The organism is Pontibacter burrus (genome assembly GCF_010686685.1).
GTDB lineage: Bacteria > Bacteroidota > Bacteroidia > Cytophagales > Hymenobacteraceae > Pontibacter > Pontibacter burrus.
The window spans coordinates 346029-403699 of sequence record NZ_JAAGWD010000003.1 but is presented as its reverse complement, the minus strand read 5'-3'; the positions used below and the strand labels follow the sequence as shown (position 1 = coordinate 403699).

General features: G+C 45.8%; 48 protein-coding genes (2 of these 48 cut by a window edge). 26 read left to right on the top strand and 22 right to left on the bottom strand.

Going from position 1 to position 57671, the window contains the following annotated elements; genetic code table 11:
* Positions 1-164: the 3' end of a citrate synthase gene (locus tag GXP69_RS09105; RefSeq protein ID WP_163914596.1), read on the top strand. 1123 nt of this gene lie to the left of the window's left edge; only the last 164 of its 1287 coding nucleotides appear in the window; its start codon lies beyond the left edge, outside the window; its stop codon occupies positions 162-164.
* Between the two features lie 735 nt (positions 165-899).
* Here the strand turns inward: GXP69_RS09105 and GXP69_RS09100 are convergent.
* The 5 genes from GXP69_RS09100 to lepA form a co-directional block, all read right to left on the bottom strand.
* Positions 900-2822: an OmpA family protein gene (locus GXP69_RS09100; RefSeq protein WP_163914594.1), complete on the bottom strand. Its 1923-nt coding sequence runs from the start codon at positions 2820-2822 to the stop codon at positions 900-902.
* Between the two features lie 7 nt (positions 2823-2829).
* On the bottom strand, positions 2830-3483 hold the full coding sequence (locus tag GXP69_RS09095) for a 7-carboxy-7-deazaguanine synthase QueE (RefSeq protein WP_163914592.1): 654 nt from the start codon (positions 3481-3483) through the stop codon (positions 2830-2832).
* 857 nt (positions 3484-4340) lie between these two features.
* Positions 4341-5222, bottom strand: a complete 882-nt coding sequence (locus tag GXP69_RS09090) for a bifunctional 5,10-methylenetetrahydrofolate dehydrogenase/5,10-methenyltetrahydrofolate cyclohydrolase (RefSeq protein WP_163914590.1) — start codon at positions 5220-5222, stop codon at positions 4341-4343.
* A gap of 33 nt (positions 5223-5255) precedes the next feature.
* Positions 5256-5768: a class IV adenylate cyclase gene (locus GXP69_RS09085; protein WP_163914588.1), complete on the bottom strand. Its 513-nt coding sequence runs from the start codon at positions 5766-5768 to the stop codon at positions 5256-5258.
* A 60-nt stretch (positions 5769-5828) separates the two neighbouring features.
* On the bottom strand, positions 5829-7613 hold the full coding sequence (lepA, locus tag GXP69_RS09080) for a translation elongation factor 4 (protein ID WP_163914586.1): 1785 nt from the start codon (positions 7611-7613) through the stop codon (positions 5829-5831).
* Between the two features lie 194 nt (positions 7614-7807).
* Here lepA and GXP69_RS09075 point away from each other — a divergent pair, with 194 nt between their 5' ends.
* Together GXP69_RS09075 and GXP69_RS09070 are read left to right on the top strand one after the other, a co-directional pair.
* Complete coding sequence (locus tag GXP69_RS09075) at positions 7808-8512, top strand: LuxR C-terminal-related transcriptional regulator (protein WP_163914584.1); 705 nt, start codon at positions 7808-7810, stop codon at positions 8510-8512.
* A 304-nt stretch (positions 8513-8816) separates the two neighbouring features.
* The gene (locus tag GXP69_RS09070) at positions 8817-12203 is read left to right on the top strand and encodes a methylmalonyl-CoA mutase family protein (RefSeq protein ID WP_163914582.1); all 3387 of its coding nucleotides are present in this window, start codon (positions 8817-8819) and stop codon (positions 12201-12203) included.
* Positions 12204-12383: 180 nt separating this feature from the next.
* Here the strand turns inward: GXP69_RS09070 and GXP69_RS09065 are convergent, their stop codons facing one another.
* From GXP69_RS09065 to GXP69_RS09040, 6 genes are all read right to left on the bottom strand, one after another.
* Positions 12384-13715: a DUF4302 domain-containing protein gene (locus tag GXP69_RS09065; RefSeq protein ID WP_163914580.1), complete on the bottom strand. Its 1332-nt coding sequence runs from the start codon at positions 13713-13715 to the stop codon at positions 12384-12386.
* 33 nt (positions 13716-13748) lie between these two features.
* On the bottom strand, positions 13749-15089 hold the full coding sequence (locus GXP69_RS09060) for a zinc-binding metallopeptidase (protein WP_163914578.1): 1341 nt from the start codon (positions 15087-15089) through the stop codon (positions 13749-13751).
* Between the two features lie 27 nt (positions 15090-15116).
* Positions 15117-16568: a RagB/SusD family nutrient uptake outer membrane protein gene (locus GXP69_RS09055; RefSeq protein ID WP_163914576.1), complete on the bottom strand. Its 1452-nt coding sequence runs from the start codon at positions 16566-16568 to the stop codon at positions 15117-15119.
* 18 nt (positions 16569-16586) lie between these two features.
* A complete protein-coding gene (locus GXP69_RS09050) occupies positions 16587-20222 on the bottom strand; it encodes a SusC/RagA family TonB-linked outer membrane protein (RefSeq protein WP_163914574.1) in 3636 nt (1211 codons plus the stop codon).
* 51 nt (positions 20223-20273) lie between these two features.
* Positions 20274-21272 carry a FecR family protein gene (locus GXP69_RS09045; RefSeq protein ID WP_163914572.1) on the bottom strand — a complete coding sequence of 333 codons (999 nt, stop codon included), beginning with the start codon at positions 21270-21272 and terminating at the stop codon, positions 20274-20276.
* A 259-nt stretch (positions 21273-21531) separates the two neighbouring features.
* Positions 21532-22185 carry an RNA polymerase sigma-70 factor gene (locus tag GXP69_RS09040; RefSeq protein ID WP_163914570.1) on the bottom strand — a complete coding sequence of 218 codons (654 nt, stop codon included), beginning with the start codon at positions 22183-22185 and terminating at the stop codon, positions 21532-21534.
* 309 nt (positions 22186-22494) lie between these two features.
* Between GXP69_RS09040 and GXP69_RS19205 the strand changes: the two genes are divergently transcribed.
* Positions 22495-22626: a hypothetical protein gene (locus GXP69_RS19205; RefSeq protein WP_262887425.1), complete on the top strand. Its 132-nt coding sequence runs from the start codon at positions 22495-22497 to the stop codon at positions 22624-22626.
* A gap of 122 nt (positions 22627-22748) precedes the next feature.
* On the top strand, positions 22749-23348 hold the full coding sequence (locus GXP69_RS09035) for an FKBP-type peptidyl-prolyl cis-trans isomerase (protein WP_163914568.1): 600 nt from the start codon (positions 22749-22751) through the stop codon (positions 23346-23348).
* A 90-nt stretch (positions 23349-23438) separates the two neighbouring features.
* On the opposite strand, the gene GXP69_RS09030 is transcribed toward GXP69_RS09035, so the two are convergent.
* A complete protein-coding gene (locus tag GXP69_RS09030; RefSeq protein WP_163914566.1) occupies positions 23439-23915 on the bottom strand; it encodes a hypothetical protein in 477 nt (158 codons plus the stop codon).
* Between the two features lie 289 nt (positions 23916-24204).
* Here GXP69_RS09030 and GXP69_RS09025 point away from each other — a divergent pair, with 289 nt between their 5' ends.
* The gene (locus GXP69_RS09025; protein ID WP_163914564.1) at positions 24205-25629 is read left to right on the top strand and encodes a Glu/Leu/Phe/Val family dehydrogenase; all 1425 of its coding nucleotides are present in this window, start codon (positions 24205-24207) and stop codon (positions 25627-25629) included.
* Positions 25630-25644: 15 nt separating this feature from the next.
* Here GXP69_RS09025 and GXP69_RS09020 read toward each other — a convergent pair whose 3' ends face one another.
* The 3 genes from GXP69_RS09020 to GXP69_RS09010 form a co-directional block, all read right to left on the bottom strand.
* Complete coding sequence (locus GXP69_RS09020; protein WP_163914562.1) at positions 25645-26109, bottom strand: hypothetical protein; 465 nt, start codon at positions 26107-26109, stop codon at positions 25645-25647.
* A gap of 384 nt (positions 26110-26493) precedes the next feature.
* On the bottom strand, positions 26494-28299 hold the full coding sequence (locus GXP69_RS09015) for a M61 family metallopeptidase (RefSeq protein ID WP_235925634.1): 1806 nt from the start codon (positions 28297-28299) through the stop codon (positions 26494-26496).
* A 79-nt stretch (positions 28300-28378) separates the two neighbouring features.
* The gene (locus tag GXP69_RS09010; RefSeq protein ID WP_163914560.1) at positions 28379-28771 is read right to left on the bottom strand and encodes a hypothetical protein; all 393 of its coding nucleotides are present in this window, start codon (positions 28769-28771) and stop codon (positions 28379-28381) included.
* Between the two features lie 241 nt (positions 28772-29012).
* Here GXP69_RS09010 and GXP69_RS09005 point away from each other — a divergent pair, with 241 nt between their 5' ends.
* The 3 genes from GXP69_RS09005 (at position 29013) to GXP69_RS08995 (ending at position 31123) form a co-directional block, all read left to right on the top strand.
* Positions 29013-29588, top strand: coding sequence for a C40 family peptidase (locus GXP69_RS09005; RefSeq protein ID WP_163914558.1), 576 nt, complete (start codon positions 29013-29015; stop codon positions 29586-29588).
* Between the two features lie 69 nt (positions 29589-29657).
* Positions 29658-30029 (top strand): hypothetical protein, encoded by a 372-nt coding sequence (locus GXP69_RS09000; protein ID WP_163914556.1) that lies wholly within the window; start codon positions 29658-29660, stop codon positions 30027-30029.
* Between the two features lie 662 nt (positions 30030-30691).
* Positions 30692-31123, top strand: a complete 432-nt coding sequence (locus tag GXP69_RS08995; RefSeq protein WP_163914554.1) for a DUF2147 domain-containing protein — start codon at positions 30692-30694, stop codon at positions 31121-31123.
* 98 nt (positions 31124-31221) lie between these two features.
* Here the strand turns inward: GXP69_RS08995 and GXP69_RS08990 are convergent, their stop codons facing one another.
* Positions 31222-31683: a hypothetical protein gene (locus tag GXP69_RS08990; RefSeq protein ID WP_163914552.1), complete on the bottom strand. Its 462-nt coding sequence runs from the start codon at positions 31681-31683 to the stop codon at positions 31222-31224.
* A gap of 168 nt (positions 31684-31851) precedes the next feature.
* Between GXP69_RS08990 and GXP69_RS08985 the strand changes: the two genes are divergently transcribed.
* Together GXP69_RS08985 and GXP69_RS08980 are read left to right on the top strand one after the other, a co-directional pair.
* Positions 31852-32439 (top strand): hypothetical protein, encoded by a 588-nt coding sequence (locus tag GXP69_RS08985; protein ID WP_163914549.1) that lies wholly within the window; start codon positions 31852-31854, stop codon positions 32437-32439.
* Positions 32440-32565: 126 nt separating this feature from the next.
* Complete coding sequence (locus tag GXP69_RS08980; RefSeq protein ID WP_163914548.1) at positions 32566-35106, top strand: gliding motility-associated C-terminal domain-containing protein; 2541 nt, start codon at positions 32566-32568, stop codon at positions 35104-35106.
* A 2-nt stretch (positions 35107-35108) separates the two neighbouring features.
* Here GXP69_RS08980 and GXP69_RS08975 read toward each other — a convergent pair whose 3' ends face one another.
* On the bottom strand, positions 35109-35735 hold the full coding sequence (locus GXP69_RS08975; RefSeq protein ID WP_163914546.1) for a cytochrome c oxidase subunit 3: 627 nt from the start codon (positions 35733-35735) through the stop codon (positions 35109-35111).
* A gap of 208 nt (positions 35736-35943) precedes the next feature.
* Here GXP69_RS08975 and GXP69_RS08970 point away from each other — a divergent pair, with 208 nt between their 5' ends.
* From GXP69_RS08970 to dapA, 7 genes are all read left to right on the top strand, one after another.
* Positions 35944-36519 (top strand): hypothetical protein, encoded by a 576-nt coding sequence (locus GXP69_RS08970; RefSeq protein ID WP_163914544.1) that lies wholly within the window; start codon positions 35944-35946, stop codon positions 36517-36519.
* 91 nt (positions 36520-36610) lie between these two features.
* The gene (locus GXP69_RS08965; RefSeq protein WP_163914542.1) at positions 36611-37105 is read left to right on the top strand and encodes a DUF4920 domain-containing protein; all 495 of its coding nucleotides are present in this window, start codon (positions 36611-36613) and stop codon (positions 37103-37105) included.
* A 1021-nt stretch (positions 37106-38126) separates the two neighbouring features.
* A complete protein-coding gene (ligA, locus tag GXP69_RS08960) occupies positions 38127-40136 on the top strand; it encodes an NAD-dependent DNA ligase LigA (RefSeq protein WP_163914540.1) in 2010 nt (669 codons plus the stop codon).
* Between the two features lie 375 nt (positions 40137-40511).
* Entirely contained in the window at positions 40512-41567 is a 1056-nt protein-coding gene (locus tag GXP69_RS08955) for a sensor histidine kinase (protein ID WP_163914538.1), read from the top strand.
* Complete coding sequence (locus GXP69_RS08950) at positions 41564-42301, top strand: LytR/AlgR family response regulator transcription factor (protein ID WP_163914536.1); 738 nt, start codon at positions 41564-41566, stop codon at positions 42299-42301. Before GXP69_RS08955 ends, GXP69_RS08950 begins: the two co-directional genes overlap by 4 nt.
* Before the next feature lie 197 nt (positions 42302-42498).
* On the top strand, positions 42499-43509 hold the full coding sequence (locus GXP69_RS08945; protein WP_163914534.1) for an alpha/beta hydrolase: 1011 nt from the start codon (positions 42499-42501) through the stop codon (positions 43507-43509).
* A 117-nt stretch (positions 43510-43626) separates the two neighbouring features.
* Positions 43627-44496 carry a 4-hydroxy-tetrahydrodipicolinate synthase gene (gene dapA / locus GXP69_RS08940; RefSeq protein WP_163914532.1) on the top strand — a complete coding sequence of 290 codons (870 nt, stop codon included), beginning with the start codon at positions 43627-43629 and terminating at the stop codon, positions 44494-44496.
* 551 nt (positions 44497-45047) lie between these two features.
* On the opposite strand, the gene GXP69_RS08935 is transcribed toward dapA, so the two are convergent.
* From GXP69_RS08935 to GXP69_RS08925, 3 genes are all read right to left on the bottom strand, one after another.
* Positions 45048-45629 carry an SRPBCC family protein gene (locus GXP69_RS08935; RefSeq protein ID WP_163914530.1) on the bottom strand — a complete coding sequence of 194 codons (582 nt, stop codon included), beginning with the start codon at positions 45627-45629 and terminating at the stop codon, positions 45048-45050.
* A gap of 165 nt (positions 45630-45794) precedes the next feature.
* Positions 45795-46343, bottom strand: coding sequence for a hypothetical protein (locus GXP69_RS08930; protein WP_163914528.1), 549 nt, complete (start codon positions 46341-46343; stop codon positions 45795-45797).
* Between the two features lie 74 nt (positions 46344-46417).
* Complete coding sequence (locus tag GXP69_RS08925) at positions 46418-47113, bottom strand: hypothetical protein (RefSeq protein ID WP_204281966.1); 696 nt, start codon at positions 47111-47113, stop codon at positions 46418-46420.
* A gap of 146 nt (positions 47114-47259) precedes the next feature.
* Between GXP69_RS08925 and GXP69_RS08920 the strand changes: the two genes are divergently transcribed.
* The 4 genes from GXP69_RS08920 to GXP69_RS08905 all read left to right on the top strand — a co-directional run bounded on the left by GXP69_RS08920 (position 47260) and on the right by GXP69_RS08905 (position 50993).
* Complete coding sequence (locus GXP69_RS08920; protein WP_163914526.1) at positions 47260-47916, top strand: hypothetical protein; 657 nt, start codon at positions 47260-47262, stop codon at positions 47914-47916.
* A 20-nt stretch (positions 47917-47936) separates the two neighbouring features.
* Positions 47937-48182: a hypothetical protein gene (locus tag GXP69_RS08915; RefSeq protein WP_163914524.1), complete on the top strand. Its 246-nt coding sequence runs from the start codon at positions 47937-47939 to the stop codon at positions 48180-48182.
* 99 nt (positions 48183-48281) lie between these two features.
* Positions 48282-49658, top strand: a complete 1377-nt coding sequence (locus GXP69_RS08910) for an NAD(P)/FAD-dependent oxidoreductase (RefSeq protein WP_163914522.1) — start codon at positions 48282-48284, stop codon at positions 49656-49658.
* Positions 49659-49673: 15 nt separating this feature from the next.
* Entirely contained in the window at positions 49674-50993 is a 1320-nt protein-coding gene (locus GXP69_RS08905) for a 4Fe-4S binding protein (RefSeq protein WP_163914520.1), read from the top strand.
* A gap of 821 nt (positions 50994-51814) precedes the next feature.
* On the opposite strand, the gene GXP69_RS08900 is transcribed toward GXP69_RS08905, so the two are convergent.
* Positions 51815-52060 (bottom strand): hypothetical protein, encoded by a 246-nt coding sequence (locus GXP69_RS08900; protein WP_163914518.1) that lies wholly within the window; start codon positions 52058-52060, stop codon positions 51815-51817.
* Positions 52061-52429: 369 nt separating this feature from the next.
* Between GXP69_RS08900 and GXP69_RS08895 the strand changes: the two genes are divergently transcribed.
* Positions 52430-53125, top strand: a complete 696-nt coding sequence (locus GXP69_RS08895; protein ID WP_163914516.1) for an SIR2 family NAD-dependent protein deacylase — start codon at positions 52430-52432, stop codon at positions 53123-53125.
* A 1-nt stretch (position 53126) separates the two neighbouring features.
* Here the strand turns inward: GXP69_RS08895 and GXP69_RS08890 are convergent, their stop codons facing one another.
* Entirely contained in the window at positions 53127-54197 is a 1071-nt protein-coding gene (locus GXP69_RS08890; protein WP_163914514.1) for an o-succinylbenzoate synthase, read from the bottom strand.
* A gap of 115 nt (positions 54198-54312) precedes the next feature.
* On the opposite strand from GXP69_RS08890, the gene egtB reads away from it, so the two are divergent.
* The 3 genes in view from egtB to GXP69_RS08875 are tightly spaced (at most 7 nt apart) and all read left to right on the top strand, a layout consistent with a single transcriptional unit that may run on beyond the window.
* Complete coding sequence (gene egtB / locus GXP69_RS08885) at positions 54313-55581, top strand: ergothioneine biosynthesis protein EgtB (protein WP_163914512.1); 1269 nt, start codon at positions 54313-54315, stop codon at positions 55579-55581.
* 7 nt (positions 55582-55588) lie between these two features.
* Positions 55589-56593: an L-histidine N(alpha)-methyltransferase gene (gene egtD, locus GXP69_RS08880; RefSeq protein ID WP_163914509.1), complete on the top strand. Its 1005-nt coding sequence runs from the start codon at positions 55589-55591 to the stop codon at positions 56591-56593.
* A gap of 3 nt (positions 56594-56596) precedes the next feature.
* Positions 56597-57671: the 5' portion of an aminotransferase class I/II-fold pyridoxal phosphate-dependent enzyme gene (locus GXP69_RS08875; protein ID WP_163914506.1), read on the top strand. Its footprint extends 53 nt past the window's final position; only the first 1075 of its 1128 coding nucleotides appear in the window; its start codon is at positions 56597-56599; its stop codon lies beyond the right edge, outside the window.

Here is a 57671-nt window from a genome sequence, read left to right as displayed (position 1 = left end):
GTATCCCTACTGATATGTTCACTGTAATGTTTGCTCTCGGCCGTCTGCCAGGCTGGATCGCACAGTGGAAAGAAATGCGCGAGCAGAAAGAGCCAATTGGTCGTCCGCGCCAGGTTTATGTAGGTTCTACAGAGCGTAACTACGTTCCGATCGAAAAGCGTTAATCAGCGTTTAACTATAGCATGAAAGGCTGGTCTGAAAAGATCAGCCTTTTTTATTTACCTCACCCCAGCCCTCTCCTAAAACAGGAGAGGGAGTTTTTATCTGTTCCTATAGTTAGGGCTATTGTTTTATAGTTTGCTGTGGTCCAACCACCCCTGCCCCTCCTTGTTCAAGGAGGGGAGCTTTAAGCTTATGCTATAGATAAGCTTATAGTTCTATAGTTAGCATTAGTCATCCCCTCTCACCTTCAGAGGGGGACTTTATGCTTCTGCTAACTCATCAGCCATAGTTCTATAGTTATGGATCACGAACAGGTAGGCGCAGCCTGCCCCACGGAACTATCACTACGAAAAGGCGACAGCACTATAGCCAATTATTAAACTATAGTTGTAGCTATCGAGATATCACAGTCTTTGGGTTGAGCGCCTTTGACTTGTTGCGATGGCGCAGCCAATCCGACGCAGGAGGAGAGCAAGAAGGCAGCAGCGCGATGCCCGAAGACGGGGCCCCGCGGCCGTGAGCGCACCAAAGCAAGAAATGAAACGGTAGGCCAGTAGAGCTCCTAGGATAAACAGTAACTATAGCACAGCCTGCTTGCGTCCAGTTGTAACTATAGTCAACTATAAGACAATTAAGATGTCTCGGCTAACGCTCGACATGACATGAAAGAAACTATAGAACGATAACCTCTTAATTCAGAAACTGAGTCAAAACTATAGTTTCACTTTACTCCCACCTTACAACACCTGCATTTCAATTCTTCTGTTAAGCTGACGATTTTCTTCAGATGTGTTTGGTTTAACAGGTTTGGTTTCGCCGAAGCCTTTATAGCGGATACGGTTACTGGCAATTCCTTTTGCAACCAGATAATCTACTACAGACTTGGCCCTCCGCTCCGAAAGTACCTGGTTGGCAGCATCAGATCCCACATCATCGGTATGGCCGGTAATCTCTATTTTAACATCTTTGTTCTGACGCATAAAGTTTATCAGCCTGTTTAATTCCGTTACTGATTTGGGTTCCAGTTCATACTTCCCACTTGGGAAAAACAGGTTGTTGAGCACGACTGCAGAACCAGATTTAATAGGCTGCAGGTACACATCAAGCGCTACAGGTGTCAGGTTTTTACGGGAGGTATAGTCGAAGCTGAGGCTGTTCATCAGGAATTGTGGGGCATGTACGTACAAGGCGTATTGCTTGCCTTCAGTAAGTACAACCGTATATTCTCCGCTAACTTTATCTGACTGCACCTGTTGCACCAGCGAGTCGTTGGCAACATCGTAAAGCTGAACGGTGGCGGCCAGTGGCTTTTTAGTTTCGGCATGGAATACGCGACCCTGGGCATAGGTGCTTTTCTCTTTGGCATGCCATACTTCCGGCACATCCAACGAAAAAAGCTGTACTGTAGAAGCTCCGGATTCGGTCATCATGCTGCGGGCGTAATACCCGATCTGGTTATCCGGAGTAATGTAAATAGAGCTTTCGTCTGCGTATGTATTTAACGGGTAACCCAGGTTCTGGGGCTGTTGCCATTGCCCCTTTCCGCTAAGATCGGCTTTAAAAACATCCAGTCCGCCCATGCCCAGGTGGCCGTCGCTCGCAAAATATAAGGTAGAGCCACTTACATGAATAAATGGGGCAAGGTCGCGCCCTTTCGAGTTTATAGGTTCGCCCAGGTTACGCGGGGTTTGCCAGCTGCCATCTTCGTTTCGGTTTGTAACCCAGATATCTTCTCGGCCAACGCCTCCACCCCTGTTCGAACTGAAATACAATGTGCGACCATCGGCAGAAAGACTTGGCTGTGAATCCCAAGATTTGGAATTTACTGGTGGCCCCATGTTGCGTGGCGCGCTCCATTCGTTTCCTGTGCGGTAAGAAATATAAAGATCGCAATCACCGAAACTGTCAGGACGGCTGCAGGAAGTAAAAACCAGCGTTTTGCCATCACCTGAAATGGTTGCTGCGCCTTCGTTAGCCGAAGTATTGATGTTTTCAGAAATAGAAACCGGCGCCTGCCACACCCCTGCTTTTTTCTCACTAATAAGAATATTCTCGTCATGCTCCGGGCGGGAACCAGCTCTTGCGGTAAAGATAAGGTAGCGCTGATCGGCTGTCGTAGACGGGAAATACTGTAAAGGATATTTATTGATATTGGAAGGCAGCTGCACAGAAGTGAATTTAACCGGCTTCTTCATCGCTTCTGTAGCGTATTCGGCGGTTTTTACTTGCTGATTAGCATAGGCAAACTGATTCGCATTTTTAGGTTTTGCCTTCAGAAATGCATCGTAGTTTGTTTTTGCTGCCTGGTAATCTCCCCGCTCAAAATAGTGCTCAGCCAGGTCGAAATAATAGTTGCCGTATGCCGGATTGTAAGACATCAGCTTAAGGCCCTGCTGTAGTTGCTCGAACGCAGCCGGCTTATTGCCCATCATCTTGTTCAGATTCGAAGCCTTCAGGTAAGCCTCTGCAAAGCCGGGATCTTTCTCTACAGCTTCGCGCAGTAACTCCAGTGCTTTGCCGAAGTCGCGAGCGCGGGCATACTGATCGGCTTTATAGTATAGATTTTCAGCTTTTTTTGAATTGGTAGTAAGCTTTTGCTGCCCGTAGGCTGATGCAGAAACTATAATTACCAGCAAAAATACGAGCAAGCGTTTAAGCATAGCTATTTTATGGGATGTCCATGTACTTGTGCGTCTGTAACGACACACGCCACTGCGGATTTGATTTCACGTATTCTACTATAAGCGGCATTAATTGGTTGGCTTTACTCCACTCCGGCTGCAAATAAAGGCTGGTTTTGGGTCCTACCTTAGCAGCATGCTCTTCTGCCCATTTAAAATCGCTCTTGTTAAAGATAATAACTTTTAACTCATCTGCATAAGGGTACACGGATGTATCCGGTGCTTTAAACTTTTTAGGCGACAGGCAGATCCAGTCCCAGTAGCCGCTCAACGGGTAAGCACCTGATGTTTCGATCATGGTGCGTATGCCTCGTTCCTGCAACTGGCTGGTTAAAGGATTAAGGTTGTAAAGCAGCGGCTCGCCCCCTGTAATTACCACCGTTTTGCCCGGGTAAACTGCTGCTTGTCCAACAATTTCTTCAATCGGAGTCAGTGGGTGTAACTCTGCGTCCCAGCTCTCTTTCACGTCGCACCAGTGGCAGCCTACATCGCAGCCGCCTAGTCTTATAAAATAAGCTGCTGTTCCGGTATTCCCGCCTTCACCCTGTATCGTATAAAATGCTTCCATTAGTGGTAACCGGCTCCCATCTTTCGGTACCTGGTGTATAGAAGCTGTTTTGTATGTCTTAGTTGATTCCAATGTATATCCCTTCGCCCTGTTGCTACACAGGTTTCTTTCTATTCTCTTTCTGTCAGTTGGTTGTGCTACTACAGAACTTACAAAGTTAGCTATTTTTGCAACATGGTTTACAAGCGCTTCTGTTCCGTTTTATAGGTTAAATGCTGTAAGTTGGTTGATGATGAGTAAGGTTATAGTTAATATCATGATGAAAGGAGTAAGTAAAGACATCTTATTTGTCTTATGGCAAACTATAGTTGCTATTCGAACCAAGCTACCCTTTCATCGTTCCCACTTATCCTAAGAGCTTTACTCACCTATATGTTTCATCTCTAGCTTTGGTGCGCTCACGGCCGCGGGGCCTCGTCTTTGGGCATCGCGCTGCTGCCTTCTTGCTACCCTCGTTCCTCAGATTGGCTGCGCCACCGCAACAAGTCAAAGGCGCTCAACCCAAAGACTGAGATCCTTCGATAGTTGAAGTTCATATAGTTGGAGAAGCTATAGTTGCTGGCCCTTTGCGTGGGGTTAGTTCCGTGGCAGGCTGCGCCTGCCTGCTCGTAGTCTGTAACTATAGAATTATAGTTCGAACTGTAGCAGTAGTTGAAGTCCCCCTTTGAAGGGGGATGACTAACAGCAACCATAAAACTATATCCCAAACTATAGCATAGTACAATCCCGAAAATCCTTTAATCCTATAAATCCTGATTCAGACATTATTTTAACCTAGTTGAGTTAAAACCCGCACCTAGGGAGAAAGTTAAACTATAGCACCACCAAATTAAAGGCTCCTGTTCTTAATCTACGGTTCAGACAATAAAGAACAAGCCCTGTCATGAAAGCATAACAGGGCTTGATGCACTTAAGCTTATATGCTATAGTTAAACGTAAACTTCTCTTTTGGCTGCTTTGAGCGTATTTTTCAGAAGCATAGCTATAGTTAAAGGGCCTACGCCACCTGGAACCGGCGTGATAAAACTGCATTTTGGAGCTACATTACCAAAATCCACATCTCCGCGCAAACGGTAACCAGACTTACGGCTTGCATCAGGCACACGCGTAGTTCCCACGTCTATTACAACAGCTCCTTCTTTTACCATATCAGCTGTAAGCAGACCTGGCTGGCCAACGGCTACAATAATAATATCTGCCTGGCGGGTGTGGTAACCAAGGTCAATCGTGTTGCGGTGGCATAAGGTAACTGTCGCGTTGCCCGGGTATCCACCTTTCGCCATCAGGATGCTCATTGGTGTGCCCACAATGTTACTGCGCCCGATCACAACGCAATGTTTACCAGCAGTTTCTATGTTGTAGCGCTCTAGTAGCTGCAGAATTCCATAAGGGGTGGCAGGCAGGTAAGATGGCAGATTAACCACCATTCGACCCACGTTTATTGGGTGAAAACCATCTACGTCTTTTCGCGGATCTATAGCTTCGAGTACTTTCTGGGCATTAATGTGGCGCGGCAAAGGCAACTGCACTATAAAGCCATCTACCTCCTCGCTCTCGTTCAGTTCCTGAATTTTTGCCAGTAGTTCATCTTCGGTTACATCGTCGTTATAGCGGATGAGGGATGAGCCAAAACCTACGCGCTCGCAGGCCAGCACTTTGTTGGTTACATAGGTTACAGAACCACCGTCGTTTCCAACCAGCACAGCTGCCAGGTGCGGCACTTTTCCGCCGTTCTCTCTTATAGCATCTACTTCCGCAGCAATTTCCTGTTGTATCGCTTCCGATGTTCTTTTACCGTCGAGCAGGATCATAGTTTATTTGAATTATGAATGATGAATTACGTGTTATGAATGTTGTAACAATTCTGAATAAGAGCTTGTAACCAGGTCGTCGTCTTCGATCTGCAATAGATTTTTATAGTAGTTGCACTGCTGGCTAAGAATATCTGCCCCGATCGACCCTTCCAGATCTATTGCTTCTATCTCTATAAAGTAACCAAGCGGCTCTACCAGGTCAATATGAAACTTTACGTTATCAATAAAGAAGATCTTACGCAACTTCTTTACCTGCATCAGCACTTGCTGGCCGCCACAGATCTGAGCTATAGTTTCAGCGCTGGGGTTTTTCAGATATAAAAGTACTTCAGTTTCTTTTGCATCTCCTGCCAGCTTCCGGTTATAGTGGATCAGCACATTTTCAATATTCCCCTGCCGGTGCTTTAGTTTACCATAGTCTGTTTCATAATACGTATCCGTCTGTACATCCAGCCCTACAAAATGCGCGCCTTGTTCCAGCAGAATAGCTTCTGCTTCTGAAGGCTCGTGGCACCTGGCTTTTATAGTTATATCCGAATACAAAACTAAAGTTTAATAAACCACAAGCCCCGACGCACAGGGGCACATCGGGGCTTGGTATCGTTAGTCGAGTTTAAGCACGGCTAAGAAGGCCTCTTGCGGAATTTCCACGTTGCCTACCTGGCGCATGCGTTTCTTACCTTTTTTCTGCTTTTCAAGGAGCTTACGTTTACGCGAGATGTCACCGCCGTAGCATTTGGCCAGTACGTTCTTACGCATCGCTTTCACAGTTTCGCGGGCAATAATTTTCTGTCCGATGGCTGCCTGAATCGCGATTTCGAACATCTGGCGTGGCAGCAGCTCGCGAAGTTTCTCGCAAAGGCGCTTGCCCCAGTCGTAAGCTTTGTCGCGGTGCACGATGGCGCTCAACGCATCCACTTTCTCGCCGTTGAGCATAATATCCAGCTTCACCATAGTTGATGGGCGGAAACCGATCAGTTCATAGTCCAGGGAAGCATAACCGCGCGAAATGGTTTTCAGTTTATCAAAAAAGTCGAACACGATCTCGGCCAGCGGCATTTCAAAGGTCATCTCTACTCGGTCGCTGGTCAGGTAGGTCTGGTTCTTCAGAATACCGCGCTTGTCCATACAAAGCGTGATAATCGGGCCAACATACTCTGACTTGGAGATGATCTGTGCCTTAATGAACGGCTCTTCGATGTGGTCGATATAATTAGGTTCCGGCATCTCGGAAGGTGCGTTTACCTTTATCATTTCATCTCTGGTTGTGTAAGCATGGAACTGTACAGAAGGCACCGTTGTGATCACCGTCATGTCAAATTCCCGCTCCAGGCGCTCCTGCACAATCTCCATGTGCAGCATGCCCAGGAAACCGCAACGGAAACCAAAGCCAAGGGCCGCAGATGTCTCAGGCTCCCAAACCAGCGAAGCATCGTTAAGCTGCAGCTTTTCCATAGAAGCACGCAGTTCTTCGTATTCGCTCGTTTCAACCGGGTAAATACCGGCAAATACCATCGGCTTCACATCTTCAAAACCCTGAATGCCTTCAGCCGGACGATCAACATGCGTAATGGTATCCCCTACTTTTACTTCCTTGGCGTTCTTGATACCGGAGATCAGGTAGCCCACATTACCGGCAGCCATCTCAGTCCGAGGCTCCTGGTTCAGTTTCAGAACGCCGATTTCGTCAGCTTCGTAGGTTTTGCCCGTGTTAATGAACTTTACCTTTTCTCCTTTTTTAAGGGTACCGTTAAAAATACGGAAGTAAACTTCAATCCCTCTGTATGAGTTGAATACTGAGTCGAAGATCAGGGCCTGCAGTGGTGCAGCCGGGTCGCCTTTAGGAGCAGGAATGCGCTCACAGATAGCATTCAGAATGTTTTCTATACCGATGCCTGCCTTACCAGATGCATGAATAATGTCTTCCTTATCGCAGCCAATAAGCTCGATGATCTGATCAGAAACTTCTTCCGGCATCGCGTGCGGAAGGTCGATCTTGTTAAGTACCGGAATGATTTCCAGGTCGTTGCCTATCGCTAAATACAGGTTAGAGATCGTCTGCGCCTCAATTCCCTGCGAAGAGTCCACAATCAAAAGGGCGCCTTCGCAGGCGGCAATGGAACGTGATACCTCATAGGAAAAGTCTACGTGGCCTGGCGTATCGATCAGGTTGAGCACGTACTCTTCACCTTTATAGTTATAGTTCATCTGGATGGCGTGGCTCTTAATGGTAATGCCGCGCTCGCGCTCCAGGTCCATGTTGTCTAGCAGCTGGTTTTGCATTTCGCGCTCAGCCACCGTTGAGGTAAACTCAAGCAGGCGGTCGGCCAGGGTACTCTTGCCGTGGTCGATGTGGGCGATGATGCAGAAATTTCGGATGTTCTTCATAAGTATGTATACGAATTAACAAAGTTAAGAAGAAAGTGTATTTGTTGCTGCTTCTGCGGTAAAATGATTTCAGGAGAAGTTATAGTTTTGCAGACTTTCTGTTTTTTAACACCAGCTATAGTTCAGTCTTACATTAGCAAATACAATTAAATCTGTATATTTAAGCATTACCCCGACACCACTTCAATTCACCCATGTCTGAAAAACAAACTGCCTCTGCCGACAGAATTGCCGAGCTGGAGAATCAACTGCTTGAACTACAGCAGAAGTGCGCCTTTCTGGAACGCGTGGTGCACGAAGTACCAGCCAACATTTACATCTCTGATCTTGAAAAAGGCGTTATCTGGTGTAACAAAACCAACGAAGAGACGCTGGGCTATAGTTTAGACGAGATACTACAGATGGGCGCACTGGAATACATGTATAAGATTGTGCACCCGGACGACCACTCCATCCCCACTGATAGCATACAACACTATAAAAGCTTTGATGGCGCTGAGTATGGCGGCATTTTCAGGGCGAAGCATAAGCATGAAACCAACTATAAATGGTTTATAGGCTGGGCAAAAGTATTTAATCAGGATGATGAAGAGAACGTAAAAGAGCTGCTTTGTGTGGATGTGGACATGAGTCCGCGCATGAACACAGAAGAGCAACTGGTAGAAGCCCTTCGCGAAAACCTAAAGCAAAAGAACAGACTCCTGATCAGAAGCCTGCAGAAGAGAGAACTTGAAGTACTTGACCTGGTTTGCAAGGGGCATAGTACAAAAGCGATCGCATCACGACTTTATATCAGCCCGAACACAGTTAGTACGCACCGCCGCAACATTCAAAAAAAACTGGGCACCGCCAACGTAGCCGACCTGGTATCGGTGGGCAAAGAGGCCGGCCTGGGTTGATAATAAACTATAGATTCATTATCAGATTTTATTTTGATGTCAAAACTTCTGCAACCTGCATTATCAATCGGCTTAAACTATAGTTGCAGGCCCAAACTATAGTTTAAGCGGACTTACTCAAAAGATCCGTCAGCAAACTATAGAACAAAAATACCTATAGTTTTAAGCCACCCTCCTATCAACTCCAAAGTTCTGAAGGCAGACAGTAGCCAATATCCCTGTGCTCAAATACGGCCTGCCCTTTAATCTTATAAATCTTAATCCTATCTTCGCATTAAAATTTGATAAATCTTGTTACTAAAGTATGTCAATTACTACAGTAGAACCATATAAGCCTGTCAACCACGTACGTATCGTGACAGCGGCTTCTCTGTTCGACGGCCACGACGCTGCTATTAACATCATGCGTCGTATTATCCAGGCATCGGGCGCAGAGGTGATACACTTAGGCCATAACCGTTCGGTGCAGGAGATTGTGGATTGTGCCATTCAGGAAGATGCGCAGGCAATTGCCATTACCTCTTACCAGGGCGGCCACATCGAGTACTTTAAGTACATGTACGATCTGCTGAACGAGCGCGGCTGCGGCCATATCCGTATCTTCGGTGGTGGTGGTGGCGTTATCCTTCCGACTGAAATTGAGGAACTGCACACATACGGCATAGCCCGCATTTACTCCCCGGACGACGGACGTGCACTGGGCTTGCAGGGTATGATCAACGACATGCTGCAGAAGTGCGACTTCCCGACAGGCCAGAACCTGAACGGCGAAGTAAAGCACCTGAAAGATAAAGATCCGAAAGCCATTGCCCGCCTGATTTCTGCTGCCGAGAACTTCCCGGAAGAAGCGAGAACAATACTGAACGAAGTAAAAGAGCAGGCCAAAGAAGTAAAGACTCCGGTGCTGGGTATAACCGGTACAGGTGGTGCAGGTAAATCGTCTTTGGTAGATGAACTGGTGCGCCGCTTCCTGATGGATTTCCCGGACAAGAAAATTGCTATCATTTCCGTAGACCCATCGAAGCGTAAAACCGGTGGTGCCCTGCTGGGTGACAGAATCCGCATGAACTCGATCTCTAACGACAGAGTTTACATGCGCTCGCTGGCAACACGCCAGAGCAACCTGGCCCTGAGCAAATATGTGCAGGATGCGGTAGACATCGTAAAAGCTGCAGACTTCGACCTGATCATACTGGAGACATCCGGTATTGGTCAGTCGGATACGGAAATCATCGAGCACTCTGACATGAGCCTGTATGTGATGACGCCGGAGTACGGTGCCGCCACGCAGCTCGAGAAGATCGACATGCTCGACTTTGCGGATGTTATTGCCCTGAACAAATTCGATAAGCGAGGCGCATTGGATGCCCTGCGTGATGTGAAGAAGCAATACAAGCGCAACCACCAACTATGGGATGTGAATGATGATGCTATTCCGGTTTTCGGAACTATAGCTTCGCAGTTCAATGATCCGGGCATGAACCGCCTGTACCGCGCGGTGATGGCTAAGATACAGGAGAAGACTGGAGTAGAGTTCAACTCTAACCTGCATACTTCGCAGGAGATGTCGGAGAAAGTATACATCATCCCTCCTGCCCGCACGCGTTATCTTTCTGAAATTTCGGAGACTATCCGTAACTATGACAAGTGGAGCAAAGACCAGGCGGAAGTAGCGCAGAAACTATATGGCATTAAGAAGTCCATTGAAGCAATTCAAACTATAGAAATTGCCGATAAAGACAGGTTGGTTAAACAACTGGAAGAAGCTTATGCTGAAGTTGCTTTAAGTTTAGATGGCCAGAACAAAAAGATCCTGGAGAACTGGAAAGACAAAGTACAGGCTTACAAAAATGAGTTCTACGTGTTCAAGGTTCGCGACAAAGAACTAAAGATAAAAACGCATACCGAGTCACTTTCTCATTTACAGATTCCGAAGGTTGCTACTCCTCGCTATGAAGCATGGGGCGATTTACTGAAGTGGAACCTGCAGGAGAACGTGCCAGGCGAATTCCCTTACACAGCAGGCGTGTTCCCGTTCAAGCGCGAAGGCGAAGACCCTACCCGTATGTTTGCAGGTGAAGGCGGACCAGAGCGTACAAACCGTCGCTTCCATTACGTAAGCTTAGGCATGCCAGCCAAGCGTCTTTCTACAGCCTTTGACTCAGTAACCCTTTACGGCGAAGACCCGGATTTCAGACCGGATATCTATGGTAAGATCGGTAACTCCGGTGTAAGCATTTGCTGCCTCGATGATGCGAAAAAACTATATTCCGGCTTCAACCTGGCTGATCCGATGACCTCGGTTTCCATGACCATCAACGGCCCAGCCGCTATCCTGACTGGCTTCTTTATGAACGCCGCTATCGACCAACAGTGCGAACTGTACATCAAAGAAAACGGGCTGGAAGAGGAAGTAAACCAGAAGATCGAGGCTATTTATAAAGAAAAAGGTGTTGAGCGTCCGCGCTACCAGGGCGAATTGCCAAAAGGTAATGATGGCTTAGGTTTGATGCTATTAGGCGTTACTGGTGACCAGGTTTTACCGGCTGAAGTATATGAACCGATCAAGACCCGTACGCTGGCTGCAGTTCGTGGTACAGTGCAGGCCGACATATTAAAAGAGGACCAGGCACAGAACACCTGTATCTTCTCTACTGAGTTCTCGCTACGTTTAATGGGTGACGTGCAGGCGTACTTCATCAACAAGAATGTGCGTAACTTCTACTCTGTGTCCATTTCTGGTTACCATATAGCAGAAGCTGGTGCTAACCCGATTTCACAATTAGCATTCACGCTGGCAAATGGCTTTACGTTTGTGGAGTATTATGTGAGCCGCGGTATGGACATCAACAAATTCGCGCCTAACCTGAGCTTCTTCTTCTCTAACGGTATTGATCCGGAGTATGCCGTAATTGGCCGTGTGGCGCGCCGTATTTGGGCGAAAGCCATGAAGCACAAATATAACGCGGATGCCCGTTCGCAGATGCTGAAGTACCATATCCAAACGTCTGGCCGTTCGCTGCACGCACAGGAGATCGACTTCAACGACATCCGTACGACGCTGCAGGCGCTCTACGCGATCTACGACAACTGTAACTCGTTGCACACAAATGCTTATGACGAGGCTATCACAACGCCAACTGAAGCATCTGTTCGTCGGGCCATGGCAATCCAGCTGATCATCAACCGTGAGTTAGGTCTTGCTAAGAATGAGAACCCGCTGCAAGGCTCGTTCATCATCGAAGAACTGACTGACCTGGTGGAAGAAGCAGTGTTGTTAGAATTTGATAGAATAACAGAGCGTGGCGGTGTGCTGGGTGCGATGGAGACAATGTACCAGCGTGGTAAGATTCAGGAGGAAAGCCTATACTACGAGACGTTGAAACATACAGGCGAGTACCCGATCATTGGTGTAAATACATTCCTTTCATCGCAGGGCTCTCCTACTGTTATTCCACAGGAAGTTATCCGTGCGACTGAAGAAGAAAAGCAATACCAGATCTCGATGTTACAATCACTACACCAGCGCAATGCGGATAAGTCTGCTGAAATGCTGAAGCGTATCCAGCAAGTAGCTATCAACAACGGTAATATCTTCGAAGAGATGATGGAAACTGTGAAGTTCTGCTCGCTCGGCCAGATCACAAATGCCTTATTTGAGGTTGGCGGACAGTACCGCAGAAATATGTAATCCTTAACTGATATACATAGCAAAGCCGGCCCTATGGGTCGGCTTTATTTTTTTATAGCCTTGCTATAGTTTGTTGCCTGAAATAAGTTACCGCCAATCTATAAAACTATAGTTTATACATAAAAAAGACCGGCACCTGATGCAGATGCCGGTCTTTTAATACTTATCTAAAACTATCATCTATTGAATCAGCACTCCATAGAAGTAAGATTCAGGGTTTGTCTGACTCATGAAGCCTCCTACTGTTGAACCTGTTGGCGCACTGGCAGATATGTAGCTGATCTTAAACGGTGTATTAGCAAAGTAATCTGTTAAAGCTACTACATAGTTCTTAATCGAGTTCGCGTTACCAGCAGGCGCCGCGGCAAGGGCAAAAGTAGCCACGCCTTCCGGGCTCAATGTCATTTTGTACTCGAAGTTAGCGTTATAGAATGAAGTTGGCTGGCTCGGATTACGGTACCTGATCTGGAAAGTAACCATGTTGTTAGCATTAAACAGAATGGTCATATACTCAATGTATCTTCCGCCAAAAGTGCCTAAGCTTGCATTCGCGGTATTATAGATATTCCTGAAATTTGCTGACAGATCCGGCAGGTTCGCTACATTTATCTGCATCGACGTGTAAGACTTCCCTAATACACTATGCAACGGAGGGTTAACCGCCATTTCGATCGGGCTCGGAGATACACTGAAATAAAGTGGCGCTGCATTTAAGTTGATATAAAACTGCTTATTCTGAGCATCCCAGAACACCTTATCAAACGTGTTATTCCCATAGGATAAAGGCTTACGAAGCAACAACCCATCCGACTCAAAAGTGAAGGGGGCATTAATCTGAGCGATTTTGTTATTTGCATCAACGTGCAGCAACGTTAGTGTTTTATTAGCCACACTAACTATAACCGGAACCTTCTGATTATCCAGAAGCAGGTATAAAAACTTACCCTTCACTTCTTCGGCCGAGTTCTTAATAATATTCTTCAGCTCACCAGACTGATAGGCAGCAGCTTCTGCTTCAGTTGCTTTCACAAGTACCATTTCGCTCTTGTTAAAGGTACCTTCCAGTTTTATAGTGTTACCTGAAACCTCCTTTATAGCAAACTCGAAATCTGACTTCAGTCCCGCACCTCTTGTACCGCCGTTTACACTTTCATCAGGGTCAGAAAGGTAATGAATGTAGGAGTAGGTATCGAAAATCAGCGTTGGACGCTGCAGGGCTTTTAACCTATACGTACTGGTCGCTGCCTTATCCGCAGTACCCATATCAAAATCCGACAGCATCGTTACACGGTCATCTTCACCGAACTGCAGGTAAAATGCATATGCACCGCCACCTGCAGGGTAAATAATACCTTTCCAGCCACTTTTAGCTGATACCAATGTGGATTTATATTCGCTCAAAACCTGGTTCAGACGTGCATCCGGATTATCCAGCACCGGGGCATCGTCTTTCTCGCAGCCAGTCAGAAAACAACCAGCGACCAGAACCATAAACAGGTAAATTCTTTTCATGATCTTTATAATCAAAATTTTTAACTCAGATAATTAATTGCCCAGCTGACCAAAGAAGAAAGATGAAGGATTACCTGTAGCAGTAAATTTACCATACTGCTCAGTGGCACCCAGCACAGGCTTTCCATCTTTCCATTCAATCTTGAAGGTATTCAGCTCTATATAGTTTGTAAGAGGAGCTAAATGAGTTTTATAGGTATTTGCATTCCCTGCAGGTGCTTCAGCAATCGTAAAGCTGGCCACTCCTTTGTTATCTACTGACATGTTGTAGATGAAATTCGCCACAAAAGGAGAACCACTGCTAGGATTAATATAGCGGATCTGATAGGTAACGCGGTTGTTATCTTCAGCGATCAGCCTGATATACTCAATATACCGGCCTCCGGCAGTTTTAAGATTGGCATCGGCAGTATTATACTTCTCAAGGAAGTCGTCAGACTGTCCAGCAGGGTTTATCATCATGGTGCTATAAATATTCCCAAAACCAAACTGCGTATGAAGCGGAATAACCGGCTTTGGAGCTATATCTTCCAGCGCCAGTTCAGCTCTTGCCTGCAGTTTATAGAAGTCTATGTTCCATACCTGTTTGAAGTAAGTAACCACGATCTCTTCTTTCTTTCTGAGCGCGGCAACAGCTTCCGGGTTTGAAATGCCAGCAATAATTGCTTCGTAATCTGTCTTACCCTGAGTTAACATAATGGCAATCATCTCCACAAAGTCTTCGTTAGGGCTTGCCTGCGCATACGAGGAAATATAACCACTCTCGCGCGCGTTTGTCACAGAAATGTTGTTCCAGGATGAAGTGTAACCCATTGGGGTTATCTGCTCATACTCCGGCGGATACATTACAGTCTGGTGCAGGATGTGTGCAAACTCGTGCTGAATCGTCTTTAAAATTGGTTGAACAATTTCGCGTTTGTTCTTCTCGAACTGATTCACACGGTATAGCGTCACCTTGCGGCCACCTTCGGCTTCACCAAGCGTAATGGTACCACTGGCATTGTACTGCGGGCTACCTACTAGCACATACTGCTTTGGCACGAAACGCTTTACAAACGTCTCTCCGGCTTCCGCCTCGTACACATCAATCCAGGCATGCTTCATGGTTTCCATCAGCGGCTGGATCTTCTCCTCTTTAGCCGGAACCAATGTTCTGTCCAGTGCTAGTTCAGAGCCATCCCATCGGTATTTAACTTCGATGTTATAGGGTACCGTAAAGTTCTGATAAAGCCATTTATCCAGTTCGCTATGCGTCCAGGAGTCACCACCCAAACCCAGGATCGGCTTGTTCAGATCCTCATCATCCTTAGAGCAGGCGGTTACAAATGTTACTGCCAGTAAGAGTGCAGCTACTTTTATATGTCTTAATTTCATTGTTGTTATCCTTCTAATGGTAAACAATTATCTTGGATTAGGCTCAATACCAGCGCGTAGTGCATCCTGTGGTATTTGCAGCACACGGCGCGGATCGTCCGCAGATAAGGTATGTACTTCGCCACCCAGCGACTGGCTCGTCATGTGCACAACAGGAATCTTGTGGCGCAGAATGTCAAACCATCTCATACCTTCCTGCACAAATTCAGCACGCTTCAGATCCAGCACAGCATTAATATATGCCTGTTTTGTATCATCAATACTATAATAGGTTTTGATGCGCTGTTCCGTAAGGCCATGTGTGTTCTGGTTATAGTTCATCACGCGCACTTTCAGGAAGGTATTCATATCTGCCAGGGCTTCATCATAACGGCCCAGCATTGTATAAGCCTCTGCACGGTTAAACAGTACTTCTTCTGTTGTCAGCAATGGCACCATGTTATAGCCTACACCAGAAGTGGCATTAATACTTGTTCTTACAAAATGCTCAATATGCTTGATCATGTAGTAAGAATTGCCCGAAGTGTAGGTCTTATAGGCAAGGTTAATACCCAGCGGCGCTTTAATACGGTTCAGGGTTGCCTGGTTCATGTTATAGCGATACTGGCGGTAACGGCGGCCCCACCACGAAGTAGTTTCACCTAATAGCAGGTTCGCGCTTTCGTTCGGACTGGTATATGCCGGAGCCAACTCAGATGAAGTCATCGTCTGATAAGGTGTAGTGTTGATCTGGCGCATAGAACCTGCAAAGTTGTTGCTCGGGAACGCCAGGTTGGCATGCTCAATCACTTTTTCAGGCTGCTGCTTAAACAGGTAAAAGCGGGTAGCAAATGCATGCGCCGCCTTACGCGTAAAGTGATAGGCCGGTACTGAATACACATTATCGTTAATTAGTGGCAAGCCCTCAATCAGGTCTTTTTCGATCTGCTCATACACATAAGCAACTGTATTGCGGTTATACTGCTTCAGCACTACAGTTTCAGGCTCTGTTACATAAGGTATGCCTGGGTCTGATGCAGCTGTTGCCGGATCGTAAGCCTTTGCATATAGTGTTACCAGCATAAAGTGAGCGTAAGCTCTTGCTACAAGCGCCTCCCCTTTCTGCGCTGCGTACTCCTTCGGATTTGCAGCCATACGGCAGGCTTCAAGTGCCTGGTTAGCGGCAGCAATGGCAGCATAACAGTTGTTCCAGTAATAGTTCGGAGAGTCCTGGTTAAGCTCTTCCACATCTTGCCAGAAGAACGGATTCGTGTTGATCGGGTAAATATTGGAGTTGCCATAGTTGTCGATCACGTTATCGGACATGGCTTCTGCAAACGTAATGTAATTTGCTCTCGGGTAAGCTGTAACCAACAGCTCCGATACTTTAGCCGGCGTGTTCAGCTGTGTTCGCTGATCCGGCATTTCATCCAGAAAGTCTTCACAGCCGCTGAAAAGCATGGCAGCAGGGAGACATATATAGGCTATTAATTTTTTCATATTGAAGTTCATATTTTATTAAATCCCTACTTTAACAGAAAGTGTTACCTGCTTAGGTGTTGGCAAGGCCACACCACCTGAGCTGTAGAGTTCCGGATCCTGTCCTTTCAGCTTCTTGTCAGAATGGATGAGCCACAGGTTGGTACCCACCAGGCTGAAAGAAAGACTGTTAAAGCCCATAGCTTTGGTTACTCTTTCCGGCATGCTGTACATCATCGATACACTCTTCAGTCTCACAAAAGAACCATCCGCTACCCTTGCAGTGGTATAGTTATAGTTGCTGTAAGGATATGTTCCGCTCATCGAGAACCGGTTCCAGTAGTCGGCAATTGCCGGAATATCTACCTGGCCTTCGTCACCTGGCAGTGTCCATCTGTCAAGGAAATCTTTCGGCATGGCATCCACATCAGAATAGCCAGCTTTAAAGGTAGGGTTCAGCCTGATTTTGTTACCACCCTGGTAAGACATGAAGGCATTGAAAGTGAAATTCTTATAGGTAACAGTATTAGAGAAACCACCGGTCATAATTGGGTCTACAGAACCTTCATATTTCAGGTGCGCAGTGCCACCAGTGCTTTGCACATAAACGTTTCCGCTTACTTCACCATTCTCATTAATAAAGGTAGGCGTACCGGTATTCGGGTTCAGGCCAGTGAAAATGATAGAATATAAGCCTCTTACAGCGCCACCTTCAAATGCACCACCTTCCGGAATTACCAGGTCATAGATCCTTGGCAAGTTTTTCAGGTTTGTGATCTTGTTCTTGTTGTAACCAAAGGTCAGGTTTGTTCTCCAGGTTAGGTTCTGATCCTGGTAAATACGGTTACCCAGTGTTACTTCCAAACCATGAGATTCCATATCGGCATAGTTGGCCTGCTTTGAGGTCTGGCCACCAATACCAGAAGTTCTGATGGTACCTATCAGGTCGAAACCGTTACGTTGGTATGCATCGAATGAGAAGTTAACTGCATTACCCAGTAAGCCGAGGTCGAAACCAATGTTTTTCTCATACTGCTTCTCCCAGGTAAGCTCAGAGTTCTCGAGGCTTGAGATCACAATGCGCGGTTCAACTTCAGATAAAGTTGGGCGCAGAGAAGAGCTGTTCAGGAGTACTACTGATGAGTTTGTAGCATTACCCATGCTGGCAGTTAAACCATAAGTAGCACGCAGTTTCAGAAAATCCAGGTTCGAGATGCCCTGCATAAATGGCTCAGAGTCTACGTTCCAGGCGCCGCTTATAGTCCAGGTTGGTAACCAACGCGCCGTTTTGGAAGCTCCCATTCGGTTAGAGCCATCGTAGCGAACAGTACCGTTAATAATATACTTGCCATCGTAAGAATAACTGGCGTTTGTAAAGAAGGAGGCATAACGGTCAAAGAATTTATTCATACCGTAGTAATTATAGTTTCCTTCCAACATCTGCTTGATGATTCTATAGTCTGTGAAAGGAATACCACCTTTATCGTACTGGTAACCGTAACCGTTAAAGTATGAATTCTGCCTGTCGGCGTACTTTATTTCCTGCCCTGCCAGCACATTTACAATGTGCCTGTTATCGAAGGTGTTGTTCCAGTTTAAGGTGTTTCTGACATAGTAGTTCACTAGGAAATCCTCGTTTCTGTTATAGAAACCTCCTTCTGGCAATACGATCTGCTTTTCTTCCCAAGGTCTGTCCGGATTGTTATACAGGAAGATATTGGCACTACGTATAGTTGAGTTAGCTGCCGAGCGGTACGCTTCGGCCATGTTGGAATACTCGGTGATAATATGCTCACGCGATGTTTTCACATAGCGGATAGAGCCCAGCGCCTTGTACTCCAGGTTTTTGTTTTTGAACAGTTTAATGCCCAGCTCTCCCTGTAATTTCAGGTCAAGCATGTTCAGGTCGATATAGTTGTTCTCCAGCTCGTTCAGGATGTTGAAGGGCGCATAGTTTCTGGTAAAGTATTCAGGGTTACCAAACTCGTCGTAGGCAGCCAGTGTACGGCTTGTGTTAAGCGCGTAGCTGAACGGGTTGATATCAAAATCGCGGGTATAGTTACCCTCTACCACGTTGCTTGTTCTGCCAAGTGTACCCGGCGCACGCTGATCGCGGATAGAACCTGTTGTGATGATACCTGCGGTTACTCTATCTGACAGGTTATAGTTGCCGCGCATGTTCATGGTATAGCGCTTCACATTATCGGCAACGGTCCAGCCGTTATCGTTGTAGAAACTACCTGAAACATAATGCTGCGATTTATCAGTACCAGAAGATACACTGATCGAGTGCTCCTGTACAAACGAGTTGCGGAAGAGCAGATCAAACCAGTCTGTATTTACGCGTGCGTATCTGTTCAGGAATGCGGCTCTGCCTTCAGGTGTATTCTCAATACCAAACTTACCACTTGTCTCATCATAGGTGTTGATCCCGTGGTACATTTTAGCGAACACCCCACCATGCATGGAGTTCATGATGCTCCCGTTCAGCAAGCCTTTACGGAAGAGCTCTGAATACACCGACATCTGGTCGGCAGAGTTCATGATGTTGTAAGTATCGTAAGACGGCTTTAAGGTGGTAGAGTAATTACCAGAGTAAGTTACCACCGGCTTGCCAATACGACCTTTCTTGGTTGTGATTACTACTACCCCGTTCATGGCTCTTGCACCATAAAGCGCAGTAGCAGACGCATCTTTCAGAATGTTAAAGCTCTCGATATCTTCGGCGTTGATACCGGCAACCGATGAGCCAATAAGTGTGGTCGCGTCCCCGCTTGAAAGCTGATCGTTTGAGATATTAACGATGTCTTCCAGGATCACTCCATCTATTACCCACAGGGGCTTGTTTTCGCCGGAGATGGAAGTGGCACCACGTACGCGCACTTTAGGGGCTGCACCAAACGTACCGGAAACGTTCTGCACCGATACACCAGCCACGCGGCCTTCCAGCATACGGCTTACATCCACAATACCTTCGGTTTTTACTTCGCTTGCCTGCAGCGTTGCAGACGAACCGGTAAAGAGTCTTTTGTCGATATCCTGGTAGCCAGTAACAACAATTTCGCTCAGTTCGTTAGCATTTTCTTCCAGCACAATGTTAAAAACAGTTCCGCCTGCCACACTGACCTCTTTGGCTTTATAACCAAGCATAGAAACTACCAGTACGGCGTCCTGCTTCACTTTCAGGCTGAATTTACCGTTTACATCAGTAGCTGTACCGTTAGAGGTACCTTTTTCCATTACCACTACACCTGGCATGGCCTGATCCTGCTGTCCCGGGTTGCCTTTCAGCGCCACTACACCAGTTACAGTTTTGGTATCCTGTTGTACTGCTCTTACCGGCTGGGGCGCTTTTTTAAGAACTACTTTATTCTTAACTATAGAATAAGCTATGTTATGATCTGTCAGGTGGCTGAGGGCTTTTTCCATAGGTTGCGCTCTGTCCGTTACCGGCACCATCAGATCAAGATTAATCTCGGCGGCATCGTAAACAAAGGTAACGTTATACTGTTTCTCAGCACTCTGGAGAAAAGTACTCAGCTTTTGTAGCTGTCCGTCCGTCTTAAGCTGCATATTCCGCTCTGCAAAGGCAGGAGACCCTGGGCCGCTTAATAAAAGCAGCAACAGGCAGGAAGCCATAAGCCGCTTCCGTTTTTTGTAGAACTTTTTACTCATAAAAGGTTAGTTGGTTGGTAATAAAAGTATTATAGGTAAAAGATTGTAAGCTTACTTATCACGCACAATGAGTGTACTATCCTGCTGAGTTACCTGTATCGGATATAATTCAGTAAGTACATCCAGCACCTCCTGCAATGTGCTATCATCAAAAGAAGCATTGAGTTTATTATAGGATGATAGTGAGTCGTCCAGCATCACCTCTATAGTTACTCCAAAGTGGTTCTCAATACTTTCAAAAACATCTGACAGAGGGGCATCCTTGAACCGCAACGTACCTGATAGCCAGGAAGAACTGTTTCTGTTTGCAGAAGCAAAGGTTCTGGTAGCTTGTTGTGCTGTGTTATAGAGTAGGCCTGACCCGGCATTGAGTATCATTTTTTCTCCACCTTCCCTGGCTTCAAATTCCACGCGACCAGTCTCTACATTCAGTTCAATAATGTCGCCGCTTACTTCGATGTTAAATGAAGTCCCTAATACAGTTACAGTAGAATTGCCAATGTTTACTATAAATGGCTTTTCGGTATTTCTGGCTACATCAAAAAAAGCAGTGCCATGCAGTAGGTATACTTCCCTTGTGTCGCCGGTGAGTTTATCAGGGTAGCGCAGAGTGCTGTTGCTGTTCAGTGTGACCTTGGACCCATCGGGTAATTCTACTGTTTCTATAGTTGCTGTTTGTGTAGCAGTAGTAATGTAAGTAACATTCGTGGCAGCATAATAAATGACATACCCTGCCACACCCAATAATAAAATGGCAGCTACGCGCATCAACCACTTCCAGCCTGAGTTTACACTCTTTGGATGCTCGTGGGAAGTAAAGGAAAGTCTATTTGAAAAACGTTTAACTGCCTGCTCTGAGTCAATGTGTTGTAGTGTAGCAGCAGAACCTGAAACCTGCCAGATGCCGTTTACCTGTAGGTAAAGTAACTCAAAATCGGGAGACGTTGCGCGCAGATGTGTCACCTCTGCCTGAAGGACATCGTTTTCCGGATCATCCTGGTGCCGGATAATAATTCTCAGGTATTCCTCTTCTGTAAAACTCTCTTTCATGGCCTTAATTGGTAGCTATTAATCTATAGCTCGCCACTAAGACAAATTACAACCCATTCCCCCCTAGTCCGTCGAGAACTTTTTTTGGTAAACTTCGTAATAAGCCGGCTTTAGAAACCAAAAATATAAGAATATAACAGCTTAACAACCTTATATAAGTTTAACCCACTTAATCCGTATCGAAAATCAAACTATAAGTAAAGTAAGAGCAGGCGCCTACGGATTAAAACTATAAGCCAGTAAAACTATAGTTTATGGGTTATCTGGGGTTGCATACAAAATAATATTCAGCCGCACTGCACAGCAGCAGGAATGGCAGCAGCCTGAAACGAATGTTATTGCTTTCAACCTGCTTATCCTGGTCTATCAGCATGCGCTTTCGGAGAATTTTAAGGGCATGAATAATATGATTCTCAACTGTTCTTTCTGAGATCTGTAGTTGCTCCGCAATCTCCCTGTATTTCAGCCCGTCGAAACGGTTCATCTTAAACACCTTTTTGCATTGTTCCGGCAAACGATCGATCTCCTGATAGATCCAGATTTTGAGCTCCTGTTCCTCATGAATGTTATCGATATAACTATCCGAAAGTTCATCGGTAATTACCTGGTGATGCTGCCTTATATTTTTCTCACGGTTCAGGTGGTTTATGGAAGTATTGATGACAGAACGGTACAGATACGCTTTAGGCGATGAGGCATTCCTTAACTTGTCGGGGCTTTCCCAGAGGCGTAAGAAAACATCCTGTACCACCTCTTCTGCAATGTTTATATCTTTCACATACTTAATGGCAGTCAGGGTCAGGTTCTTGTAAAACTGAGCGTATAGTTGTGTAAAGGCACCTTTATCTGCACTTTGTATAACAGCAACCAGCTCTTCTTCGTCGTAAGCATCTATCTGGCTCCTTTTATTCATTATCGGAAAATGTACGCTCTTTGTATTAGATTTTCTAAATATCTGCTTTTACAATCAGGATGTCAAGCAGATAACTGAATCTTATCAAAAACTGAGAGACAAAACTATAATAGCGCCCCAAACAACAATAGCAGCCCAATTACTATAGTTTAACCTTGGCATCAGGTTGCCAAAACCCTTCCCACATTGCTAGACAACTCAAAATAATAGCTCAGCATAAAATTGTACTAAACCAACACAAACTATAAGCAACCTTAACAATTCTATCCCGTTTACAGGAGTAATCTTAACCCTTTATAAATCACCGTCATGAAGCGATTCTCAACTATATCCTCGTTACTATTACTAGGCACAACATTTGGCTATTTAATGAAAGGCTGGCTTACTCCACACGACCTGCATATTGACCTTTCGGAAGAAGATGTACATATGTACCTGTAACCATAGTATCATAAAAATTTAGGTGAAAGCGGACCCCGGGTTCGCTTTTGTCGTTTAATAGCCCATTAGGTTAAGACTTACATAAACTATACTTTTACACTTTAATCAAACACTCGTTATACATGACATTACAAGAGAAAATCAGCTACATTATTGGCCGCGACATGGCAGGCAATCTGAAAAAACAAGGTATTGACGTTAACGCGGATGCTTTTGTGAAAGGTATGAAAGAAGCCCTTGAAGGCAAACCTTCTGCTTTGTCGCAGAACGAAGTACAGGAAGCCATGATGCAGCTGCAGCAGGAAATGGGTGCCAAGCAAGGTGCAGCCGCATCTGAAAACCAGAGAGCCGGTGAAGCCTTTTTAGCTGAGAATAAAAATAAAGAAGGAGTTAAAACGCTGCCAAGTGGCCTGCAGTACGAAGTACTGAATGAAGGTTCTGGTAAATCGCCTTCTGCTTCGGATAAAGTAACAACGCACTACCACGGCACACTGATAGATGGCACAACCTTCGACTCATCATATGAACGTGGTCAGCCTGCCACTTTCCCGGTTAACGGTGTTATTGCCGGTTGGACAGAAGCCCTGCAGTTAATGAAAGAAGGTGCCAAGTGGAGACTTTATATTCCTTCGAACCTGGCTTATGGCTCTCAGGGAGCAGGCGATGTGATTGGGCCGAACAGCACACTGATTTTTGATGTAGAACTTATCTCGGTTCACTAACTAGATAGGTTCCAGAACTATAAACCAGAAGGCCCGGCTATTGATTAGCCGGGCCTTCTGGTTTATAATTATAGTTTGTCTATAGTTTGCTCAGGCAACACCACTGCCCTGCTGCATTTCGTTCAGCCAGCGCAGGCCTTCTTCGTGGTAAAGAAAATGTTGCAGCAGCATTACTTTGTCCTCAAATATCATATCATCGCCATCCAGGTCGTGCAGTATGCTCTCGTAAAGGTTCACCGGTAAAATTACTGCTACAAATACATCCTCCCGCACCAGACGCAACACTTTCGGGAAGATATGTCTAAAGACCCAGATCTGGTCTTTCTTCTGTATTCCATCCCGTTTCTGTAGGTCCAGTACCCATTTAGTTGGCTTATATAGCTGTACTAACCGAAGTACATGTACATAACCATCCCTAAACTCCCGAGTATTCACACTTCCCTCCCATTTTATATACAGCACCTGATTTTCATAATCGAAGTAAACTGTCAGGTTGCGTGGCAGTTGCAAATTATCGTGAGGCGTAGCGATGGAGTGCCGTTCCTCCAACATACTCGGATAGTTCATACCTTGGCTAAAACTTTTGTCTGACTGATTCTGGAACGATTAGATGCTGTAATGTGCATGTTGCACAAATATGCATTTAGAATAGTTATAAAACAAGAATTAATTAACTCTAATTTATAATAGATTAAGGTATTCCTTGTTTTAACTATATAATTGTTAACGCATTAAGGTAGCATTTTAGTATTAAACTTTGTCAATATTTAGTCCCATCCAGCTTAAGCAGAACAAAAGATTTGTTCTACCGTTCTAAAACCAATTATATATAGAGTTTAAGCTAACCGTGACAACTATGGCTGATAATCACAACGAGGGAGCAAAGTTCCTGCAAAGTGTACACCAGTATTTTGATAATGCCGCCCGATACTCCAGGCTCTCTTCGGGTATCCTTAGCCAGATAAAAGTATGCAACAGTGTATATAAAGTATCTTTTCCGGTAGAAGTTGACGGGAATATTGAGGTATTTGAAGGGATACGCGTGCAGCATAGCCACCACAAGCTGCCTTCTAAAGGTGGTATACGGTTTAGCATGCAGGTTGATGAAGATGAAGTAAAGGCACTGGCTACCCTCATGACCTTTAAATGCGCAGTAGTAGATGTTCCGTTTGGGGGAGCAAAAGGCGGGGTTAAAATCAACCCTCGTACCAGTTCTGTAAAAACGCTTGAAAGAGTAACCCGGCGCTATGCCGCCGAATTAATCAAAAAGAACCTGATAGGTCCGGGAATGGACGTACCTGCTCCTGATTATGGGACGGGCAGCCGCGAAATGGCATGGATAGCAGATACCTACCAGGCACTGAAGTATGGCGAAACAAATGCACTTGGGTGTGTTACGGGCAAACCGGTTGGACAGGGCGGTATACGCGGCCGTGCCGAAGCTACTGGCCTTGGCGTGTACTTTGGCATACGGGAAATGCTTGCAGATAGTGAACTGCTAAAAGGCAAGAACCTGAGCGGAAACACGATGGAAGGAAAGCGCATCATTGTACAAGGACTTGGTAATGTCGGTTATAACGCAGCCTATTTTTGCCAGCAGGACGGCGCTATTATAACAGGTATTGCAGAACGGGAAGGCGGTATCTTTAATAACGATGGAATTGATGTAGCAGAGGCTTTCAAACACCGCAACGAAACTGGCTCTATCCTTAACTTTAAAAATTGCCGTAACATTGAGGATTCAGCAGAATTAATGGAGATGGAATGCGACATTCTGATACCTGCAGCCCTCGAAAACCAGATACACAAAGAAAACGCTCCCCGTATTAAGGCAAAAATTATAGCTGAAGGTGCCAATGGGCCAGTTACCAAAGAGGCCGAAGAAATACTGCTGGCAAATGGGATCGTGCTTATCCCGGACCTGTACTTAAACGCCGGAGGGGTAACTGTATCCTACTTCGAGTGGCTCAAGAACCTCTCTAATGTCCGGTTTGGCCGCATGGGTAAGCGCGCCGATGAAGCAAGCTACAGAAGATTGGTGAATGCCATCGAGACTTCATCAGGTAAAAGTATGTCAGCGCAGGAAAGGGCACTTTTAACGCAGGGAGCAGATGAAGTAAGCCTGGTTCGTTCGGGACTGGAGGATACGATGATAAATGCGTACCACGAAATAAGGGAGAGTATGAAGCAGAAAGGGATTACAGATATGAGAACTGCAGCCTTCCTGACGGCTATTGAGAAAATTGGAGTGAGTTACGAGGCGCTGGGAATATTCCCGTAAGAGCAGTGCCTATAGTTACGTTGTACTTTTACTAAGCATTTGGGTTGGGATAAGGTTATTGTCCCGGCCTTTTTTTACGCTCTCGAGCCAGAAAATAGCTTCTTCCCTATCGGTAAAATAATTAAAGTGAACATAATGATGATGTGCCGTAGCCTCGGTAGCGGTATAGTTGGTAACGATAGCTTTAAAGTGATTCTCTGAAAAAACGACGCCAACATAAATATTCGTTTGAAGCACATCGTATAGCTTACTATAGAAAACGTTGTTTAGCCATGCTTCCTGTTCACGTTCCAGTGGGCCTAGCTGAGAAAGATCGGTACAATACAAGTTAACCGGCACCTGATCCTGCACAAATTCAAGGCCCTGCAAGTAGGTTTCAATAAAGGCATTATTGCTGGGCCTTTGTTTCCAGTTCACATATAAAATCTCCTCAGTGGAGTTATAAATGATGTCGGAATGGGTTGTAGAATATACTACCATACCACCAGGTGCTAAGTTTCTAGAATTTGCACGAAATATATAGAATAATTTCATAATTGCAAAATTTAGAATTGCATTTGATTAAGAATACAGTTAACACTATATGTTATAAATACAATATCTATAAAAGTAAACTTTTATAAAAGCTGGTTTAAATTACACAACTATTACTTTCACAACATGCAACTATAGTTGCAACTTAATTATGTAGTATACTGCAGCATAACTATAGATTTGCAGTTATTAGCAACTTCCTATATTACAAACCACTTCCGATTACCTGAAAAAACACAATCCTAAATAATGAAAATAAAAATGAGAAGTACTACTCCTTAAAGCAGCACTTCTCATTTGCCATGTTTTAGTATAATTAGGCGTTAACCCTTAATTTACACCAAGCCATTTATTGTAGATTTTGGTTTGCTGAGCGGTTGGGTTCTTTACCTTTTCCAGTTTGTACCTAGCACGGTTATCCTGCAATACCTTTACCGGAATCAATTGTAACAGCCCATCTCTCGAAATTAATACCTCTATCTCATCACCGGGCTTCAGACCGCCAACATAACGGTCAATGTCGTTGCCCAGGCGGTAGCCGTTAATTGCAATGATTTCGTCCTTTACATTCAGGCCAGACGCATAGGCGCTGCTGCCGCGCGTTACTCCTGTTATAGTTAGTCGGCCATCATTAAATAGGGTTGTAGCACCCCAACTTCCGGTTTGTGCACCCTGGTTCAGGTTTACGAGCTGCAAGCCGGCTGCACTAAAGTAGTTGTTATAGTCCGGAGTTTTGGTGCCGTGCACGTAATCTGCAAAAAAGGCGTCCATCTTTTTACCTGCTACCTGTTCAACAGCTGCCTGAAACTCTTTTTCAGTAAAGCCACGGTTCAGTTGCTTGTAATAGCGTTCGTACATATTCCGGAACACATCATCCAGGCTTTTCTCGCCATTCGTATTCTTCATAATCTCCAGGTTCAGTAGTTGCCCCAACACGCCACCTTTGGTATAGTAAGATACCTCAGCATTCGGAGAGTTCTCATTCTGGCGGTAGTATTTAATCCAGGCATCAAAGCTAGATTCTGCAATTGACTGTACTTTATTACCCGGAGCATTTTCTACTGAGCTGATGCTGCCAGCAATCACATCCAGGTAACGCTGTTCCGACATAATGCCGGCTCGTCGCGTAATCAGGTCATCGTAGTAGCTTGTTATGCCCTCTGATACCCAAAGTAGTGTTGTATAGTTTTCCTGGTTATAGTTAAACGGACCAAGAGGGGCCGGGCGCAGACGCTTTACATTCCAGAGGTGAAAATATTCATGGGCAACCAGGCTCAGAAACCCGGTATATCCGCTCTCTGTACCATAGTTAAAGCGGCTTGTTTGCAATGTTGTAGAATTCAGGTGTTCCAGGCCTCCGCCTCCACGCTGCAGGTTATGTACAATAAATACGTAGCGATCTATCGGCAATTCACCCATAATCTTCACGCTTTCTTCTGCAACACGTTTCATATCAGCCATCAGGCGTTCCGGCTCATAGTTACCGTCGCCATACATTGCTACCTCGTGCGGCACCCCGTTTACTTCAAAAGTATACACTTCGTGGTTTCCGATCTCAAGCGGCGAATCAGCCAGAATATCATAGTTGGGGAATGTATATGTAAACTTGCTGGTTTCCTTTAAGCCGGTTGCAACCTTACTGAAGCTTTTATGTGGTACAACAGTAAGCGTACCGGCCTGCTTCTCGTATCCTTCAGGGTACATAAACATGCTTGTACCATTTACATAACCATGCGAGGCATCCAGGTAACTTGTCCGGACAGTTAGCTCGTAAGCGTAAACTTTGTATTTCACACGTACGGCGGCAGCTCTTTTACTGTGCACACGCCAGGTATTTTTGTCGATCTTTTCGGAGCGGAGCGCATTGCCTGAGCCATCGGTTGCTGCAAAGCCCTCCACATTTTTAGAGAATTCTCGCACCAGGTATGAGCCGGGTGCCCACACAGGCATGGTAAAGTCGATGTAATTTTTACGTGCGCCGTCCAGCGATATGCTTACCTCGAAGTAATGCGTATGTGGTTCGGGCATTTCGAGCGTGTACTTCAGCTCGGCTGCAACTGCCGGCGAAGCAGCGCCCGCCAGCATAAACATGAATAATAAAAGAAAGGATTTTAATTGATTAGGTTTTGAAAACATGCGTTAGGTTTAGATTTTGTTTACCAAGCATGTTACAACAATAATGCTTTTTTTCAAAATCCGAACTTAACAGGCACTGTCAACTAACTTCGCTCAGGCGCTGGTTACGCAGCCATAGTTCCGCATCGGCAACATGACAGAAAGTATTAATGATTATAAAAGAATTATAGCTTTTAAGCCCGTAAATGCCTACATCCTGCAGCAGATCCTGATAACACGACTCTGACACAACTATAGCAAAGTAATGCTCATGTCCCAGCATCATTAGCTGTGGGAAAAACTGTACCTGCACCCAGGTCTCTTCTCTTTCACCAAGGCCTTCAATGGCTCTAAGGTCTAGTAGCCACGTATATACTGGTTGCTCACGGATATATTCCAGTGCTTTCAAGAGCCCTTCCTTAAAGCTTTCCAGATCAGGGGCTTTTGTACATACCACATTTACCCACTCCCCGCTATCTGGCAAGCTCACCATAACAGTTTCTGAACTATAGAGCTCCATTATATTGTTTGCTAAATACCTTTTGTTAAAATTATAACATTTATTCATAATAAAGTTTAAAAATGTAGGCATTTGTTGAAGGCTACAAGTAAAAGGTGGTGAACTAGCTAATAAGGCAGGTAAACAGTAAGATAGGATATGCGAAAGCAAAATCTATAGTTTTCTGTTTCTGGCATGAAATTGGCCCCTCTTTTAAACGCTTAAGAATCTGACTATGAAGAAGAACCTGATATTATTTTTGTCCCCGCTATTGCTACTTGCTGTGTTATTAGCTGCAGGCGTTAAGTTATACCCGCAACAAAATAACACTGCTACAGAAACCTTTCATGTGGTGCACACAACTACAACTCAGCCTCAAAAAGAATCCCGCTGGGTTTCTATGCCTGATAACCGGGAAAATGCAGCGGCTGCTCAACCCATCATTAACTATGCCTTAAGCTTAATGGGGTCGCCTTATAAATATGCCGGTACTACCCCAGATGGTTTCGATTGCTCCGGTTTTATAACCCATGTATTTGATAAATACGCAGTTTCTTTACCGCACTCATCCGAAATGCAGGCCGATGAAGGTGTAAACGTGCCCAAAAATGAGGCAGCTCCGGGCGACCTGGTTATTTTTACTGGCACCAATGCTACTGACCGCACTCCGGGCCACGTGGGTATTGTAATTTCGGAGCCGGGCGATACGATTTCGTTTGTACATTCTTCCTCTAACGGTGGGGTTAAAATAAGCAAAGTGCAGGGCACACGTTATGATGACAGGTACCTGCAAATAAGAAGGGTGCTGTAATAGCTAAGCCACACTCTAAAACAATAAAGGTTTTTCGCGTACAAAGGTGTACCAGAAAAACCTTTTTTTATGCACCCATACGTCATCAATTCAATAAATGCGGTTATTTTGATAGTAGCAGGTCTTATAGTTTTTTTTATTCATCCTGCCCAGCCGGCTGTAGCCCTGGTGGCGCCAGGCCTGGGAACTATGCTGCTGGCTTGTACCTACCATCTGCGTAAGCACAACAGGTTTGTAACGCACACCGTAACCGCCCTAACTTTACTGGCAGCTATAGTAGTCATATCTAGATTAAATGCCGCTGGCGAAGACTGGGATACCCGGCATATGCTTTTACTGCTAATGGGGCTAAGCTGTATGGTGGCTGTGGGTGTGTTTATCAGTTCGTTTATAAAGGAGCGCAGGCTCCGCAACAACAGCATCTATAAAGACGATCTGTAATGGCATTGGTATAAAAAAGAAACACCTGATGTAGCCCGTCAAGTTACACCAGGTGTTCCAGAATCCTAAAAAATCTTAACGAGCGGCTCCTGTTGTTCAGGTTACCATCCGAAGACCTTTCATAATATTAGCTGTGCAAACAGCAGATCCCGTTTACGAAGCCAATTCACGGTTTAGGTGAATGTTATTACTAAGGCTCGTTAAAACTTGTTTGGGATTAGACATTTGTACCTCCTTTCTCTAAAGTCCGACATAAAACCCTGAGCTTCCATCTAAATTGAGTTTAGCTATCAGACCAGAGCCGCAGCACTCGCTACTTACAGTTTAATAAAGTTAAAATAACGCTTTTAAGTTCACAAGGGTTGTACAATTTTATTTTATTATTCAGGCTGATACTATAGTTATTATTTCGCTGAATAAGCCCTGGAATTGCCATGCAAGCCTATTTAAACTATAAACCACTGTCCTACAACCAAATACAGAATAGTATTCAATTTAATTAGGTAAACCAATACAGGAAACAGGCACAAGGTTTGCAAGGGTATGCTAAAGCAGACAGAGACACTCCTGAATTTTTAACAGGAATCCGGAGCCTGCCCTATATCATTATAAATATTTTTTCTTATTTTTAGTAACTTAACTTAACAAACAACTAACTGATCATGAAAAAACACTTGCTTGCTCTGGCTGTACTTATGCTGCTAAGCACCTATGCATGGGCGCAATCGCTGTCTCCGGTTGGCATCTGGACAAACGAAGACGGAAAAGCCCGCTTCGAGATCTATAAATGTGGCGATAAGCTATGCGGTAAAATTGTAACGCTAAAAGAGCCCCTCCGAAATGGTAAACCTAAGGTAGACGAAAAGAACCCAGACAAAAGTTTACGTAATCGCCCGCTGGCAGGACTTGAGTTTATGAATGGCTTTGCATACGACAGCCACAATAAGTGGGATGATGGCACGATCTACGATCCGGAAAGCGGCAAGACCTACTCCTGCTACATGAAGATGATCGGCAAAGATAAAATGGAAGTGAAAGGCTACATCGGGATATCGCTGATTGGCCGAACACAAACCTGGACACGCATAAAATAAAATGCAAAATAAAAGGCTGGCAGTTAATGCCAGCCTTTCTTTTTAACCCTTTACCACTATTTTTAACTTCAGTTTGGCTTAAAAGGTTATAGTTTCATTTAAAAAACCTGTTCAATTTTATATTCCTGCCCCCTGAACTCAAAGGTATCTCCTGCTGCTTTTCCTGCCATAGCTTTAAATACCGGCGACATGCCCGAAATGGCATAGTAGGTTTCCCCCTCCATTTCTAGCTGCCCAAGGCTCACCCCGATAAAGTAGTTCTGCAGATTGGTATGTACTACCGCACCAAAAGCCACTTCTTTGTTTTCTTTGGTAGCGTTTATGCGCTTCAGCACGCTCATTGTTGTGATCAGTTCATCCAGTTGCCGGGCATACATATCGCGTTGTATCTGGCAGGCTTCCCTAAACGACTCAAATTTATCTTCTATAGCACCCTGATGTTCGTTGGCACTTTCCTGGGCATCGTCCATGGCATCTTTAGCGGCCTGTATCTGGGTGTTAAGCAGCTTTGTACACTCTTGTAGCAGCCGCTTTTTAAGTTCTAATTCCTGTGCAACCATTATCGTAAAAGTATAAGTTTAAACCATCTTGTGCCTGCCCTGTTAATAAAGTGCAAGCATTTAATCAAGGTTGTATAATCAATAATTGAGATTAAGCATTTTCTAAATGCAATGCATAAGGTACTAAAGTAATCGGGAGATTTTATTTCTTCAGGTTTTAAATACTAAATGTCGTTAAACGGAATTTTGAAACGTTTGTTAAGCCTGTTTGGCAGTAAATCAAAATGCAGAGAACTAAAGCGTTCGGAGCAATACCAGACACGGTATCGAGAATGGCTGGAACAAGAGTACTTCGCTGTTTTTTTAACAGCAAGCTACCAGGCCTATCATTACTCAAAAGCCGGCCTAAAAGAGTCTGACCGCATAACGCTGATTAAGGAAGAAAACCGCGAGGGAATTATCCTGAATGAACCAACTATAAATTCTGTTCACTTTTCTTACTTGCTCGATTACCTGAAAGATAGAACCGAGATGTTGGGTTACTGCCTGCGTAGTGCCCATTCGCTTTCACAAAATCACGGAGATCTCAAGCAAATTACCGAAACATATTACCTCACTCCCAAACCTCAGGACGTACCTGGCACCGGCCACTGTAACCAGTTGTATGGTAACATTATTCTCGACTTTATACGCATAAACGGTACGCCCGGCTATATCCGTATCATGCGCAACAGCATAGCCGATCCACACTTCAGCGCGCCCCTTCCTTTCCCTGAATTACTCAAGGCGCTATTTCAGTCAACTGAAATATTGTAATCTCGTAATAGAGCTTATAGATATCCCTAAATTGTAATATCCTGCAATTTTATAGCACTGTTCCAATTCAGCCTTTAGAACTGCAGTTGTGTAATTTTTTTGTTGTGCCTTACCAGATTCGTACGCATGAAACACAAATTACTAATACTGCTCCTGTTACTGTTGGCTGTACCTGCAGCGCAAGCTACCCACATAGTTGGCGGCGAATTTGAACTGCAACACCAAAGCGAAAACAACTATAGGCTTATTCTGAACCTGTACTTTGATGATATCAATGGCGAACCTGGCGCATACGATCCTTCCATCAGAGTTAATATTTTTGAGAAAGGGACAAACCGCTGGATTATGGGTCTGTCTATGGCTGCCAGTTCCAGAACCAATGTGCCTTATACTAATATAGATTGCACCATTGGACAGTTAAAAACCAGCAAAATTGTTTACAGTGCCCTGATTACCCTCTCCCCAACTATTTTCATTAACCCGGAAGGCTACTATGTAACCTGGGAGCGCTGCTGCCGCAACTATACGATCAATAACATCGTGTCTCCGGAAAGCGCTGCGCAAACTTTTTACATGGAATTTCCGGCTGTCCGACGTAACAATGCCACCTTCCGTAATTCTTCGCCAAGGCTTTTCCCGCCGCTCAGCGATTATGCCTGCGTAAACGAGCTTTTTTATTTCGATTTCAGTGGCAGCGATGCGGATGGAGACTCGCTTGTATATGACATGGTAACGCCACTTAATGGTTATACCAATACCAGTATGCCTGCCTATGGCGTAGCAGGCTATGCCCATATTTTGCCTTACCCAGCCCCTTACCCAACTATAAACTGGCGCCCGGGGTACAATACCGCTAACCAGATTATGGGCAATCCGCCTATCCAGATTGAGAGGAACACTGGCAGGCTAACCATGCGCCCCAGCCAGAAAGGCCTGTTTGTTTTTGGTGTTCGGGTGCAGGAGTTCAGGAAGGGCGTAAAGATAGGCGAAGTACGTCGCGATTTTCAGGTGATGGTGCTTGAGTGTCCTAAAAACGCTGCGCCTCAGGTAATGGTGCGCGAACAGGGTAAAAAACCGTTTTACAAAGAAAATGAGGTGTTGCAGTTAGCCTCTACCGGAAGCCGTTGCCTGGAGGTACTTTTTACAGACCCGGACCTGAACGAATTCATCTCTTTAAAAGCTATTCCTGTAAATTTCCCCGTCTCTTCCTTTACAATTAACGGTACCCGACAGGGCGTTATTAACCGAGGCACCACTGCTTCCGATACACTTAGAGCTACAATCTGCTTCGACCCTTGCTTCTCCACAAAAGGAGGTACTTACCGGCTGGACCTGGTGGTGCAAGACGATGGGTGCAGCCTTCCGAAGCAGGATACGATACGACTCAGTTTCAGAATGGAACCTATACCGGATGCACCCCCAACTATAGACCTGAGCACCAGAGAAAGGCAGTTTAACGTTAGCCTCGGTGATGTGCTTAATTTTGATGTACTGGGCGCTGATACAGATGGGCAGGTAGTTTCGGTAACTGCACGAGGAATTGGCTTTGATCTGGCATCGCAAAGTATAAACTTCCAGAACAGCTCCGGCACCGGCAATACAACCAGCAACTTTGCCTGGCAGATAGACTGTAATGCTCTCTCAGCAGAATCTTACAAAATCGAGTTTACGGTTATGTCTCTTTTTTGCGGCAATAATATTACCCGCACCGAAACTATAGAAGTGCGGCCAGACAGAACCAACAACCTGCCAACTATAACTATAAACCCAGCCAGCCAGATGATAAACCTGGTTAAAGGCCAAACAATAGAGCTGGATATTTTAGGGAAAGATATAGATGGGCATACACTTGCATTAAGTGCGGCAGGCAATGGCTTTGACCTGGCAGCTGACGGCATGGAATTTACAAGTACAAGCGGAGCCGGCAACGCAACAGGCAAGTTTAAGTGGACTGCAGCATGCTATTCAGAAGAGGAGCGCATTAAACGGATAACCTTTACATTAAAAGAAAGTGCATGCAACCCGTCGCCGGATCAGACCCTTACAGTTGAGCTGCGGATAACTGCTCCCAACAATGCTCCTGTCCTCACTTCGGATAAAGCGCCGATGCTATATGAGCTGGACCTGAACAAAATCTTTGAGGTTAACTTTACAGGTGAAGATCAGGACCTTGATCCGCTGGTGTTAGAGGCAATAGGCGATGGCTTTAACCTGGCAGACTATAGTATGGAGTTTTCCACCACGCCGGGTAATGGCAAAGCAATCGGTACGTTTAAAATGCTGGCAACGTGCCTGGCTGCAGATAGAGGTATATTGAGAGTTGATTTCTTCTTAAAAGAAGATGCTTGCAACCCTGCTGCTCCGCCAGTTCTAACTATAGAATTTAAAGTGCGGGTACCCATTCTACAGGACTTTACACCCGCAAACATTTTTACACCAAACGGCGATGGCCTCAATGACTATTTTTATATCCCTGACTTGCCTGAAGATTTCTGTTCAGCTCGTTTTGCTGACATTAAGATTTTTAACCGCTGGGGCCAGAAGATGTATCAAAGTACACAGAGCAACTTCAGATGGGATGGCTCAGGAGCAACCGCAGGCGTTTACTTTTATGTAATTGATTTTGGAAGCACACAGTACAAAGGCAGCGTAACGCTGGTGCGCTAAGGTCAGAACATAAACAAAAAGATCAGGTACAAGCCAAGCCACATAAAATCGAGGAAGTGCCAGTAGCTGCACATCATGGCAAGCTGTAGTCTGCGGTACGGATCGCGGATAAAGATGAGCGTGCGGACACTATCCGTTGCCATGTGAGCCGTTTTGATAAAAAGAAAAGAAAGGAAAATAATACCTCCGACCAGGTGCAGAATATGAAGCGCCGAAATGAGATAAAGGTATGTGCCGGCTGCTTTACTGTTGAATGTGATACCTGCAGCACTTAACTCACGCCAACCCATTAACTGTGCTGCTATAAAAAACAGCCCCAGCCCCAAGGTCGCTCCCAGGTAGCGGGTCATTTTTTTAAGCTTGTCCCTTTTATAAATGCCCGGCACACGGCTTATAGTATAACTGCTGAAAAGCAGCAAAACGGTACTGACACTAAAGAACTTTGGTAGTTGCTCTAACTCCGGGCCAAAACCACCGGTGCGAACAAAAGCAATCAGTAACACCAGGAATAAAATGCCGATCCCGAACATACTCAGGAAAAGCAGCATCCGGATCGGGTGCATTCGCTCAATCTGCCGGAACGCAGAAAGCTGCTTCTGTCCTACTTTGTTCTTTTTATCTGAGTCCATTTAAATACAAACTATAAGCGGCTATTGCCTGGCTTAACGCACCTGAAACAATGCTGATTTATATACCTATACGTATGCAGGTTTGTTTTGCATGTACCAGATAAATATAGTTTTAGGGCAAACTGTTTACGTCGGATATAAAAACCGGAAAGGTGCTTTTAACATAGCCTGGGCTCATGCGTTATAGAGGTAGGTAAACTATAATTCTATGTATGCAAAAATTCTACAACAAGTACTGTTAGCCTGCCTGCTTTTGTTGCTCGGCAGCACTGCAACTATAAACGCCCAGACAAGCCAGCCTTTTACTGGTAAAAACATAATTACGGTAGTATTGGAGAGCCCCGGCGGGCGTTATGAGTTCCAGTCACATGAGCTGTTGGTACGCTATAACCGGAGTACAGAACAACTGGAATGCAGCGTGCTCATCAATTCGCTTCGCCCTCTTAACGATACAATTCCGTCCAACATGGCCTATGATGTTTTATATGGGGCCAGGCTTCCGGAGCTGGACTTTTTAATTGATGTGCCGAAAGACATGATAAGCAGTACACGCACTTTTGGTGAGCCCCAGAACCAGCGCACCACTATAACATTACAGGGCAACACCAACCAACTGAAAATACCTGTAGTGTTTGCGACCGATAAGAATACCATGAGCTTCGGTACTAACTTTGAGCTGATGCTGGACAGCTTTGAGGCAAGCGTACCTGCACGCTACCTTCCGGTATTAACAGGTAGGCTGCTCATTAACATCAACAATGCCCGCTGGGTAGAGCAACCCTGAAAATCAGGCAACTGACTTTATGTCTTAACAGAACGGCCATAGTATTCCTTATATATTTTACTATATTTACACCACACTATACAACTATACTATGATCAGAACCTTTTTTACAGCTGTATTATGTGGTTTGCTGTTTGTAAGCTGCAACCAGCAACAAAACACTACCTCCGAGCAAAGCGCTACGCAAGCTACAGAAGCCAATGTATACGGCGCCAGCTTTGATGCAGAAAATGTTATATCAGTAACGCAACTACAGGATGCAGTAGCTGCCACAGACTCAGTAAGCGCCACCGTAACTGCAGAGATCGTGGAAAGCTGCCAGTCGAAAGGATGCTGGATGGATGTGAGGCTGGCTGATAACAGCACCATGAAAGTTACCTTCCGCGACTATGGTTTCTTTTTACCGGTAGAAGACCTGAAGGGCAAAACCGTAGTATTTACAGGCACAGCCAAGCGTGAAGTAATATCCGTAGATGACCAGCGCCATTATGCCGAAGATGCCGGCAAATCAGCTGAAGAAATAGCTGCCATTACAGAGCCAAGAGAAGAGCTTCGTTTTGTAGCAGATGGAGTTAAGCTTCAGTAACTCTAAACTATAGCTACCGTCTCAAATATAAGCCACCACCCGGTGGCTTTTTTTGTATCTGCTCTGTTAAAAAACGCAATACTTCAGAGCTAAGGTTGTTCCAACTACTCCAAATCACCTTCTTGTGTAAAACTGGAGCCTTGCTATAGTTTGGGGATATAGTTCTATAGTTGCTGTCGCAACACCCCTGTTGACTACGCTCGCAAGTTTCGAACTCCCGTTCTCCCTTGTCCCCAAGGGGACAATATCTGACGGTGCTATAGCTTGAGCTGAAGTTCTATAGTCACAGTTAGTCATCCCCCTCCCCCCTTCGAAGGGGGACAATTTCTGCTACTACTATAGTCTGAGCTATAGTTGCTAATTAATCCATCCTGCCCCTGCCCCTCCCGAGAGGGGAATTTCGGCTATAGTTATAGTTATAACTATAGTTCTATAATTTTAACTCGGTCTATAATTACAGACCATGAATAGGCAGGCGCAGCCTGCCCCATGGAACTACGACTACGAAAGGCTTCAGAACTATAGCCTATCAAACTATAGATAAACTATAGCTATCGAGCGATCTCAGTCTTTGGGTTGAGCGCCTTTGACTTGTTGCGGTGCCGCCAGGCAATCCGACGCAGGAGGATAGCAAGAAGGCAGCCGCGCGATGCCCGAAGACGGGGCCTCGCGGCCGTGAGCGCACCAAAGCCAACTATAAAACGATAGGTGAGTAAAGCTCCCAGGATAAGTGGTAGCTATGGAATTAACTGCTTGTGTCCAGTTGCAACTAGAGTTGACTATAGAACATATAAGATGTCTCGACTGACGCTCAACATGACAAAAAAACTATAGGACACATAAGATATCTCGACTAGCGCTCGACATGATAATAAGTCAAACTATAGGATGAGTCAAACTGGTCTGTTAAAGCTATAATTACCAAATCAGCCTATCAGCAAACGTTAAGACAATCGATTATAATTCATATTGCTCGCTACCCCGCTTTTAGATATTTTTACGTGAAGTATAAACCCTACCTATGACAACACCACACGACGTAGCCGCAGAAGTAAAGCAGCTGACCGAACGCATAAATTACCTGAACTACCAGTATTACCAGAACAGCATCTCTGAAGTACCGGATTTTGAATTCGACATGATGCTGAAACGCCTGCAGGAACTCGAAGACCAGTTTCCGGAGCTGAGACTCCCAAACTCCCCTACGCAGCGTGTGGGCGGAACCATTACAAAGAGTTTTAAAACAGTTTTTCACCGCTACCCGATGCTCTCATTGAGCAATACCTACTCCGAAGCCGACCTGCGTGAGTTCGACAACCGTGTGCGAAAAGCCATCGGACATGAGGTGGAATATGTATGCGAGCAGAAATTTGACGGTGTAGCGATCAGCCTGACGTACGAGAATGGTATACTGGTGCAGGGTGCAACACGCGGCGATGGTACCCGCGGTGACGATATTACAAGCAACGTACGCACCATCCGTGATATTCCGCTACAGGCGCATGGGCAGGACTTTCCGGAGTTGTTTGAGGTGCGTGGTGAGGTATTTTTACCCTTACAGGTGTTTGAGCAGCTAAACCAGGAGCGCGAGGAAGCAGGTGAACAACTATTGGCAAACCCGCGCAATGCGGCATCGGGCACGCTCAAGCAACAAGACTCCAGTATCGTAGCCAGCCGTAAACTGGGTTGCTTTTCCTATAGTTTCCATAGTTCGGCGCAACCTTTCGAGACACATTCTGAGAGCCTGGAGGCCATACAGAAGTGGGGCTTCAAAGTATCTGACACCTGGCGCAAATGCAGCTCTATTGATAAGGTGCTGGAGTACATAAACGAGTGGGAAACCAAGCGCCATGAACTGCCTATTGCCACCGACGGTGTAGTAGTAAAGGTAAACAGCTATGCGCTTCAGGAAGAACTGGGCTTTACGGCCAAGAGTCCGCGCTGGGCAATAGCTTATAAATACCCAGCTATGAGCGCAGCTACCAAACTAACCGGCATTCAGTACCAGGTTGGCCGTACCGGGGCAGTTACACCGGTTGCGTTGCTGGAGCCTGTGCTGCTGGCCGGTACGGTAGTAAAACGTGCATCGGTACACAATGCCAACGAGATCCAGCGCCTGGACCTGCGCCTCGGCGATACGGTATTTGTAGAAAAAGGCGGCGAAATCATTCCTAAAATTACGGGAGTTGATTTTGAGAAACGATCAGAAAATTGCGAGCCTATCGTTTATCCTACGCACTGCCCTGCCTGCAACACACCATTGGTGCGCCTGGAAGGTGAAGCCAACTTTTACTGCCCGAATGAGAAAGGCTGTGAACCACAGATACTGGCCAAACTGGAGCACTTTATCACCCGCAAAGCCATGAACGTGGACGAACTGGGTCCAAAAACGCTGGAGCAACTATACAAGGCCGGTTATGTACGCAACGTAGCTGACCTGTACGACCTGCAGTTTGAGCAACTGGTAACGCTGGAGCGTATGGGCGAGAAATCTGCCAATAACATTCTGAACAGCCTGACAAAATCGAAAGAAACACCGTTTGATCGTGTGCTTTTCGCGTTGGGAATACGGTTTGTGGGGAGCACCGTGGCTCAGAAACTAGCCGACCATTTTACGGATATGGCTGCGCTGCGCGGCGCTACGTTTGAAGAACTGATCGCTGTAAATGAGATTGGTGAGCGAATTGCCAACTCTATAAAAGAATATTTCGCTGATCCGGACCACATTGTGTTGCTGGAGCGCCTGCAGGCTGCTGGTCTCAAATTTAAATCAGAGAAAGTAGCTCCTGAAATGCAGAGCGATAAATTGGAAGGCAAAACGTTCGTGATCTCAGGCGTTTTTGCAACCATGAGCCGCGATGAATTACAGCAACTTATAGTTAGCCATGGCGGCAAAGTGGTAAGTTCTATCTCTGCAAAACTAAATTACCTGGTAGCCGGAGATAAAATGGGCCCCGCCAAGCTGGAGAAAGCCACAAAACTGGGAATTACGATTCTTTCAGAGGACGAATTCCTGAAGATGGTGCAATAAATAAAGGAGCGCCGTCTGTAAAACAGGTGGCGCTCCTTACTAAAACAAACAACAAACATTCTTTTACATGAGCTTTGCCGGAGCCATTCTGCAGTAACTCCTCAGGCAACATGTACATCAATTAAATTAACATTTTTATCTCTTCAAAATACATTATACCAACACCCCAAAAGTATAGACAAAAGCTAATTTTAAGCAGTTTATAACTCTTTGTGTGCCTTCTCTAAGCTTTAGCCTATTCATCCTTAACTTCTCTGGTTAGGTCGTAAAATATGGCGTTTTGGTAGAGCCGTTGCCGGCTTATACAAATGGTTTATTAATTTTAATTATCTTTAATTCCTGACCCATAGAATAACTAAACCAGCGCACCCACCCATGTCTGTTTTCCTGTATCCGGATACAAACCTGAAAAAACGCTACAAAATAGCGATACATGCGCTGGTATGGGTGGCATTTGGTGTTTGGGTACTATACTACATTAATGGCAGCCAGTCGTTAACCACGCACAGGGTACTTTATGTGGTCATGGGCCTCACCTTCTGGCTGCTTATTTTCTATGCCAACTGGTATTACCTGATACCCAAGTACCTCGCCCGCAACCACATTATGCTTTACATTGCCAATGTGCTGGCGCTATTAATGGTTTATGGGCTCGTAAAGTCTCCTATCGATTATTACGTGTTCGGGGATCTAAACCCAACGATGAAGTCAGTTTACACATCAGACCGGTTGCTGGAGTATGGCCTGGGCGGATTGGTATTGGTTTTTATCAGTTCGGGGCTTAAAGTGACTGGCAACTATATCCGGAACGAGCGGCGCAACAAAGAACTGGAAAACCAGAAACTGGTAGCTGAGCTGGCCTTCCTGAAATCACAAGTAAACCCGCACTTTTTGTTTAACACCCTGAACAACATTTACTCGCTGGCCTATAAGCAGTCTCCGGAAACGCCGGATGCCATTATGAAGCTCTCGCTGCTGATGCGCTACATGCTCTATGAAAGTAACGATACGCTGGTTAGCCTGCAGAAAGAGGTTGAGCACATCCATAATTTTATAGACCTACAGCGCCTGCGCCTGCGCGAACACACCAGTATTCAATTTAACATTGAAGGCGATATTGAAGGCAAACAGATTGCCCCGATGCTGATGATGACGCTGGTAGAGAATGCCTTTAAACATGGCCTTGTCAGTAAAAACGAGATCGGGATACTGATTAACCTGATCGTGAGCGATAAATATCTGCTTTTCAGCACAGTAAACAACATCAGTAACCATAAAAAACGTGATTTTGGCGGCATTGGGCTGCAGAACCTGCGCCAGCGCCTGCGCCTGCTTTACCCTAACCGCCATAACCTCAGCTCCGAAGAAAAGGATGGCGTATTTTATGCAACCATGAAACTGTACTTTCACTCTAACACACCTAAACTATGAACATCCGCTGCATTGCCGTAGACGACGAACCACTTGCCCTGGACATCCTGGAAAGCTACATCGGCAAACTCCCCTACCTCGAACTGGTTAAAACCTGCTCCAGCGCCACAGAGGCCATGCAGGTGCTGCAACAGGAACAGATAGACCTCATGTTTCTGGACATCGAAATGCCTGAACTGACTGGTATACAATTCCTGAACATCCTGAAAAACCAGCCGCTGGTGATCTTTACCACTGCCTACCCCGAGTATGCCATGGAAGGCTTTAACCATGATGCCGTTGATTACCTGCTCAAGCCTATCCCCTTCGACCGTTTCCTGAAAGCGGTAACAAAGGCACAGGAACGCATGCAGCAGCGCCACCCGAAACAGGCCGAGCAAACTATAGTTACGCACACTGCCGCTGTCCCCGAGCAGGAGTTTATGTTCGTGAAGGCTGACTATAAAACCATCCGCGTCGATTTTAAAGACATTCTCTGGATAGAAGGCCTGAAAGATTATGTGATCATCCAGACAAAAGACCAGAAGATCATCACGCTGCTATCAATGAACAAGATGATGGAGAAACTGCCGGATTCCAAGTTCCTGCGCGTGCACCGTTCCTTCATCGTTTCCCTGCAAAAGATCGATAGCATCGAGAAAAGCCGTATCCGCATCGGCAACAAAGAAATTCCGATTGGCGAAGTCTATAAAGATCATTTCCTGAAGTGGGTGGAAGAGAATAATATTATGTAATTAGTAGTTAGAAATGAGTAATGACTAGTTGGCTCTTGTTGTGTGCTCGCGCCAATAGGAGGTTAGACAGATGTATATATAGCAGCTACGGCCATAATGCAGGTTAACCGAATAGGCTTTCATTTATACACTAGCTACTTGCATCCTAGTAAAGCTTACCTCTTAACATTCAGTACACAACTAAAAAGCCCTAGACCATGAAAATTTTTAAATATATTTTCGCTTTTATACTGACTGCCGTTCTAATTTTCTCTGGCTATATCTACTCTTTGACATTCCAACCTGAAGGGCGTCTGGATTGGGGTCAGGCTTTATTTTTGATGTTAATAGGTAACAATCATGAACAGGTAGAGTCACTTAAAAAAATGACAGTTCAGGAGCGTAGTCATTTTATAGATGCTTTGCCTTTCAATACGACAGGTCTAAATGTTGATACTCTTAAAATTACCCAGGATAGCCTGACAGTATATGTTTTTAAACCACAAAATTTACCTAAAAACAGCCCGGTAATTGTCTATTATCATGGAGGGGCATTTGTTTTACCCTGGACAAATATGTCTGTAACGTATGCCACTCGCCTTGCCCGTACGTTTAATGCAGTTGTAGTCGGTGTTGATTACAGAGTCGCCCCAGAACACCCTTTTCCTACACCCAACAACGATTGCTATGCTACATTACTTTGGACTATACAAAATATAGAAAAGTGGGAAGGAAACCCTGATCAGATAATCGTGGCTGGCGAAAGTGCAGGCGCAACTTTTGCAACTACAGTTGCAATAAAAGCCAGGGAGGAAAATTTAACAAATATCAAATATCAGCTTTTAGACTGCCCGGTTACCTATATGCCTTTCGAAACAGACGCTTATCAGAAGTTTAAGAACGGATATTATTTACAGGAAAATGAGATGCTATTTGGCGTAGAAAGTTATTTGCCAAACAAGGCTGATTATACTAACCCGTTAGCCATGCCATACTATGCAGCCAGTTTATCAAATTTGCCTCCCGCCTTTGTAATTACCAGCGAATTTGATCCTTTAAAAGATACCGGAAAGGATTACGCAAAGAAATTAACTGATGCGAACGTTCCAACTATATATAAAGAAATGAAAGGTATGCTACACTGCATACCAGGACCGCTCAATGAAAAGGATAGAACTGAATTATATAATGAAATAGCGAAAGAATTTTATAGTATAACGCAGATATGAAAGGCAGATAAGTAAAGTGAAGCCGCCACAACCGGCGCATGACAAACAGTTATACAAACCAAAAAATTTGCACAAACCAATACATAATCAGAACTTCGTAGCTCATATTTTATATTGATGATTCAGGAAAGAATAAAAGGAACGGGCGTGGCCTTGGTAACGCCTTTTACAAAAGACCTGGCTGTAGACTATAACGGCCTGAAAAAGCTGCTGGACTTTGTGCTGGATGGCGGCGTAGATTACCTGGTAATTAATGGTACTACTGCTGAGTCGGTTACTACTACTGCCGAAGAAAAGAAACAGATACTGCAAACTATAAAACAACACGTAAACGGGCGCGTACCATTGGTTTACGGCCTTGGCGGCAACAATACCCAGGAACTGCTAAATAGTTTTGCAACTACCGATCTGAATGGTATTGATGCGATTCTTTCGGTGAGCCCGTACTATAACAAGCCATCGCAGCAGGGTATTTACCAGCATTATGTGGCTATTGCTGATGCATCCCCGGTTCCGGTTATACTTTATAACGTGCCGGGCCGCACAGGCAGCAACGTAACCGGAGAAACAACTATAAAACTGGCTGCCCACCCGAACATTGTGGCTATCAAAGAAGCATCAGGTAACCTGGAGCAGTGCATGTATATTGCCAAACACAAACCAGCCGACTTTATGCTGATTTCCGGTGATGACCTGCTGACAATCCCGATGATCTCGGTTGGTGCTGTTGGTGTAATCTCTGTTCTGGCAAACGCTTTTCCTGAGAAATTCAGCAACATGATCCGCCACAGCCTGAATGGCGAAGCTGCACAAGCAAGCAAATTACTTTACGACTTTGTTGACATTAACCCATTGATGTACGAAGAAGGCAATCCGGTTGGCGTGAAGGTACTGCTGGAGCGTTTCGGAGTTTGCGAAGCCGCCGTTCGTCTGCCATTAGTAGAGGCCTCTGCCGGCCTCCGCGACAGACTGTATAAACTGATCTAAACTATAGTTACAACTATAACAAAAAAGCCAGGCGATAAACCTGGCTTTTTTGTTATAGTCTGAATTTTGAAATACGGCTCCTACCCCAAGAATTTGCAGGATTAAAGGATTTTCAAGAGTTAATGTAGAGACGCAATACTTTGCGTTCCCTCCCCTGCCAACTATGAAACTATGATTAGACTTTCGCAGCTTTCTTTTCCTACTTTGCTCCAACTATAGTTAAAGCCCCTGCCCTCGCTCGCGTCCCGCGAGTGTGTGTTACAAGCGGACTCCGGCCCCTAAAACTATAGTTTGTCCTACTGTTTCGAAGTTGTAATCCGGCTACATGCCAGCAGCTATTGCCATTACTATATCGGATTACTAACCCTTATGGTGTATACTTCTGGGTTGCAAATCCAATCGAGCGTAAGATGCCATATATTGAACCAAAAACTGTACATCAACTATAGCTGAGCAAAGTGACGAGACGCCACAAGTAACCTACATCAGCGGGACGCGAGCGAGGGCTATGTGATGTACAAAGTCAACTATAAATCAAAAACAACTATAGTTTAGTGGTTATGCCCGGCATGAGAATCCTCCTGCTGCCCAACTGGTTGGGCCTCCAGTATCTGCTTCATGTTGCTTAGGCCGCGTTCAAAATCTGCTCCTACCATCTTATCCAGGAAAAAGAAGCCAAAGTATTTGTATACCGGGTTCATGCCCATATCCGATTCCAATACCCAGGTAATGCGGGTGCCCTTAGCGGTCTCATCGAAAGTATAGGTTGTGTTTGCCGGATGTTGTTCCGGTCCGAATTTCATTTCAGCATTTATCATCTTAAAAGGTTCCGTTTTGATGATCTTAAACTCTCCGTCGCCTACATCCGGGTGCTTGCTGAACCAGTTATAGCTTGCTCCCGCCCCACCGTCCGGGCCGCTATACGTCAGGATCATGTGCTGGTCAATGCCATGCCACGGCGACCAGCGCTCCCAGTTACGGAGTGTATTTACCTGGTCAAAAGCGGCATCGGCAGGGGCGGCTACTTCTATGCTGCGCTCCACTTTTAGCTTCGACGAAATAAGTAAAGAGCCCAAAGCCAGTAGCAGAACCAGCCCAAGCAGGCTTATTCCAATTGATTTCAGCAGTTTCATGTGTTTAGGGTGTTAGTGAGTATATCCAAATATATTTATTTTAAGCATATACAAACCACCGCACAGGGCAAATAAAAAAGCCGCAACAGATGCTGCGGCCTTTTTCAGATGGAAATTCTCTACTAATGTACAGTCAGTTATACGCGAAGGTTACAATTTGGTGCCTTAATAGCGGTCATATCTGTCATCTTCCTCATAGTCAGCCCGGTTTGTTCGGTCGTAGCTGCCATAGTGGTCGTTTCCAAAATCCCGGAATTCATCCACGTTGCCATACGATGCGTCGTGGCGGTAGCCATGGTTGCCACGACTGTCAAAATCACGGTACATGTCGCCTTCCTCTGGGTTATCAAAATTAGGATTATAGCCTAAATTATAGTTATACCGGCGTCTGCCATAATAAGGTCCTTCCTGCAACGGCATTGGCTTTATGCTCATCAGTTCATTTTCAGAGCCATGTGGTAATCCGTAATCATCGTCGCGCACCGCCCCGGAGTAATTACTGATATCGTACATCTGATTGTAGTAATCTTCCTGAGTGCCCTGGTAATTGCCGCGCTGACGGTAATTCTGGTCTTGCTCCATCCGGTAACGGCTTCCGCGCTCGTCGTAATCTTGCCTTCTATCGAAGTTATTCCGTTCGTTTCGGTTATCGTTGTCACTGCTTCTGTAGCGGTCGTTATAGCTTCCGTAATTTCTGTTATCTCTTTCTCTCATTGCTTTATAGGCTTATAGTTAAAAAGCCGGCTCAGGCACAAGCTGTACTAGATCCGGCTCAGGTTATGTTAAAATTATCTGTTTCTGCTGCGGCCCCGGTTGCGACTGCTGCTTTCGCTTCGCTCCTGCTCGGCGCGCCAGCGGTCTAAGTTGCTATAATAGCTGTCTTCACCATAGTGGCTCGCACCTTCGGTATAGTTACGGCTGCCAAATCCACCACGGTAATCATTGTCGTAGCGTGGGTCAAACTGCTCGTATCTTCTGTAAGATTCTATATCTCCTCTTGATGAATGGCCCATGTAGTCGTCTCTGCGGTTGCCGCGCGATACATCGTGCCCAAAGCGCTCATCAGCCAGGCTATACCGGTTACGCGGCTCCTCGTGTCTCCTGAAATCGCTATAGTTTGAATTGCTGTAATCTGCTCTGGAATCATAATGGCGACCGGAGTTGTACCGGTTGCGCGGCGTATAGGTCATGCCATACAGGTTATCGTCGGAGCTTCGGCTGTTTCGGGTAAAGTCTTTGCCCATATACTGCGCGCCTCCCGCCTGAAAGCGCCCTTCCGGATAACTATAGTTCTGGTCTGCATTCGAGTTAAATGAGCTGTCGTCGAGGTAATCGGTGTCGTATTCGCCTCGTCCGCGGTTAAAATGTGAGTCTACGGTATAGTTGCCGCGTTCTGAGCTTTGCCCATGGTGATGGCTATGCAGCCAACGTGGTTCGGTATCTGAATAATTGCGTCTGTTGTCGTTTTCTTGTCTGTTTCTCATAGCTATAGATAAAAATGTTTGCTTTGTTTTACGGCACCAATTCGAGTTTGGATTAAAACGATTTCAGGCGATTGTATTCCAGATTCTTTAACCGTAGGCATTTTTTACCCGTTATAACAGGTATTAATAACTATAATATAAAAGCTATGGAAGGAAACTTTTGGTATTTCGGAGGCCACTCCGATGAGCACAACCGCTATGGTAGGCACCATCGGGAAGCAGACGAAGATATGTACAGAGGCGCTTACCGTTTTGATAATGAAAGCAGAGACCGCAACGAAACAACATATGATGGTTTCAGCAACCGGGACCGCCGATACAGCGATGACCGTTCTTATAACCGGCAGTACCGCAGTAACGATAATTCGGGCTACTACGCCAACGACAACTATAGCAGCAACCGTGGCCAGAACTGGAACAAGGATCGTATGAGAGACAGCGGAAACTGGAGCCAGAACCGAGACAACGAGTACCAGAGCCGGCAACGAAGCCTGCACGATAACGACCGGGAAAGGTATAACCGATCTACCAGTATAGGCGGCAATTTTGATTCAGACTATCGCCCTGATCCATACTATAGCCGCGGGCCCGAAGAGAACTATGGCAACATGGCCGGCTCGCTGAGCTACGGATATGATGGCGACTACAATGCCGACTGGGAGACCCGGAACAGACATTACAATCCTTTAACTGGTAGTCTGCGCAATTATCAAAAATATTACGACCACCATCCTGAACAGGGCAGCGCGCACCCGGGCCACAACTTTGACCACGAACGTAGAAACGACTACGATCGGTATTAATTCACTTAAATCTTAAAATTATGAGTACTGACAATAAAAACGATAAGAATAAAGACAGACTGAAGAACGAGAACCTGAACAAAACGGTGAACGAGGGTAATAAAGTACCCAACATTAACCCAACAGGGCAAAAACAGCAGGTAAACAACGACCAGCTGATGAAAGGCAAGGCCGGTGGAGCGCCATCGCAGAAGAGTGGCGGCCGCGGAAGCGCTGACGTGCAGGACGGCGGCAATGATATTGGTAGCAGCGCCGGAAGCCACTAACTATAAATGTAAACTATAAAAAAGACCGGTCTCAGGGCCGGTCTTTTTTATGCATCCCTTTGCGCATTTTGGCTATCTTTGAGAAAACAGTAAGCTTATATGCAGGCAGAAAAACACGTAGTTGTGATCGGAAACGGAATTGCCGGAATAACACTGGCACAGCGCCTTCGTGCCCGCTCTGCCAGCCGCATTACCATTATCTCTGCTGAATCGGCAACCCATTTCTCCCGACCGGCTCTGATGTACGTATACATGGGTCACATGCGCCGCCAGGATATTACCCCTTACCCGGACTGGTACTGGAAAGAGCAACAGATAACACAGCTGCAGGATTATGTACAAACGATAGACTTTGCTTCCAAAACCCTGCAACTGCGCCAGAATGGTTCATTCAGGTACGATGTGCTGGTACTGGCAACCGGATCATCGGCAGTATACTATAACTGGGAGGGCCAGCACCTGAAAGGCGTGCAGTCACTGATTACAATGCAGGACCTTGAACTGATGCAGCAACAGACACAAGGCATAAAACAAGCGGTTATAGTTGGCGGTGGCTTGATCGGGATAGAAATGGCCGAAATGCTGCAAAGTAAAGGCATAGCTGTAAGTATGCTCGTGCGCGACAACCTGTACTGGCGCAGCAATTTACCTGTAGCAGAGGCCGAACTGGTAACACAACATATTCAAAACTGTGGCATTACGCTACAATTGCAGGAAGAACTGGCAGAGTTAACAGGAGATGATACCGGCCGGGTAAGCGCTGCAAAAACTCAGAGTGGCAAAGTAATTCCCTGCCAGTTTGCAGGCGTTGCTACCGGCGTTAAACCAACTATAGATTTCCTGAAAAACACTGGCCTTGAGCTGGATAAAGGCATTCTGGTCGATTACTTTTTCCGGACCAATATAGAAGACGTATATGCCATCGGGGATTGTGCCCAGTTTAAGGATCCTGCCCCTGGCCAGCCGGCTCTGGAACAACTATGGTATACGGCAAGACAGCATGGCGAAGTACTGGCAGCTAATTTATGTGGCAGTAGCAAACCTTACAACCGGGGGCCGTGGTTCAACTCCGCAAAATTCCTGAACATCGAGTACCAGACCTATGGCTTTGTGCCGCACGACTGGGATGAGCAGAATTATGGCTCACTATACTGGGAGCATGCCGCCAAAACCAAATGCATCCGCCTATTTTATGAGCGCGAAACCGGTCTTTTGAAAGGCATTAATTTATTGGGCGTACGCTACCGCCATGACCTTTGCCATCATTGGCTGCAGCAGAACTATACCATCCATCAGGTAATGCAGGAACTCACCGCCGTTAATTTCGATTCCGAATTTTTCCAGCACTACGAACCGGTACTATTGCAGCAGTATTACCAGCAGTTCCCGGATCGGCAGGCGCCAGTTAAGCAACACTCCTGGTGGAATTTACGCCAACGCTTCTCACTCTTTTCTGAGAAAGCAGACAACTGCTAAACCAGCTATCAAACTATGCACCAGAACCTATATTTATACTTCAGACGCCTAGGGCATGCATTACTGATTATCAGCACGATATGCCTGCTTGTGTGTATAGTAGGTTATCAAACATTCGATCCGGTTTTGTGGGGTTGGAGTGGTATATTGCTGCTTATAGTTGGAAGCCTTTTGCTTATAGTTCCGGGAAGATTGCGTGAGCATGTGGCACATCAGAATAACGATATCTGCCAACAGCAGGCAACTACCCGAGGCTGGTCTGCCTGGCTACTAGGTGTTGTGCTTACAGGCTTTTACGTGCTGCTTTACTGGTTTCCGTACACCTTGCAGGGACTTGTATTTGCCTTAGAGCCGCTTAGCCAATGGTTGCGGCAAAAGCCTTCGGATCATTGGTTTGTGTATGGCGCCTTTTATACGCTTGCCGTGATGCTAATGGGTGTTCATGCACTGCTTAAATACCGGAACAACCGATATCACCTCATCCGTACCTGTTCTGTGATCTTCTTCCAGTTGGGCTTCGCTTTTATATTGCCGGGTCTGCTGCTGGCTTTTAACAAACCTGAGTTTTATTTCAGCTATTTCTGGCCTTTAAAGTATGATTACCTGTTCCCGAGCACGGTTGGTTATCTGGTTGATAATGGTGCTGCCTTAGGCGTTTTTATGGTATTCTGGGGCGCTGTGGTGTCGTTTGTGGCAACGCCTGTGCTTACTTACTTTTATGGCAAACGCTGGTATTGCTCATGGGTCTGCGGCTGCGGCGGCCTCGCCGAAACCGCTGGTGACCCTTACCGCCATCTGTCCGACAAAAGCCGTAAAGCCTGGCAATGGGAAGTGGCCATCATCTACCCTATCCTGGGTTTCGTCATCATCACTACGCTGGCACTCTGGGTAAATTCGTGGTCTGGGGGCAGCTTACTCGGCGACTTGTCTGGTGGGTTTGCCCGTACCTATGGTTTCTTTATTGGCTCAATATTTTCCGGGGTTATTGGCGTTGGCTTTTACCCAATCATGGGCAACAGGGTGTGGTGCCGGTTCGGTTGCCCCATGGCTGCTTACCTGGGCATCCTTCAGAAACACTTCTCCCGTTTCCGGATCACAACAAACGGTGGCCAGTGTATTTCCTGCGGCAACTGCTCTACTTACTGCGAAATGGGGATTGATGTGCGTTGGTATGCTCAGAAAGGCGAGCCTATCATCCGTTCTTCCTGTGTCGGTTGCGGTATCTGTGCTCATGTTTGTCCGCGCGGGGTTTTGAAGTTAGAGAACGGTCCACGTAACGATCGCTATGCCGGAACTATACTCATAGAACGCGATTCGCTGCAGATTCTTTCTTAGGTTGATTTTTTTCTTATTGTAGAGCGGGTTGTGGAGTGGAGTAGCTTTAAGCTATAGCTGATAGTACGTTTCTGAACGAAGGCTTTATAGTTTCTATTTCTGTCATTTCTAACAAAGTGAGAAATCTATATCAGACTATAGCTACCTATAGCTGCTATTGGACATAAGCAGTTCGTGCTATAGTTGCAGCTGATCCTGGGAGCTCTAAAAGCCTACAGTTTCAATCCCGCTTTGGTGCGCTCATGGCCGCGGGGCCCCGTCTTCGGGCATCGCGCGGCTGCCTTCTTGCTATCCTCCTGCGTCGGATTGCCTGCGGCACCGCAACAAGTCAAAGGCGCTCAACCCAAAGACTGAAATCTTTCGATAGCTAAGCTATAGTTTGATTTGAATGGCAATAGTTCTGTGGCCTTTCCGTGATGGTAATTCCAAGGGGACAGGTAAACCTGCCCTGCTCTTGGAGAGTAACTATAGCACGATAGCCTACTAAACTCTAGCAATGGCAGAAAGTCCCCCTTTGAAGGGGGTGGGGGGATGACAAACGCCAACTATAGAACTACAACTCAAACTATAGCAAGAAAAGTAATTGTCCCCTTGAGGACAAGTGAGAACGGGAGTTCGAAACTTGCGAGCGTAGTTCATAGGGATGTTAAAGCAATAACTATAGCAGGTTAGCCCCAACTACAACAAAGGCACTAATTTTAAAAATCAGCTAAATCCCTTAAATCACTGGTCCTGACTGACGCAACTAGAACACTAACAAAAAAAGCGACAGCTGTGTGCTGTCGCTTTGATATTTTGGCTAGAATAAGCTAAGCTTTCTGTTACTGGAGCTCTTCCTGCTCCATATATTCCCACATAGCATCTTCGCTGGCGCCTGTTTTAGCGGCATAAATCAGCATGGTCGTATATACCCCGATCAGCAGGAAGCTGAGCGGAATAGAAAATACGAAAGATACAATGAGCGTTTTAACCGGATCTGCTTTCGACTTCATTTTGGTAGATGCATACCAGAAGAACAAAACATTAAACACACCAGATAATGCAACAAAATTCAGAAGATCTAACATGGGCTAAAAGTTTTTGAAAAGCAGAATTTCAGTTTGTATGTCACTTCAACTATTCTTTTACAAGTATAATTCCTTCAGTTGAAAATTCGTTTTTTGCTACAATGTATCTACAAAATATTACAAATTCCCAGAATCAGTGTAATGCAATTTAAAAGCCGTTTTATTAAAACGCAACTTTCAATATAAAAATAATTATAAACATTCAAAACATACTATATTTATTTAGGTCTATACATTGCTAGAGCGTTTCCTCAGCCAGCAAGGGCTATCTCATTGATAAACAAGTATCTTTGTATTGTGCTATCAACTGCTGTGCCATTCCCGTATAGTTAGCTGGCTGTAACGTTAGGAATCTGTATATTTAACGGTATGAAAAAGAAACTGGTAGTATTAACTGGCGCAGGCATCAGTGCAGAGAGTGGTATTGCGACCTTCCGGGATGCGAACGGACTATGGGAAGGATATGATGTGATGGAAGTGGCCTCACCGCAGGGCTGGCGCAAAAACCCGGAACTGGTCCTGGACTTTTATAACCAGCGCCGGAAAAACGCTGCTAATGTAAAGCCAAATGCCGGCCACTCTATACTGGCAGAACTTGAAAAAGATTTTGATGTGCAAATCATTACTCAGAACGTGGACGACCTGCACGAACGCGCTGGTTCTACGAATGTGATACACCTGCACGGCAAACTTTTTGAAAGCCGCAGTACGCTGGATGAGCGCCTGGTTTACAAAATAGAAGGTTGGGAGCTTAAGAAAGGCGATAAATGCGAGCGTGGTTCGCAGCTGCGCCCTAACATTGTGTGGTTCGGAGAGCCGGTGCCGCTCATGGAAAAAGCTGTGGAAGAAACCCTGCAGGCCGATATTTTTCTGGTTGTAGGCACATCGCTGCTCGTTTACCCGGCTGCCGGTCTCGTAGACCTGGTTCCGGAAGACGTACCGGTATTTGTGGTGGACCCAAAACTACCTCAGGTAAGAAAACGCCCGAACCTGTACCTGATCGAGGATAAAGCCAGTTCCGGAATGGAAAAGATAAAACAGATACTGCTCGAAAAATATAAGTAATCTATAGTTGTCCCCAGTCTGCTTCCGGTTTGTACCAGAGTTGCCCCTGCGCTATCTGCAACGGCGAGGCTATGTTGTTATGGTATAGTTGCCCTGTTCCCAGCCCCTGCGGCATCGTTAAACTATAGTTTGCTGTAAACTGACTGATCGCATTCAGCCCGATGTTGGACTCCAGCGCTGAGGTCATCCACCAGCCTATGCTTCTTTCTTCGGCCAGGTTTATCCAGTGTGCGCTTGCCTGCATGCCCCCTACCAGCGTAGGTTTCAGGATGATGTACTGCGGTTTTATCGTTTCGAGCAAGTTTACCTGCTTCTCAGCTTCCTGCACCCCGATCAGTTCTTCGTCAAGGGCAATGGGAACGGGCGTGTAGGCACACAGTTCGGCCATTTGTTGCCACTGCCCCTGCTTTATAGGCTGTTCAATACTATGGAGGTCGTAGCGGGCTAACTTTTCGAGTTTCTTAAAAGCATCCTGCGGCGTAAAAGCACCGTTGGCATCTACCCGAATGGTGAGTTCCGTTGCCAGAGCGACTTCGCGAATGCTTTGCAGTAAATCGAGCTCGGTCGTAAAATCCAGGCCGCCAATTTTTAGTTTCAGGCAGTTATACCCTTGCGACAGCTTCTGCGAGATTTGCTCCTGCATAAACTGCTTATCTCCCATCCAGATAAGTCCGTTTATCGGTATGCCCTCTTTACCGGCGCTAAAGGCATTCTGGTAAAGCAATCGTTTCCCTCCCTGCTGCAGATCGAGCAACGCGGTTTCGAAAGCAAAGCGCAGTGCCGGCAAGTCGTGCAGGTCCAGCAGCGTTACAGCATCTGTAAAGCTCAATTTATCCAACTCCAGCCCATTCAGCTTCTGGCAGACATTATCCAGTTTCTGTGGCAAGTCATCCCTGTGATCTATGCTCAGGCCTGGCAGCGGTGCGCACTCTCCTACGCCCACTACATCGGGCAAATGCTGATCCCATAGTTTAATGTAATACACCTGGTGCCGGGCCATAGCGCCGCGCGAGGTACGTGCATCAAACTTAAACTGAAGCGTATAAGGTACAACTGAGCAATGCAGGGCCATAAAATTTATAGTTGATGGTTGTTGCAATTTAACGTAAACCCACCAGAAATACGTAAGCAAAAGAAGATTAACCTAAAGCCGGCAACTCACTGCCAAATAAAACAGCACCCAACTTATGCATCAAACTATAACTGATTTAAGCAAACTGCAGCGCAGGCTGGATGAGGTAAGAAACCGAACAGAGCTGATTTGCCAACCGCTGGAGCCTGAAGATACGGTTGTACAGCCAATCATAGATGTTAGTCCGCCGAAGTGGCACATGGCCCATACGACCTGGTTTTTCGAAGAGTTTGTTTTAAAACCGTACCTGTCAGACTATAAGGTTTTTCACCCAAACTATAGTTACCTGTTTAACTCATACTACAATTCGGTTGGCAACCGTGTGCAGCGTAACGCACGCAGTACGCTTACACGCCCGCCATTGCGCGAAGTTTATAGTTACCGGCAGCACGTAAACGAGCATCTGCAAAAACTACTGGCCACTGCCGATGAAACCAAACTCGACCAATTGCTACAAGTTATAGAACTTGGCCTGCAACACGAACAGCAACACCAGGAACTGCTCCTGACTGACATCAAATATATTCTGAGCACAAACCCGCTGCTGCCCGCCTATAGTGCATCTGACCCACCACAAACTATAGCTACGCATGTGCCGGCTACTTATGTGGATGTGCCTGGAGGCATTTACAAAATAGGCTATCAGGGCAATAGGTTTTGTTTTGATAATGAGCTGGGCGTACACGAGGTATTGCTTCAGGATTTTCAGGTAATGAACAGGCTGGTTACAAATGCAGAGTACCTGGAATTTATGGAGGCTGGTGGCTATACCGACTTTCGGCATTGGTTAGATGAAGGCTTTACCTTAGCCACTACAGAAAACTGGAAATCACCGCTTTACTGGATCACAAAAGATAACAAATGGCAACGCTTCACCTTATATGGCCTGCAGGATATTAATCCCGAAGAACCGGTAACGCACATTAGTTTTTACGAAGCCAACGCCTACGCCAACTGGGCCGGCAAACGCCTGCTCACCGAGTTTGAATGGGAAGCAGCCGCCCTGGTTTATCCGGCTACTGCAAACTATAGTTCAGACTTGATCCGGTTAGGACCACGCGCAGCTGAACCGGAACAGCACGGTCTGCAGCAACTATACACCGATGCCTGGCAATGGACCTATAGTGCGCATCATCCGTATCCGGGCTATGCAAAAGCGGAAGGTGCGCTTGGCGAGTACAATGGTAAATTCATGATCAACCAGATGGTGCTGCGCGGAGGTTCCTGTGCCACACCGCCCGGCCATACCCGCATAAGTTACCGCAACTTTTTTCCGGCAGATAAGCGCTGGCAGTTTACAGGTATACGGCTTGCTCAAAAATAAAAATCCGATGACGATTCAAAACTCCGCTACCATCCGGTTCACCGGCCTGACCCAACCTGGTGGTAACTCCGGCAACCAGTTTCTGCAGGATATAATCATGGGGCTAAGCCGCAGCCCAAAACAACTGCCCTCTAAATACTTTTACGATGCCGAGGGTAGCCACCTCTTTCAGCAGATCATGCACCTGCCCGAATACTATCTGACCCGCTGCGAACACGAGTTACTCCAAACACACCAGAAAGCTATAGTTGGGCAAATAGCCGCAGAGGGGCCATTTCAGCTAATAGACCTGGGCGCCGGCGATGCGCTCAAAACCAAAATCTTGTTGCGGCAACTCGCAGCGCAGCAGGTAGCGGTAGAATACGTGCCTGTTGATATTTCGGGAGATGCGCTGAAGGAATTGTGTACTGCCCTGCAACAGGAGATGCCAGCCATGCCCGTTCATGCCATAGCTGGAGATTACTTTACTGCCCTGGATTGGCTGAACAACTATAAGCCCGGGCGTAAAGTGCTGCTCTTTCTGGGTTCCAACATCGGCAACTTTGCACCAGATGATCAGGTAAGCTTTTTGAAAAAGGTACGCGCCAGCATGCGCCCCAAAGACCTGTTGCTGATGGGAACAGATCTTCATAAGGACCCGGAAATCATTCTGAAAGCATACGATGATGCTTCCGGTGTAACAGCCGCCTTTAACCTAAACCTGCTGCACCGTATGAACCGGGAACTTGGCGCGGATATCCAGGTCGGGCAATTCAGGCATTTTGCCCTTTACAACCCGCAGCAAGGTGTTATGCAAAGTTTTCTGGTCAGCCAGGTTAAGCAAACAATTACCCTGAAAGCAGCCTCACAAGCTTTTACTCTGCAGGCCTGGGAAGCAATCCATACAGAAAACTCATGTAAATTTACGCTTGAGCAGGTTCAGCAGCTTGGGGCCACCACCGGCTTTAAAGTAGATGCGGTATATCAGGATAAAAACAACTACTTTGCTGATATTTTATATGCACCCAATTAATCTATGAAACTACTGGACCTGTCATCAGGAGCAAGCTATTTCCGGAGTCCGGATGCTGCTATAGCTGCTGCTATAACCGCATTACAAGAAGGCAAAACCTACTATGGTCCCTCCGAGGGCGATGCAACACTGCGCCAAACTATAGCTGCGCGCTACGCACAGGCAAATGTAACGGTAGCACCCGAACAGGTAATGGTAACGCCGGGCACTAAACATGCGCTATTCAATCTAATTACTGTACTGCTGCGCGAGGGCGATGAAGTTGTGATTCCCACGCCTGCCTGGTTTGGCTTTTATGAGCTGCTTAAGTATAGCAAGGGTAAACTGGTAACGATAGAAACAAAACAGGAACAGAACTATAGTTTAACCCCAGACGACATCCGCAGAGTTCTCACTCCCAACTCCCGGATATTGCTGCTCACAAACCCGGGCAACCCAACCGGGCGTATTTATAGTAAAACCGAACTGGAAAGTATCCTTGCACTGTTGCATGACTTTCCGGAACTATACCTGATAAGCGATGAAATTTATGACCTTGATACTTACGGCAAGCCTTTTACTTCTGCCCTTGCCTGCCAGGGGCCGCAGGAAAGAATAATTGTCGTTAATGGCTTCTCTAAAAACTTTGCCATGTCGGGCTGGCGCATCGGTTACATGGTGGGGCCCGAAACTATAGTTCAGCAAAGTACAGATTTTCAGGCGAGCACGTATTCTGGTGTCAGCCAGTTTATACAGGATGCCGCCGTGGCCACATTGCAGCAGCAGGACAATGCCCTGCCCCCGATGCTGGAAGTACTGAAGGAAAACCGCCAACTCATGAAAGAGGGCCTCTCCGCTATTCCCGGCATTTCATTTTTTGAGCCGGAAGGCGCCTACTACTTCTTCCCGGATATGCGTGCTTACATTGGCAAACAAAATTCAGACGGACAAACTATAGCTACAACCCAGGACCTATGCAATTACCTGGAGCAACAGCATAAGCTTAAAGTAGCAAACGGCGACCTGTTTGGCGGTATTGGCCATGTACGGATGTCGTTTGCAGTGGAGAAGCCCGTTTTGCAGCAGGCAATGGATAAAT

Coding starts and splice junctions, on each gene's coding strand:
- GXP69_RS09100 (WP_163914594.1), bottom strand. CDS start 2,822: ATGCTTAAACGCTTGCTCGTATTTTTGCTGGTAATTATAGTTTCTGCA.
- GXP69_RS09090 (WP_163914590.1), bottom strand. CDS start 5,222: ATGATCCTGCTCGACGGTAAAAGAACATCGGAAGCGATACAACAGGAA.
- lepA (WP_163914586.1), bottom strand. CDS start 7,613: ATGAAGAACATCCGAAATTTCTGCATCATCGCCCACATCGACCACGGC.
- GXP69_RS09075 (WP_163914584.1), top strand. CDS start 7,808: ATGTCTGAAAAACAAACTGCCTCTGCCGACAGAATTGCCGAGCTGGAG.
- GXP69_RS09070 (WP_163914582.1), top strand. CDS start 8,817: ATGTCAATTACTACAGTAGAACCATATAAGCCTGTCAACCACGTACGT.
- GXP69_RS09065 (WP_163914580.1), bottom strand. CDS start 13,715: ATGAAAAGAATTTACCTGTTTATGGTTCTGGTCGCTGGTTGTTTTCTG.
- GXP69_RS09060 (WP_163914578.1), bottom strand. CDS start 15,089: ATGAAATTAAGACATATAAAAGTAGCTGCACTCTTACTGGCAGTAACA.
- GXP69_RS09055 (WP_163914576.1), bottom strand. CDS start 16,568: ATGAAAAAATTAATAGCCTATATATGTCTCCCTGCTGCCATGCTTTTC.
- GXP69_RS09050 (WP_163914574.1), bottom strand. CDS start 20,222: ATGAGTAAAAAGTTCTACAAAAAACGGAAGCGGCTTATGGCTTCCTGC.
- GXP69_RS09045 (WP_163914572.1), bottom strand. CDS start 21,272: ATGAAAGAGAGTTTTACAGAAGAGGAATACCTGAGAATTATTATCCGG.
- GXP69_RS09040 (WP_163914570.1), bottom strand. CDS start 22,185: ATGAATAAAAGGAGCCAGATAGATGCTTACGACGAAGAAGAGCTGGTT.
- GXP69_RS19205 (WP_262887425.1), top strand. CDS start 22,495: ATGAAGCGATTCTCAACTATATCCTCGTTACTATTACTAGGCACAACA.
- GXP69_RS09035 (WP_163914568.1), top strand. CDS start 22,749: ATGACATTACAAGAGAAAATCAGCTACATTATTGGCCGCGACATGGCA.
- GXP69_RS09030 (WP_163914566.1), bottom strand. CDS start 23,915: ATGAACTATCCGAGTATGTTGGAGGAACGGCACTCCATCGCTACGCCT.
- GXP69_RS09025 (WP_163914564.1), top strand. CDS start 24,205: ATGGCTGATAATCACAACGAGGGAGCAAAGTTCCTGCAAAGTGTACAC.
- GXP69_RS09020 (WP_163914562.1), bottom strand. CDS start 26,109: ATGGTAGTATATTCTACAACCCATTCCGACATCATTTATAACTCCACT.
- GXP69_RS09015 (WP_235925634.1), bottom strand. CDS start 28,299: ATGTTTTCAAAACCTAATCAATTAAAATCCTTTCTTTTATTATTCATG.
- GXP69_RS09010 (WP_163914560.1), bottom strand. CDS start 28,771: ATGGTGAGCTTGCCAGATAGCGGGGAGTGGGTAAATGTGGTATGTACA.
- GXP69_RS09005 (WP_163914558.1), top strand. CDS start 29,013: ATGAAGAAGAACCTGATATTATTTTTGTCCCCGCTATTGCTACTTGCT.
- GXP69_RS09000 (WP_163914556.1), top strand. CDS start 29,658: ATGCACCCATACGTCATCAATTCAATAAATGCGGTTATTTTGATAGTA.
- GXP69_RS08995 (WP_163914554.1), top strand. CDS start 30,692: ATGAAAAAACACTTGCTTGCTCTGGCTGTACTTATGCTGCTAAGCACC.
- GXP69_RS08990 (WP_163914552.1), bottom strand. CDS start 31,683: ATGGTTGCACAGGAATTAGAACTTAAAAAGCGGCTGCTACAAGAGTGT.
- GXP69_RS08985 (WP_163914549.1), top strand. CDS start 31,852: ATGTCGTTAAACGGAATTTTGAAACGTTTGTTAAGCCTGTTTGGCAGT.
- GXP69_RS08980 (WP_163914548.1), top strand. CDS start 32,566: ATGAAACACAAATTACTAATACTGCTCCTGTTACTGTTGGCTGTACCT.
- GXP69_RS08975 (WP_163914546.1), bottom strand. CDS start 35,735: ATGGACTCAGATAAAAAGAACAAAGTAGGACAGAAGCAGCTTTCTGCG.
- GXP69_RS08970 (WP_163914544.1), top strand. CDS start 35,944: ATGTATGCAAAAATTCTACAACAAGTACTGTTAGCCTGCCTGCTTTTG.
- GXP69_RS08965 (WP_163914542.1), top strand. CDS start 36,611: ATGATCAGAACCTTTTTTACAGCTGTATTATGTGGTTTGCTGTTTGTA.
- ligA (WP_163914540.1), top strand. CDS start 38,127: ATGACAACACCACACGACGTAGCCGCAGAAGTAAAGCAGCTGACCGAA.
- GXP69_RS08955 (WP_163914538.1), top strand. CDS start 40,512: ATGTCTGTTTTCCTGTATCCGGATACAAACCTGAAAAAACGCTACAAA.
- GXP69_RS08950 (WP_163914536.1), top strand. CDS start 41,564: ATGAACATCCGCTGCATTGCCGTAGACGACGAACCACTTGCCCTGGAC.
- GXP69_RS08945 (WP_163914534.1), top strand. CDS start 42,499: ATGAAAATTTTTAAATATATTTTCGCTTTTATACTGACTGCCGTTCTA.
- dapA (WP_163914532.1), top strand. CDS start 43,627: ATGATTCAGGAAAGAATAAAAGGAACGGGCGTGGCCTTGGTAACGCCT.
- GXP69_RS08935 (WP_163914530.1), bottom strand. CDS start 45,629: ATGAAACTGCTGAAATCAATTGGAATAAGCCTGCTTGGGCTGGTTCTG.
- GXP69_RS08930 (WP_163914528.1), bottom strand. CDS start 46,343: ATGAGAGAAAGAGATAACAGAAATTACGGAAGCTATAACGACCGCTAC.
- GXP69_RS08925 (WP_204281966.1), bottom strand. CDS start 47,113: ATGAGAAACAGACAAGAAAACGACAACAGACGCAATTATTCAGATACC.
- GXP69_RS08920 (WP_163914526.1), top strand. CDS start 47,260: ATGGAAGGAAACTTTTGGTATTTCGGAGGCCACTCCGATGAGCACAAC.
- GXP69_RS08915 (WP_163914524.1), top strand. CDS start 47,937: ATGAGTACTGACAATAAAAACGATAAGAATAAAGACAGACTGAAGAAC.
- GXP69_RS08910 (WP_163914522.1), top strand. CDS start 48,282: ATGCAGGCAGAAAAACACGTAGTTGTGATCGGAAACGGAATTGCCGGA.
- GXP69_RS08905 (WP_163914520.1), top strand. CDS start 49,674: ATGCACCAGAACCTATATTTATACTTCAGACGCCTAGGGCATGCATTA.
- GXP69_RS08900 (WP_163914518.1), bottom strand. CDS start 52,060: ATGTTAGATCTTCTGAATTTTGTTGCATTATCTGGTGTGTTTAATGTT.
- GXP69_RS08895 (WP_163914516.1), top strand. CDS start 52,430: ATGAAAAAGAAACTGGTAGTATTAACTGGCGCAGGCATCAGTGCAGAG.
- GXP69_RS08890 (WP_163914514.1), bottom strand. CDS start 54,197: ATGGCCCTGCATTGCTCAGTTGTACCTTATACGCTTCAGTTTAAGTTT.
- egtB (WP_163914512.1), top strand. CDS start 54,313: ATGCATCAAACTATAACTGATTTAAGCAAACTGCAGCGCAGGCTGGAT.
- egtD (WP_163914509.1), top strand. CDS start 55,589: ATGACGATTCAAAACTCCGCTACCATCCGGTTCACCGGCCTGACCCAA.